This window comes from Rhodococcus sp. SORGH_AS_0303 (genome assembly GCF_030819335.1).
Lineage (GTDB): Bacteria > Actinomycetota > Actinomycetes > Mycobacteriales > Mycobacteriaceae > Rhodococcoides.
In genome coordinates, this window is sequence record NZ_JAUTBO010000001.1 from 1,373,945 (window position 1) to 1,431,615 (window position 57,671).

At 69.0% G+C, this 57,671-nt stretch carries 54 protein-coding genes, 1 tRNA gene and 3 pseudogenes (1 of these 58 cut by a window edge); 41 read left to right on the forward strand and 17 right to left on the reverse strand.

The features are described from left to right. The first annotated feature begins 71 nt into the window (after positions 1-71). The 4 genes from QE449_RS06395 to QE449_RS06410 are packed head-to-tail and all read left to right on the forward strand — an operon-like array spanning position 72 to position 4,693. Positions 72-908 carry a nitrilase-related carbon-nitrogen hydrolase gene (locus tag QE449_RS06395; protein ID WP_222639161.1) on the forward strand — a complete coding sequence of 279 codons (837 nt, stop codon included), beginning with the start codon at positions 72-74 and terminating at the stop codon, positions 906-908. Continuing rightward, positions 905-2,323: a dihydropyrimidinase gene (gene hydA, locus QE449_RS06400; RefSeq protein WP_222651195.1), complete on the forward strand. Its 1,419-nt coding sequence runs from the start codon at positions 905-907 to the stop codon at positions 2,321-2,323. Before QE449_RS06395 ends, hydA begins: the two co-directional genes overlap by 4 nt. A gap of 3 nt (positions 2,324-2,326) precedes the next feature. Continuing rightward, positions 2,327-3,370 carry a TIGR03842 family LLM class F420-dependent oxidoreductase gene (locus QE449_RS06405; protein WP_307108490.1) on the forward strand — a complete coding sequence of 348 codons (1,044 nt, stop codon included), beginning with the start codon at positions 2,327-2,329 and terminating at the stop codon, positions 3,368-3,370. Positions 3,371-3,382: 12 nt separating this feature from the next. Then, positions 3,383-4,693: an aspartate aminotransferase family protein gene (locus tag QE449_RS06410; RefSeq protein WP_307108491.1), complete on the forward strand. Its 1,311-nt coding sequence runs from the start codon at positions 3,383-3,385 to the stop codon at positions 4,691-4,693. Here the strand turns inward: QE449_RS06410 and QE449_RS06415 are convergent. Then, positions 4,690-6,063, reverse strand: a complete 1,374-nt coding sequence (locus QE449_RS06415) for an FAD-binding oxidoreductase (RefSeq protein ID WP_204868670.1) — start codon at positions 6,061-6,063, stop codon at positions 4,690-4,692. The two genes, QE449_RS06410 and QE449_RS06415, sit on opposite strands and share 4 nt — an antisense overlap. 271 nt (positions 6,064-6,334) lie before the next feature. Between QE449_RS06415 and QE449_RS06420 the strand changes: the two genes are divergently transcribed. Continuing rightward, a complete protein-coding gene (locus QE449_RS06420) occupies positions 6,335-6,715 on the forward strand; it encodes a hypothetical protein (RefSeq protein WP_231476246.1) in 381 nt (126 codons plus the stop codon). Between the two features lie 3 nt (positions 6,716-6,718). Here the strand turns inward: QE449_RS06420 and QE449_RS06425 are convergent, their stop codons facing one another. Further along, positions 6,719-7,354 (reverse strand): Type 1 glutamine amidotransferase-like domain-containing protein, encoded by a 636-nt coding sequence (locus QE449_RS06425; protein WP_373428265.1) that lies wholly within the window; start codon positions 7,352-7,354, stop codon positions 6,719-6,721. Between the two features lie 60 nt (positions 7,355-7,414). Here QE449_RS06425 and dhaL point away from each other — a divergent pair. After that, a pseudogene (dhaL, locus tag QE449_RS06430) lies at positions 7,415-9,071 on the forward strand (dihydroxyacetone kinase subunit DhaL). Between the two features lie 16 nt (positions 9,072-9,087). On the opposite strand, the gene QE449_RS06435 reads toward dhaL, so the two are convergent. Beyond that, complete coding sequence (locus tag QE449_RS06435; protein ID WP_027504969.1) at positions 9,088-9,507, reverse strand: HIT family protein; 420 nt, start codon at positions 9,505-9,507, stop codon at positions 9,088-9,090. Next, positions 9,504-10,298, reverse strand: coding sequence for an NAD-dependent deacylase (locus tag QE449_RS06440; protein WP_027504970.1), 795 nt, complete (start codon positions 10,296-10,298; stop codon positions 9,504-9,506). Before QE449_RS06440 ends, QE449_RS06435 begins: the two co-directional genes overlap by 4 nt. A 288-nt stretch (positions 10,299-10,586) precedes the next feature. Between QE449_RS06440 and QE449_RS06445 the strand changes: the two genes are divergently transcribed. Genes QE449_RS06445 through QE449_RS06460 form a run of 4 tightly spaced genes read left to right on the forward strand, consistent with a single transcriptional unit; the run spans position 10,587 to position 13,604 of the window. After that, positions 10,587-11,666 (forward strand): NAD(P) transhydrogenase subunit alpha, encoded by a 1,080-nt coding sequence (locus tag QE449_RS06445; RefSeq protein WP_373428266.1) that lies wholly within the window; start codon positions 10,587-10,589, stop codon positions 11,664-11,666. After that, complete coding sequence (locus tag QE449_RS06450) at positions 11,663-11,821, forward strand: hypothetical protein (protein WP_307108495.1); 159 nt, start codon at positions 11,663-11,665, stop codon at positions 11,819-11,821. Before QE449_RS06445 ends, QE449_RS06450 begins: the two co-directional genes overlap by 4 nt. Further along, positions 11,821-12,162: an NAD(P) transhydrogenase subunit alpha gene (locus QE449_RS06455; protein WP_056448442.1), complete on the forward strand. Its 342-nt coding sequence runs from the start codon at positions 11,821-11,823 to the stop codon at positions 12,160-12,162. Before QE449_RS06450 ends, QE449_RS06455 begins: the two co-directional genes overlap by 1 nt. Beyond that, positions 12,162-13,604, forward strand: coding sequence for an NAD(P)(+) transhydrogenase (Re/Si-specific) subunit beta (locus tag QE449_RS06460; protein WP_307091923.1), 1,443 nt, complete (start codon positions 12,162-12,164; stop codon positions 13,602-13,604). Before QE449_RS06455 ends, QE449_RS06460 begins: the two co-directional genes overlap by 1 nt. A gap of 28 nt (positions 13,605-13,632) precedes the next feature. Here the strand turns inward: QE449_RS06460 and QE449_RS06465 are convergent, their stop codons facing one another. The 3 genes from QE449_RS06465 to pdhA form a co-directional block, all read right to left on the reverse strand. Further along, positions 13,633-14,286: a hypothetical protein gene (locus QE449_RS06465; protein ID WP_056448448.1), complete on the reverse strand. Its 654-nt coding sequence runs from the start codon at positions 14,284-14,286 to the stop codon at positions 13,633-13,635. Between the two features lie 69 nt (positions 14,287-14,355). Next, positions 14,356-15,384, reverse strand: a complete 1,029-nt coding sequence (locus tag QE449_RS06470) for an alpha-ketoacid dehydrogenase subunit beta (protein ID WP_307108496.1) — start codon at positions 15,382-15,384, stop codon at positions 14,356-14,358. Beyond that, a complete protein-coding gene (gene pdhA / locus QE449_RS06475; RefSeq protein WP_056448450.1) occupies positions 15,381-16,457 on the reverse strand; it encodes a pyruvate dehydrogenase (acetyl-transferring) E1 component subunit alpha in 1,077 nt (358 codons plus the stop codon). The genes QE449_RS06470 and pdhA overlap by 4 nt, the downstream gene beginning before the upstream one ends. Before the next feature lie 260 nt (positions 16,458-16,717). Here pdhA and QE449_RS06480 point away from each other — a divergent pair, with 260 nt between their 5' ends. The 4 genes from QE449_RS06480 (at position 16,718) to QE449_RS06495 (ending at position 21,369) form a co-directional block, all read left to right on the forward strand. Continuing rightward, complete coding sequence (locus tag QE449_RS06480; protein WP_307108497.1) at positions 16,718-18,202, forward strand: cryptochrome/photolyase family protein; 1,485 nt, start codon at positions 16,718-16,720, stop codon at positions 18,200-18,202. 71 nt (positions 18,203-18,273) lie between these two features. After that, the gene (locus QE449_RS06485; protein WP_027507259.1) at positions 18,274-19,101 is read left to right on the forward strand and encodes an SDR family oxidoreductase; all 828 of its coding nucleotides are present in this window, start codon (positions 18,274-18,276) and stop codon (positions 19,099-19,101) included. A gap of 1 nt (position 19,102) precedes the next feature. Continuing rightward, positions 19,103-20,320 carry an acyl-CoA dehydrogenase family protein gene (locus QE449_RS06490; RefSeq protein WP_027507258.1) on the forward strand — a complete coding sequence of 406 codons (1,218 nt, stop codon included), beginning with the start codon at positions 19,103-19,105 and terminating at the stop codon, positions 20,318-20,320. Positions 20,321-20,367: 47 nt separating this feature from the next. After that, positions 20,368-21,369 (forward strand): phosphotransferase family protein, encoded by a 1,002-nt coding sequence (locus QE449_RS06495; RefSeq protein ID WP_307109688.1) that lies wholly within the window; start codon positions 20,368-20,370, stop codon positions 21,367-21,369. A gap of 70 nt (positions 21,370-21,439) precedes the next feature. Here the strand turns inward: QE449_RS06495 and QE449_RS06500 are convergent, their stop codons facing one another. Next, positions 21,440-22,615, reverse strand: coding sequence for a benzoate/H(+) symporter BenE family transporter (locus QE449_RS06500; protein WP_307108498.1), 1,176 nt, complete (start codon positions 22,613-22,615; stop codon positions 21,440-21,442). Further along, complete coding sequence (locus QE449_RS06505; protein WP_027507255.1) at positions 22,612-23,052, reverse strand: thioesterase family protein; 441 nt, start codon at positions 23,050-23,052, stop codon at positions 22,612-22,614. Before QE449_RS06505 ends, QE449_RS06500 begins: the two co-directional genes overlap by 4 nt. A gap of 158 nt (positions 23,053-23,210) precedes the next feature. On the opposite strand from QE449_RS06505, the gene QE449_RS06510 reads away from it, so the two are divergent. From QE449_RS06510 to QE449_RS06520, 3 genes and pseudogenes are all read left to right on the forward strand, one after another. Then, positions 23,211-23,954 (forward strand): GntR family transcriptional regulator, encoded by a 744-nt coding sequence (locus QE449_RS06510; protein ID WP_056448583.1) that lies wholly within the window; start codon positions 23,211-23,213, stop codon positions 23,952-23,954. A 123-nt stretch (positions 23,955-24,077) separates the two neighbouring features. Beyond that, positions 24,078-24,491: pseudogene (locus QE449_RS06515) on the forward strand (SDR family NAD(P)-dependent oxidoreductase); the annotation flags it as partial. Positions 24,492-24,606: 115 nt separating this feature from the next. Beyond that, on the forward strand, positions 24,607-24,885 hold the full coding sequence (locus QE449_RS06520; RefSeq protein ID WP_307109774.1) for a hypothetical protein: 279 nt from the start codon (positions 24,607-24,609) through the stop codon (positions 24,883-24,885). 10 nt (positions 24,886-24,895) lie between these two features. Here the strand turns inward: QE449_RS06520 and QE449_RS06525 are convergent, their stop codons facing one another. Together QE449_RS06525 and QE449_RS06530 are read right to left on the reverse strand one after the other, a co-directional pair. Next, positions 24,896-25,354 (reverse strand): PTS glucose transporter subunit IIA, encoded by a 459-nt coding sequence (locus QE449_RS06525; protein ID WP_027507252.1) that lies wholly within the window; start codon positions 25,352-25,354, stop codon positions 24,896-24,898. Continuing rightward, a complete protein-coding gene (locus QE449_RS06530; protein WP_027507251.1) occupies positions 25,351-25,581 on the reverse strand; it encodes a glucose PTS transporter subunit EIIB in 231 nt (76 codons plus the stop codon). Before QE449_RS06530 ends, QE449_RS06525 begins: the two co-directional genes overlap by 4 nt. A gap of 272 nt (positions 25,582-25,853) precedes the next feature. On the opposite strand from QE449_RS06530, the gene QE449_RS06535 reads away from it, so the two are divergent. From QE449_RS06535 to QE449_RS06550, 4 genes are read left to right on the forward strand one after another with little or no spacing between them, the layout of a single operon-like run. Further along, entirely contained in the window at positions 25,854-27,095 is a 1,242-nt protein-coding gene (locus QE449_RS06535) for a PTS transporter subunit EIIC (RefSeq protein WP_373428369.1), read from the forward strand. Continuing rightward, positions 27,092-28,273, forward strand: a complete 1,182-nt coding sequence (locus QE449_RS06540) for an N-acetylglucosamine-6-phosphate deacetylase (protein ID WP_027507249.1) — start codon at positions 27,092-27,094, stop codon at positions 28,271-28,273. The genes QE449_RS06535 and QE449_RS06540 overlap by 4 nt, the downstream gene beginning before the upstream one ends. After that, on the forward strand, positions 28,254-29,033 hold the full coding sequence (gene nagB, locus QE449_RS06545; RefSeq protein WP_222632735.1) for a glucosamine-6-phosphate deaminase: 780 nt from the start codon (positions 28,254-28,256) through the stop codon (positions 29,031-29,033). The genes QE449_RS06540 and nagB overlap by 20 nt, the downstream gene beginning before the upstream one ends. A 31-nt stretch (positions 29,034-29,064) precedes the next feature. After that, positions 29,065-29,868 carry an SDR family oxidoreductase gene (locus QE449_RS06550; RefSeq protein WP_027507247.1) on the forward strand — a complete coding sequence of 268 codons (804 nt, stop codon included), beginning with the start codon at positions 29,065-29,067 and terminating at the stop codon, positions 29,866-29,868. 18 nt (positions 29,869-29,886) lie between these two features. On the opposite strand, the gene QE449_RS06555 is transcribed toward QE449_RS06550, so the two are convergent. Together QE449_RS06555 and QE449_RS06560 are read right to left on the reverse strand one after the other, a co-directional pair. Then, the gene (locus QE449_RS06555) at positions 29,887-30,705 is read right to left on the reverse strand and encodes a shikimate 5-dehydrogenase (RefSeq protein WP_307108499.1); all 819 of its coding nucleotides are present in this window, start codon (positions 30,703-30,705) and stop codon (positions 29,887-29,889) included. Positions 30,706-30,751: 46 nt separating this feature from the next. After that, complete coding sequence (locus QE449_RS06560; protein WP_056448586.1) at positions 30,752-31,417, reverse strand: HNH endonuclease family protein; 666 nt, start codon at positions 31,415-31,417, stop codon at positions 30,752-30,754. 133 nt (positions 31,418-31,550) lie between these two features. On the opposite strand from QE449_RS06560, the pseudogene QE449_RS06565 reads away from it, so the two are divergent. From QE449_RS06565 to QE449_RS06595, 7 genes and pseudogenes are all read left to right on the forward strand, one after another. After that, positions 31,551-34,409: pseudogene (locus QE449_RS06565) on the forward strand (DEAD/DEAH box helicase). Continuing rightward, positions 34,409-35,170 carry an SWIM zinc finger family protein gene (locus QE449_RS06570; RefSeq protein WP_037187418.1) on the forward strand — a complete coding sequence of 254 codons (762 nt, stop codon included), beginning with the start codon at positions 34,409-34,411 and terminating at the stop codon, positions 35,168-35,170. Before QE449_RS06565 ends, QE449_RS06570 begins: the two are co-directional and overlap by 1 nt. 64 nt (positions 35,171-35,234) lie before the next feature. Beyond that, positions 35,235-36,743, forward strand: coding sequence for a CoA-acylating methylmalonate-semialdehyde dehydrogenase (locus tag QE449_RS06575; protein ID WP_307108500.1), 1,509 nt, complete (start codon positions 35,235-35,237; stop codon positions 36,741-36,743). A gap of 11 nt (positions 36,744-36,754) precedes the next feature. Continuing rightward, complete coding sequence (locus QE449_RS06580) at positions 36,755-37,894, forward strand: acyl-CoA dehydrogenase family protein (RefSeq protein WP_307109689.1); 1,140 nt, start codon at positions 36,755-36,757, stop codon at positions 37,892-37,894. Beyond that, positions 37,891-39,000, forward strand: a complete 1,110-nt coding sequence (locus tag QE449_RS06585) for an enoyl-CoA hydratase/isomerase family protein (RefSeq protein ID WP_037187413.1) — start codon at positions 37,891-37,893, stop codon at positions 38,998-39,000. The genes QE449_RS06580 and QE449_RS06585 overlap by 4 nt, the downstream gene beginning before the upstream one ends. Then, positions 38,997-39,890, forward strand: coding sequence for a 3-hydroxyisobutyrate dehydrogenase (mmsB, locus tag QE449_RS06590; protein WP_307108501.1), 894 nt, complete (start codon positions 38,997-38,999; stop codon positions 39,888-39,890). Before QE449_RS06585 ends, mmsB begins: the two co-directional genes overlap by 4 nt. Before the next feature lie 20 nt (positions 39,891-39,910). Beyond that, on the forward strand, positions 39,911-40,693 hold the full coding sequence (locus tag QE449_RS06595) for an enoyl-CoA hydratase (RefSeq protein WP_373428370.1): 783 nt from the start codon (positions 39,911-39,913) through the stop codon (positions 40,691-40,693). A 69-nt stretch (positions 40,694-40,762) separates the two neighbouring features. Here the strand turns inward: QE449_RS06595 and QE449_RS06600 are convergent, their stop codons facing one another. Then, complete coding sequence (locus tag QE449_RS06600; protein ID WP_027507237.1) at positions 40,763-41,293, reverse strand: MarR family winged helix-turn-helix transcriptional regulator; 531 nt, start codon at positions 41,291-41,293, stop codon at positions 40,763-40,765. 221 nt (positions 41,294-41,514) lie between these two features. Between QE449_RS06600 and QE449_RS06605 the strand changes: the two genes are divergently transcribed. Together QE449_RS06605 and QE449_RS06610 are read left to right on the forward strand one after the other, a co-directional pair. Beyond that, positions 41,515-42,330, forward strand: a complete 816-nt coding sequence (locus tag QE449_RS06605; RefSeq protein ID WP_056448478.1) for a hypothetical protein — start codon at positions 41,515-41,517, stop codon at positions 42,328-42,330. Positions 42,331-42,399: 69 nt separating this feature from the next. Then, positions 42,400-43,047 carry an alpha/beta family hydrolase gene (locus QE449_RS06610; protein WP_307108503.1) on the forward strand — a complete coding sequence of 216 codons (648 nt, stop codon included), beginning with the start codon at positions 42,400-42,402 and terminating at the stop codon, positions 43,045-43,047. A gap of 27 nt (positions 43,048-43,074) precedes the next feature. On the opposite strand, the gene QE449_RS06615 is transcribed toward QE449_RS06610, so the two are convergent. From QE449_RS06615 to QE449_RS06625, 3 genes are all read right to left on the reverse strand, one after another. Continuing rightward, positions 43,075-43,147, reverse strand: a tRNA-Arg gene (locus QE449_RS06615). 60 nt (positions 43,148-43,207) lie between these two features. Beyond that, positions 43,208-43,909: a DUF305 domain-containing protein gene (locus tag QE449_RS06620; protein ID WP_307108504.1), complete on the reverse strand. Its 702-nt coding sequence runs from the start codon at positions 43,907-43,909 to the stop codon at positions 43,208-43,210. A gap of 2 nt (positions 43,910-43,911) precedes the next feature. Next, entirely contained in the window at positions 43,912-44,778 is an 867-nt protein-coding gene (locus QE449_RS06625; RefSeq protein WP_307108505.1) for a DUF3105 domain-containing protein, read from the reverse strand. 157 nt (positions 44,779-44,935) lie between these two features. Here QE449_RS06625 and argS point away from each other — a divergent pair, with 157 nt between their 5' ends. From argS to QE449_RS06680, 11 genes are all read left to right on the forward strand, one after another. Beyond that, positions 44,936-46,588, forward strand: coding sequence for an arginine--tRNA ligase (gene argS, locus QE449_RS06630; protein WP_027507232.1), 1,653 nt, complete (start codon positions 44,936-44,938; stop codon positions 46,586-46,588). Then, entirely contained in the window at positions 46,585-48,003 is a 1,419-nt protein-coding gene (gene lysA / locus QE449_RS06635) for a diaminopimelate decarboxylase (protein ID WP_307108506.1), read from the forward strand. Before argS ends, lysA begins: the two co-directional genes overlap by 4 nt. After that, positions 48,000-49,352, forward strand: coding sequence for a homoserine dehydrogenase (locus QE449_RS06640; protein ID WP_155957165.1), 1,353 nt, complete (start codon positions 48,000-48,002; stop codon positions 49,350-49,352). The genes lysA and QE449_RS06640 overlap by 4 nt, the downstream gene beginning before the upstream one ends. 91 nt (positions 49,353-49,443) lie before the next feature. Next, on the forward strand, positions 49,444-50,376 hold the full coding sequence (thrB, locus tag QE449_RS06645) for a homoserine kinase (RefSeq protein WP_222632725.1): 933 nt from the start codon (positions 49,444-49,446) through the stop codon (positions 50,374-50,376). Positions 50,377-50,755: 379 nt separating this feature from the next. Beyond that, positions 50,756-52,876: a transcription termination factor Rho gene (gene rho, locus QE449_RS06650; protein WP_373428371.1), complete on the forward strand. Its 2,121-nt coding sequence runs from the start codon at positions 50,756-50,758 to the stop codon at positions 52,874-52,876. 150 nt (positions 52,877-53,026) lie between these two features. After that, positions 53,027-53,260 carry a 50S ribosomal protein L31 gene (gene rpmE / locus QE449_RS06655; RefSeq protein ID WP_027507227.1) on the forward strand — a complete coding sequence of 78 codons (234 nt, stop codon included), beginning with the start codon at positions 53,027-53,029 and terminating at the stop codon, positions 53,258-53,260. 101 nt (positions 53,261-53,361) lie between these two features. Further along, positions 53,362-54,441, forward strand: coding sequence for a peptide chain release factor 1 (gene prfA, locus QE449_RS06660; protein WP_056448490.1), 1,080 nt, complete (start codon positions 53,362-53,364; stop codon positions 54,439-54,441). A gap of 45 nt (positions 54,442-54,486) precedes the next feature. Beyond that, complete coding sequence (gene prmC / locus QE449_RS06665) at positions 54,487-55,368, forward strand: peptide chain release factor N(5)-glutamine methyltransferase (RefSeq protein WP_027507225.1); 882 nt, start codon at positions 54,487-54,489, stop codon at positions 55,366-55,368. Between the two features lie 61 nt (positions 55,369-55,429). Further along, positions 55,430-56,092: an L-threonylcarbamoyladenylate synthase gene (locus QE449_RS06670; protein ID WP_027507224.1), complete on the forward strand. Its 663-nt coding sequence runs from the start codon at positions 55,430-55,432 to the stop codon at positions 56,090-56,092. A gap of 125 nt (positions 56,093-56,217) precedes the next feature. Beyond that, positions 56,218-57,306 (forward strand): glycosyltransferase family 4 protein, encoded by a 1,089-nt coding sequence (locus tag QE449_RS06675; RefSeq protein ID WP_081821490.1) that lies wholly within the window; start codon positions 56,218-56,220, stop codon positions 57,304-57,306. 1 nt (position 57,307) lies between these two features. After that, positions 57,308-57,671, forward strand: the 5' portion of a protein-coding gene (locus QE449_RS06680) for a hypothetical protein (protein WP_197027871.1). Its footprint extends 98 nt past the window's final position; 364 of the gene's 462 nt are visible here — the first part of the coding sequence; its start codon is at positions 57,308-57,310; its stop codon lies beyond the right edge, outside the window.

Genomic DNA, 57,671 nt, shown 5'->3' on the forward strand with positions numbered 1-57,671 from the left:
TCCACCGGTGGACGACCCGGCCGATCGGGTGCAGGATCACCGGTACGGGGCCGACGCGGAGGTGTCATGTCATGACTGTCGTTCGAGCAGCACTGGTTCAGACCACCTGGACCGGCGACAAGGAATCGATGATCCAGGCCCACGAGGAGTACGCCCGCCAGGCAGCCGAGCAGGGCGCGCAGGTGATCTGTTTTCAGGAACTGTTCTACGGCCCCTATTTCTGCCAGGTGCAGGACGCGTCCTTCTACGACTACGCCGAATCGGTTCCCGGACCCACCGTCGAGCGTTTCCAGTCTCTCGCGAAGGAACTCGGCATGGTGATGGTGCTGCCGGTCTACGAGAAGGAACAGCCAGGCATTCTGTACAACACCGCTGCCGTGGTGGACGCGGACGGCACGTACCTGGGCAAGTACCGCAAGCACCACATTCCGCACCTGAACGGCTTCTGGGAGAAGTTCTACTTCCGCCCCGGCAACCTGGGCTGGCCCGTGTTCGACACCGCCGTCGGCAAGGTGGGGGTCTACATCTGTTACGACCGCCATTTCCCGGAGGGCTGGCGCGCACTCGGACTGGCCGGTGCGGAGATCGTGTTCAATCCGTCCGCCACCTCGCGAGGCCTGTCGAACTACCTGTGGAAGCTCGAGCAACCGGCGTCGGCCGTGGCCAACGAGTACTACATCGGCGCAATCAACCGAGTGGGAGTCGAGGAGTTGGGCGACAACGACTTCTACGGTACGAGCTACTTCGTCGATCCCGAGGGGAAGTTCGTCGGCGAGGTCGCCTCGGACAGCGCGGCCGAAGTGATCGTCCGCGATCTGGACCTGTCGCTCATCGCGACCGTCCGCGATCGGTGGGCTTTCTACCGCGATCGCAGACCCGACGCCTACGGTCCCCTGGTGACACCGTGACGACCACGTTCGTCCACGGGGGCATCGTCGTCTCGCCGACGGGGTCGCAGCCCCTGGACGTCCTGATCGACGGTGAGACGATCGTCGCAGTGCTGCAACCGGGTTCGACGCTTCTGGGCGCCGACCTCGCGTCGTCGAGCGACGTCGTCGTCGACGCGACCGGGAAGTACGTGATCCCCGGAGGGGTCGACGGCCACACCCACATGGAGATGCCGTTCGGCGGCACCTTCGCCTCCGACTCGTTCGAGACGGGGACGCGCGCTGCCGCGTGGGGCGGAACCACCACGATCGTCGACTTCGCCATCCAGAACCCCGGGATGCGCGTGCAGGACACCCTCGCCACGTGGCACGACAAGGCTGCCGGTTCGTGCGCCGTCGACTACGGATTCCACCAGATCATCGGAGACGTCGACAGCGACTCGTTGAAGGCCATGAGCGAGTTGGTCTCCGAAGGAGTCACCAGCTTCAAGCTGTTCATGGCCTATCCCGGCGTCTTCTACTCGGACGACGGGAAGATCCTGCGGGCGATGCAGACTGCCGCGGAGACCGGCGCGCTGCTGATGATGCACGCGGAGAACGGCATCGCCATCGACGTCCTGGTCGAGCAGTCGATCGCACGCGGTGACACGGCGCCGTACTTCCACGGCACGTCCCGACCGTGGCAGCTCGAGGAGGAAGCGACGCATCGCGCGATCATGTTGGCCGACGTGACGGGAGCGCCGCTGTACGTGGTCCACGTGTCGGCGAAACAGGCGCTCGAGCAGATCGCGACGGCACGAGGCACGGGGCAGAACGTCTTCGCCGAGACGTGTCCGCAGTATCTGTACCTCTCGCTCGAGGAGCAACTCGGTGCGCCGGGCTTCGAGGGCGCGAAGTGGGTGTGCTCGACCCCGCTCCGGTCCCGTGCCGAGGGGCACCAGGACGAGTTGTGGCGGTACCTCCGCACAGGGGACGTCTCGACGGTCGGCACCGATCACTGTCCCTTCTGCATGAAGGATCAGAAGGAGATGGGTATCGGCGACTTCTCCAAGATCCCCAACGGAATCGGGTCGGTCGAACATCGGATGGACCTGATGTACCAGGGTGTGGTGTCGGGGAAGATCACGCTCGAGAAGTGGGTCGAGGTGTGCTGCACGACGCCGGCACGCATGTTCGGGATGTACCCGCGTAAGGGCATCGTGTCGCCCGGTGCCGACGCGGATCTGGTGGTCTACGACCCGAACGGCCGCACCACCATCGGAGTCGAGACACACCACATGAGAATGGACTACTCGGCCTACGAGGGCATGACCGTGGACGGCCACGTCGACACGGTGATCTCCCGCGGAACCGTCGTCGTCGACCGCGGCGAGTACCTGGGCCGCGCCGGGCACGGCCGTTTCGTGCGCCGCGACCTGTCCCAGAATCTGGTGTGAGGGATGGACTTCGGAGTGGTGCTGCAGTGCACACCGCCCAGTTCGCGGGTGGTCGAACTCGCTCGCATCGCCGAGACGCACGGCTTCTCCCACGTGTGGACCTTCGACTCACACCTGCTGTGGCAGGAGCCCTACGTCATCCACAGTCAGATCCTCGCGAGCACCCGCACGGTGGTCGTCGGACCGATGGTGACCAACCCGTCGACGCGGGACGTCACGGTGACGGCATCGACGTTCGCCACACTCAACGAGATGTTCGGCAACCGCACCGTGTGCGGGATCGGTCGCGGCGACTCCGCGGTGCGCACTCTGGGTGGGAAGCCCACCACGATCGCGCGGCTCGCCGAGTCGGTGGAGATCATCCGCGAACTCGGCAACGGGCGGTCCGCCCGCATCGGCGAGACCACCGTGCGGCTGCCGTGGGCGTCGCGGTCCGAGCTCGAGGTGTGGATCGCCGGATACGGCCCGCGGGCACTGGAACTCACCGGGCAGGTCGCCGACGGGTTCATCCTGCAACTCGCTGATCCCGACATCGTCGAGTGGACCGTGGCCACCGTCCGCGACGCCGCCGAGAAGGCGGGGCGCGACCCCGATGCCGTGACCATCTGCGTCGCCGCCCCCGCCTATGTCACCGACGGTTCCGCGGCCGCCGCCGCGCATGCCCGTGATCAGTGCCGGTGGTTCGGCGGCATGGTGGGAAACCACGTCGCGGACATCGTGTCCCGCTACGGAGCGACCTCCGGTGTCCCGGCCGCTCTCACGGACTACATCGCCGGCCGCCAGGGGTACGACTACAACCAACACGGCAGAGCCGGCAACACGCACGCCGACTTCGTGCCCGACGAGATCGTCGACCGGTTCTGCATCCTGGGCTCGCCCGAGCAGCACGTGCAGCGACTCCGGCAGCTCGAGTCGCTCGGTGTGGACCAGTTCGCGGTCTACCTCCAACACGATGCGAAGACCGCGACGCTGGATGCCTACGGCGAGTCGGTTCTTCCTGCCATGATGACGTCAGAGGTGGCGACGGAATCCGGAATCGCCCGATAACGGAGGTGGTACATGACCGACCATGTCTTCTATTCCTGGTCCGCCCAGGCGGAGCTGAACCCGGTCACCATCACCGGGGCGTCCGGGTCCTACTTCTGGGACGACCAGGGCAGGAAGTACCTCGACTTCTCCTCGCAGCTGGTCAACGTCAACATCGGACACCAGCACCCCGACATCGTGGCGGCGATCGTCGAGCAGGCCGGTGTGCTCACCACCATCTCCCCGACGGTCGCGAACGACAAGCGCAGCGAACTCGCTCGACTGATCGCCGAGCGCGCTCCCGGTGACCTGAACCGGGTCTTCTTCACCACGGGCGGGGCCGAGGCCGTCGAGCACGCCGTGCGGTTCGCTCGCCAGCACACCGGGCGGACCAAGATGCTGGCCGCGTACCGGTCGTACCACGGCGGCACCGGTGTGGCCATCGGTCTGACGGGAGAGCCGCGCCGGTGGGGAACCGAGCCGACCAACGTCGACGTCGCCCGGTTCTTCGGGCCGTATCCCTATCGGTCACCGTGGAATTCGATCGGCCCCGAGGAGGAGACGGCCGCGGCGCTGGCCCACCTCGAGATGGTCATCACGCTGGAGGGACCGCAGAACATCGCGGGGCTCATTCTCGAGTCGGTGGTCGGCACCAACGGCGTGCTGGTCCCGCCGCCGGGATATCTGGCCGGTGTCCGCGAACTCTGCACTCGCTACGGCATCGTGTACATCGCCGACGAGGTGATGGTGGGCTTCGGCCGGACCGGGCACTGGTTCGCGTGCCAGGCGTGGGGCGTCGAGCCCGATCTGATCACGTTCGCGAAGGGTGTGAACTCCGGCTACGTCCCGCTCGGCGGAGTGGTGATCTCCGAAGAGATCGCGCAGCGGTACGACCACACGCCGTATCCGGGAGGTCTGACCTACTCGGGCCACGTGCTCGGCTGCGCCGCCGGTATCGCGTCGATCCGGGTGTTCGAGCGCGACGACATCCTGGGCCACGTCCGCGCCGTGGGGGAAGGCGTCCTCGGGCCGGGGCTCACCAAGCTGGGTGAGGCGCATCCGAGCGTGGGTGACGTGCGGGGCATGGGGTTCTTCTGGGCCGTCGAACTGGTGACGGACAAGGGCACCCGCGAGCCGCTGACACCGTTCAACGCCACCGGCGCCGTCGCAGCTCCCATGGCGGCCGTCACGAAGGCGGCCAAGGAGCGCGGGCTGTGGCCGTTCGTGGCGGGCAATCGGCTGCAGATCGCGCCGCCGCTCGTCACGACGGAGGAGGACATCCGTCGCGGACTCGAGATCCTCGACGAGGTGCTCGAGGTCGCCGACGGGTACACCCGGAACTAGAGCACGGCACCGGGATTCAGGATGCCCGCGGGATCGAGGGCGTGCTTGATGCGCCGGGTCAGCTCCATGACGTCCTCGCCCACCTGATCCGGCAACCACGCCTTCTTGAGCCGGCCGACACCGTGTTCCCCGGTGATGGTGCCGCCCAACGAGATCGCGAGCGTCATGATCTCGCCGAATGCCTGGTGCGCACGTTCCTCCATGTCCGCGTCCTCGGGGTCGAACACGATCAGCGGGTGCGTGTTCCCGTCGCCCGCATGGGCGATGACGGCGACGACGACGCCGCGGGCATCGGCGATCTTCGCGATTCCCTGCACCAGGTCCGCGAGTGCGGGCAGCGGAACTCCGACGTCCTCGAGCAGGAGGGATCCGGTGCGTTCGACGGCGGGGATGGCGAAGCGCCGGGCTGCGGCGAACGCTTCGCCCTCGTCGGGATCGTCGGTCACGAACACCTCGTCGGCGCCGGCGGCCGTGCACGCCGCGGCCATGGTCTCGGTCTCCTCGGTGCGGTGCGCGCCGGGTGAGTCGGAGCGGGCGATGAGCATCGCTGCCGCCGTGCGGTCGAGGCCCATCTTCATGGCGTCCTCCACGGCGTTGATCGACGTGGAGTCCATGAACTCGAGCATGGCGGGCCGCAGCGAGCGGGTGATCGCCAGAATGGCGTCGGTCGCGTCGGACAGGCGGGTGAAGGTGGCCACGACCGTGCTCGCGGGTGGCTGAGCCGGGATCAGTCGCAGCGTCACCTCGGTGATGATGCCGAGGACGCCCTCGCTGCCGACGAAGAGTTTGGTCAGCGACAGGCCGGCCGAGTCCTTCAGACGCGGGCCGCCCAGGTTCACGACGGTGCCGTCGGCGAGGACCACCTCGAGACCGAGGATGTAGTCCGTGGTCACCCCGTACTTGACGCAGCACAGGCCGCCGGCGTTGGTGGCGGCGTTGCCGCCGATCGAACACATCTCGAACGACGACGGATCCGGTGGGTACCACAGGCCGTGTTCGGCCGCAGCGGCCTTGACCTCGACGTTGAGCAGACCGGGTTGGACCACGGCCGTCCGCGTCACCGGGTCGACGGTGACGGCGCGCATCGCCTCGGTCGTCAGCACGATGCCGCCGTCGACGGCGGTCGCACCACCGGACAGACCGGATCCCGCGCCGCGCGGCACCACCGGGACGGAATGCTCGGTGGCCCAGAGCATGACGGCGCGGACGTCGGCCGTGCTGGTGGCGCGCACGACGGCGAGGGGAGTGCCGGCGTTCGGATCGCGGGCCCAGTCCTGGCGATAGCCGGCGGTGATGTCCGGATCGGTCACCACGATGGCGGCTCCGACCGCGTCTGTCAGGGACGTCACGAGATCGTCGATGATGCTCACCTTCCTCGACCGGCGGGTCCTACGTCTCGACGCTACCCCCAGCCCTGCCCGTGACCTCGCCGGAATGACGAGACACGGTGCGGGACAGTGGGAGACCGCGTCGAACGGTGGCCGGGTCGACGTCCGGCCGATGTTCACATCAGTCACACGAGCAACTCTGTTACCAGATCGTGCCCCGATGGGTGCCGACAAGAGCACGTCGGAGGATTAGCGTCCGGATGACGGAGATCGGCACGTGGGCCGAGACCGAGGGGGCGAGAAGGAGGCACTCATGGCACCGTCACACGACATCACACGGTCGGCATCTGCACCATCGACGACAGCGTCGCGCAGACCGACGAAGAACACCCCGTTCGAGTGCGCGGCGGCGCTGTTCTCCTACGACTTCGTCTCCGGCGGCGTCGACTACGACACCCTCGAGTCGCTCCATCGTGGCGAGGTGACCGAGTGGACGTCGGCGCTACGACGCTCGGGACTGTTCACCGACGCCGAGATGGACGCCCTCGCCGCCCAGTGGTCCGAACGTCCGGGCCTGCTGCTCGATGCGTTGCTCCGTGACGCCGACGAGATGACCGTGCGGCGTTGCCGGCTCGCGTGGTCGGCGATGGACCGGCTCGCGCCGTTCCAGATGCCCATCGCGCACAGCGGCTGACAGTCAGATCACCGCGGCAACGCCGCCGTCGACGACGTAGACCTGGTCGTCGGTGAGCGTGCGGTACGGCGTTCCCGCCGCGTCGCACGCCGCGGCCATCGCGGCCGACGCGCCGTCGGGATCCAGAGTGTCCGACGCCCAGTGCGGCACGAGCACGTCGTCGATGATCCCCAGGCCGGTCCACAGCACGTCCTCGCCCGTGGTCGGCTCCACCTCGCCGGGCGGGTCGGCGTACTCCACGCCCCGCAGCGTCGGACCCAGCACGCAGGCTCCGGCGCTGTACCCGCCGTACACGACGGCATCCTCCGCGAGCAGTCGAGCGATCGCCTCGTCTGCACCGGACGAGGCCATCCTGCGCCGGAGCACGAAGGTGTTCCCACCGCGGACCCACACGGCGGGGAAGGCAGCCAGGACGTCGTGCGCCGTGCTCGGCATCAACTCGCGCAGGTCGACCTCGACAGGGAGGAAACCCGCCGAGCGCAGGAGGGTGAACTCACTGGTGACCGCGGACGCGCGCGCGGCGTCGGGCCAGGAGTCCGCCGCGTTGGCGATGACGGCGATGCGGCCGGGTGGTCCGGTCAGTTCGAGGAACCGGTCACGGGCGAGCCCGAATCGGTAGGACGCGAGGAACAGGCGCATGGCGGGAGCGTAGGTCAGTACGCACGCGTCGGGTGTGCAGACGTGGTTAGTGTCGGGTGCATGTCGCTGCACAAGATGATCGATGATCCGTCCCGCGTCATCGTCGACGCCTGCCGCGCCGCCGCCCGGCGCAGCGCGGACCTCCGCTTCGTCGAACGGCCCGGATACTTCACGCGCCGCAGCCGCACGACGCACGGGCGCGTGGGCCGTGATGTCGGGCGGTGGTTCCGGCCACGAACCGCTCCACTCCGGCTTCGTCGGCGCCGGGATGTTGGACGCGGCGGTGCCGGGGTCTGTGTTCACGAGCCCGAACGCGCTGCAGATCGAGGCGGCGACGCGGGCCGTCGAGGCCGGTGCCGGCGTGATCCACGTGGTCAAGAACTACACCGGCGACGTCATCAACTTCCGCATCGCGGCCGATCTGTGTGCTGCCGACGGCATCACGGTCGAGACGGTGCTCGTGGCCGACGACGTCGCGTCCGAGAGCGAGGACGGGCCCGGCCGACGCGGAACCGCCGCGACGGTGGCCGTCGAGAAGATCTGCGGCGCCGCCGCTGCTCGCGGCGACGACCTCGCCTCCGTCGCCGCGCTGGGGCGGCGGGTCGCCGAGGGCTCTCGCAGCATGGCGGTGGCCTTCCGTCCGTGCACGGTTCCGGGCGCGTCGTCCCCGTCCTTCGAGCTCGGCGACGACGAGGTCGAACTCGGTGTCGGTATCCACGGCGAACGCGGCACCGCGCGCGTCGCGACGCTCACCGCCACCGAGATCGCCGAGGCGCTGCTCGGACCCGTGGCCGATTCGCTGGGACTGTCCGGCGGCGAGGACGTCGTGCTCATCGTCAACGGACTCGGCGCGACCCACCCGCTCGAACTCGACATCGTCTTCGGTGCCGCGCTGCGGTATCTCGAGGGGCGCGGCATCACCGTCCGACGCACGCTCGTCGGGAGCCTCGTGACGGCGTTCGACATGGCGGGGGTGTCGTTGACCGCCGTCCGCTGCGACGACGAGATCCTCGGTTTGTGGGACGCCCCGACCGAGGCGCCCGCGTGGCCCCGCTCGCCGGCGCAGGACCTGCACGACGACGCCGTGGACGACACGGACGCGGCAGCGGTGTCGGAGCTTCCGGGCGGCGCGGCCGACCCGTTCGTCACCACCTGGGTCTCGTCGTTCGTCGAGCGTGTCCGGTCGTCGATCGACGAGCTCACCGACCTCGATCGCCGAGCCGGTGACGGCGACTTCGGAGTGAACATGCAGATCGGTCTGGCCGACTTCGCGGTGGACGAGAGTGCCTCGCCCGCAGCGGTGTTCGAGATCCTGGCTCGTGGGTTCCTCGGCAATGCGGGCGGAACGTCCGGCGCTCTCTTCGGTGCGTTCTTCCACCGGGTCTCGGTCGCCTTCGACGGTCCCGGGGCGAGCACCGCGAGCATCGCCGCGGGAGTGGCCGACGGACTGGCCGCCATCACCGATCTCGGCGGTGCGCAGCCGGGAGACAAGACCATGGTGGACGCGCTGGACCCGGCGGCGCGAGCTCTGGGGGACGCCGGATCGGTCGAGCTCTCGGCGGCCCTCGCCGCGGCTGCCGAGGCTGCGACGCGCGGTGCCGAGTCCACGACGGACACCGTCGCCCAGCGTGGCCGCGCCAGCTACATCGGCGACGCGGCGCGCGGCGTCATCGACCCCGGTGCTCTCGTGGTCTCCTGGTTCTTCGCCGCCGCCTGAGCGGCTGCATCGGACCTCAGGAGGCGAGTGCGGCCCGAATTGCCCGGGCGGTCGCCTCGGGCTCGCTCTGACGCCGCGTGATCATGCCGGCGACGAAGCGGATGCGATCGCCGTGGTGGCGAGGTACGACATGCAGGTGCGAGTGGAACACGGTCTGGAAGGCGGCGCGTCCGTCGTTCATGGCGAGGTTGACCCCGTCCGCCGCCAGGGTGCTGCGGCGCATCGCGCCGGCCAGGGCCTGGCCGGCGGCGAAGACCTGCCCACCCACGACCGGGTCGAGTGTCTCGAGCCCCGAGGAGTGCACCTTGGGAACCACCAGGGTGTGCCCGCGGGTGACGGGCCGGATGTCGAGGAACGCGAGCACCGAGTCGGTCTCGTGGACGATCGTCGCGGGGGCGCGGCGGGCGACGATGTCGCAGAACACGCACTCGGTCATCGCTGCTGCTCCGTGACGGCGGCGACGAGTGCAGGCAGGGAGTCGGCCGCGGTCGCCCGCCAGACGTGGTGGGCCATGTCGGAGACCGCGGTCTCGTCCGGGTTGATCTCGATGACGACGGCGCCCGCGCTGCGAGCCTGAGCGGGAAGCCCCGCGAAGGGGTAGACCACGCCGGACGTTCCCACGACCAGGACGGCGTCGGCGGCCTCGACGGACGCCGCGACCGCTGCCCACTCCGCTTCCGGGAGCGGCTCGCCGAACCACACGACACCGGGGCGGACCGGACTTCCGCACAGACCGCACGCAGGCGGCGCGATGCGTTCCGCGCCGTCCTCGACGTCGTCGACCGGTCCCTCGAAAGGCTCCTCGCAGATCGAGCACCGCACCGCGGCCAGTGTGCCGTGGACGTGGGCCAGCACGGTGGACCCGGCGCGCTCGTGCAGGTCGTCGACGTTCTGCGTGGCGATCTCGACGGTCTGCTGCGGTGCGGACCTCTGCCACTGCGCGAGGGCCACATGACCGGCGTTCGGGCTCGAGGCGGCCACGAGCTGCGCTCGTCGGCGGTACCAGGCCCACACCAGATCCGGATCGCGGACGAACGCGTCGGGGCTGGCCAGCTCCTCCGGGGAGTACCGCTCCCACAGCCCGGTCTGCGCGTCGCGGAACGTCGGCACGCCCGACTGCGCGGACATCCCGGCCCCGGTGAGCACGGCGACGCGGGACGCGGACCGGACGGCCTCCAGCACGGGCTGCGGAACGTCGGATGCGGGGTCGGCACTGTCGGTGGTCATGAAGCGAGTGTGCCAAGTCGCACCGACACACTCGGTCCGTTATGACCTCCGCCTCACATTCGACCTCGACGCTCGGTATGTCTGTGTCGTGCGTTACCTTGCGGTGGGCCCACCCGGCCGACTCCAGGACCTCTGACGCGGGCGAACATGAGCCACCGTCGACGAGGTCGTTCTCGGAACCGACGACAGTCGGCGGCAGTGCAGCTCCGCGGGACGCGGACGTGCCGCCATTCACAGGAAGTACAGCTGGTGGAAGATTCTCGAGAAGCAGGGACGCTGGTCGGCGTCGTGCGTGAGACGAACGAGGGGGAGCGCCGGGTGGCGCTGGTCCCCAAGGTGGTCGCCGCGCTGACGGGCAAGGGTGTGCGCGTGGTGGTGGAGGCGGGTGCCGGTCTGGGCGCTCTGATCCCCGATCAGCTGTACGTCGACGCCGGTGCGAGCATCGGTGATCCGTACAGCGCGGACATCGTGGCGAAGGTGGCGCCGCCGTCGTCTGCGGAGGTGCGCAAGCTCCGTCGCGGGTCGACGCTCGTCGGCTTCCTCGCGCCGCGCAACGCGGACACGATCATTCCCGAGTTGACCGCTGCGGGTGTGCAGGCTTTCGCGGTGGAAGCGATTCCGCGTATCTCCCGTGCACAGGTGATGGACGCGTTGTCCTCGCAGGCCAACGTCGCCGGCTACAAGGCGGTGCTGCTGGCGGCGTCGGAGTCGACGCGGTTCTTCCCGATGCTGACCACCGCGGCGGGCACGGTGAAGCCGGCGACGGTGCTGGTGCTCGGTGTGGGTGTGGCGGGGTTGCAGGCGTTGGCGACGGCGAAGCGTCTCGGTGGCCGCGCCACCGGGTACGACGTGCGTCCCGAGGTGGCCGATCAGGTGCGCTCGGTCGGTGCGCAGTGGCTGGATCTGGGGATCGACGCTGCCGGTGAGGGCGGGTATGCCCGTGAGCTCACCGAGGACGAGCGTGCGCAGCAGCAGGCGGCGCTGGAGAAGGCGATCTCGACGTTCGACGTCGTCATCACCACCGCTCTGGTGCCGGGTCGTCCGGCGCCGAAGTTGGTCACCGCGGCGGCTGCCGCGGGGATGCGACCGGGCAGTGTCGTGGTGGACCTCGCGGGGGAGACCGGTGGCAACTGCGAGCTCACCGAGCCGGGTCGCACGGTGGTGAAGAACGACGTCATCATCGCCTCGCCGCTGAATTTGCCGGCGACGATGCCCGAGCACGCGAGTGAGCTGTACTCGAAGAACATCTCGGCGCTGATCGAGCTGATGCTCGACGAGAACGGTGCGTTCGCGCCCGACTTCTCCGACGAGGTCCTCGCGAAGTCCTGCGTCACCCACGCCGTAGCCACATCGGAGGTGAGGTCGTGATCGGTCACCTGCTGCACGATCTGCTGGTGGTTCCCCTGACCACGATCATCGATCGCATGATGGCGCCACCCGGCAACGGCAGCTACTACCACTACGTCGACCTCTTCGTCGATGACTCGATCGACGAATCCGGCTCCTGGAGGGAAAGCTACTGATGTACACACCGTTGCTCGCGAACATCGCGATCCTGGTCCTGGCCGGGTTCGTCGGTTTCGCTGTCATCTCCAAGGTGCCCAACACGCTGCACACGCCGCTGATGTCGGGTACCAACGCCATCCACGGCATCGTCGTGCTCGGCGCCCTCATCGTGTTGGGCCGGTTGCCGGAGGACGCGCCGTGGGGTGTGCGGATCATCGCGTTCGTCGCGTTGATCTTCGGCACGCTCAACGTCGTCGGTGGGTTCCTGGTGACCGACCGCATGCTCGGCATGTTCAAGGGCAAGAAGGCGCCCGCTGCTGTGTCGACGGCAACCGGCGAGAAGGGTGCTGATTCCTGATGAACAATCTCGTCAACATCCTCTACATCGTCGCGTTCGCGATGTTCATCTACGGCCTGATGGGTCTGACCGGCCCGAAGACGGCGGTGCGCGGCAACTGGATCGCCGCTGTCGGTATGGGTATCGCCGTGGTGGCGACTCTGATCGAGGTCCGCGACACGGCGGCGATCAACTGGATCCTCATCGCCGCCGGTCTGGCCATCGGTGTCCTGCTGGGTGTCCCGCCGGCCAAGCGCACGAAGATGACGGCGATGCCGCAGCTGGTGGCGCTGTTCAACGGCGTGGGCGGCGGCACGGTCGCATTGATCGCCTGGTCGGAGTTCATCGAGACCGACGGTTTCTCGGCGTTCCAGCACGGTGAAGAGCCGACGGTGCACATCGTCATCGGGTCACTGTTCGCGGCGGTCATCGGGTCGGTGTCGTTCTGGGGTTCGCTGGTGGCGTTCCTGAAGCTGCAGGAGCTGCTGAACAAGAAGGTCGAGAAGGCGTTCGTGAAGAACGCGCGCATCTTCCAGCTCACCAACATCGTGCTGCTGCTCCTCGCGGTGGCGGTGTCGGTCTACATCGGTCTGCGCGCCACCCCGGGTGAGGGCACCTCGCAGTGGTGGATCGTGCTGGTGCTCGTCGCGGCGGCACTGATGGGCCTGTTCGTGGTGTTCCCTATCGGCGGCGCGGACATGCCGGTGGTGATCTCGCTGCTCAATGCGTTGACGGGTCTGTCGGCTGCGGCGGCGGGGTTGGCGCTGAACAACACCGCGATGATCGTGGCGGGCATGATCGTCGGCGCGTCCGGCACCATCCTGACCAACCTGATGGCGACGGCGATGAACCGGTCGATCCCGGCGATCGTGTTCGGGTCCTTCGGTGGCGGCGGCGCGTCCGCGGTCGGTGGCCCCGACGATGCCGGCGGCACGGTGAAGTCCACCTCGGCGGCGGATGCGGCGATCCAGATGGCGTACGCCTCGCAGGTCATCGTGGTGCCCGGCTACGGTCTCGCGGTCGCGCAGGCCCAGCACGCGGTCAAGGACATGGCGTCGATCCTCGAGTCCAAGGGCGTGGAGGTGAAGTACGCGATCCATCCGGTGGCCGGGCGCATGCCGGGTCACATGAACGTGTTGCTCGCCGAGGCCGACGTCGAGTACGAGGCGATGAAGGAGATGGACGACATCAACGGGGAGTTCTCCCGCACCGATGTCACCCTCGTCATCGGCGCGAACGATGTCACCAACCCGGCGGCGCGCAACGATCCGAGTTCGCCGATCCACGGGATGCCGATCCTGAACGTGGACGAGTCGCGGTCGGTGATCGTGCTCAAGCGGTCGATGAGCTCCGGGTACGCCGGTATCGACAATCCGCTCTTCACGGCGGATCGCACGTCGATGCTCTTCGGCGACGCGAAGAAATCCGTCAACGCCGTCATCGAGGAACTCAAAGCCCTCTAGGTGTACCCGGCCCTGATGCCCCGCCCGCTCACCGGCGGCGGAGCATCAGGGCCGCGGTGTCGAGAGGGTTCTTCGCCTCGCGGGCAGCGGCGACGGGGGAGTGCGCCATGACGACACCGGCGGCGCCCCACCACATCCCGGTCACCAGCAGCGCCCCGACGATGCCGATGCCTGTCGCACCCGCGGTGACCACGGCGGCGAGGGCCACGCCGGCGACCAGGGCCGAGCCCAGCCCCAGGACGACGGGACGCAGCCGACCGGGCACGACGAGCGCCCCCGACGCGATCACCGAGGATGCTGCGACCACGCGACCGTCGGGAAGTGCCGACGTCGCGATGTGATCGGACAGCCATGCCGACCCGGCTGCGGCGGTCAGGGTCGACCCGAGGCACAGCATGAGGATCGCGCCGATGCCGTACGGCAACTTGCGCACCACCGCGACCACCGTCAGCGCGGCGACCACCACCAGCACGGTCGTCACGTCGATGACGTCGAGCACCGTGTCGGCCGGGGCGTACAGGGCCTCGAGCGCGACCGACGCCGGTGGGTAGCGCACGCCCAGCAGCGGCAGGACGGCGTAGAGCACGACCAGTGCCGCCGCAGACACTCCTGTCAGTGCCCACCACCGAGGGGTGGTGCGTCGGGCGCGAAGCGCGATCTGTTGCGTCGTCGTGGTACTCACGGGTCCCCATGATGGCGCACGAGGCTGGCAGAATCCTGTGACCCGGCGCAGTGATTCCCGTGCGGCGCGTCAGCCTGCGAGAACCGTGTCGACTCCCGTGAGAATCCGATCGACGTCCGGGAGGTGGTGCCGCTCGAGGCGTGCCGGCGGGTACGGAACGTGAAAGCCCGTGACCCGCTGGACGGGTGCCTCCAGCGAGTAGAAGCACTCCTGCGACACCTGGGCCGCCACCTCCGCCGCGATGCCGAGGTAGCCCGTGTCCTCGTGCACGACGACGAGGCGCCCGGTCCGACGCACGGACCGACAGACCGTGTCGGTGTCCAGCGGTGAGAGGGACCGGAGATCGATGACCTCGAGGCTGTGGCCCTCGGACTCCGCCACCTCGGCTGCCTTCAGTGCGGTCTGCACCATCGACCCGTAGGCCACCACTGTCGCATCGGTACCGGTGCGGCACACGCGAGCGGCCTCCAGCGGCAGATCGGGCGCATCGGTGGCCCATTTGCCCTTGTCCCAGTACCGACGCTTGGGCTCGAGGAAGACGACGGGGTCCTCCGAGTGCACGGCCTGCTGGATCATCCAGTACGCGTCGTGGGGCGTGCTCGGGCTGACCACGCGCAGGCCCGCCGTGTGGGCGAAGTACGCCTCGGGAGATTCCGAATGGTGTTCGACGGCTCCGATGCCACCACCGAACGGGATGCGGATGACCATCGGGGCGCCGATGCGACCGGCGGTGCGGTACCGGATCTTGGCCACCTGGGACACGATCTGGTCGAAGGCCGGATAGACGAACCCGTCGAACTGGATCTCGACGACGGGGCGGTAGCCGCGCAGCGCCATGCCGAACGCGGTGCCCACCATGCCGGACTCGGCGAGGGGCATGTCGAGCACGCGCTGATCGCCGAAGTCCTTCTGCAGTCTGTCGGTCACGCGGAACACACCGCCGAGCTTGCCGATGTCGAGGCCCATCAGCACGACCTTGTCGTCGGCCTCGAGGGAGGCGCGGAGACCTGCGTTGATCGCACCACCGAGGGTGCCCTTGACGTGGAGATCGGACGACGCGGTGGTCGCGCCGGCGCGGGAGAGGGTTCCGGTGGTCATCGCAGTGTCTCCTTCTGGCGGTCCACCACAGCGTGGGGTTCGGCGTAGACGTGGTCGAGCAGGGTGGACGACTCCGGATCGACGGCGGAGATCGTGGCGGAGCGGAGCCGGGCGGCGACGTCGTCGGCGGTCGCGGCGATGCCCTCGCGCACGGACGGTGTCAGGGCGCCCTCGCGGGTGAGCAGTCTGTCGAGGCGGTCCAACGGATCGCGCGCCGCCCACACGTCGCGCTCGGCGTCGGCGCGGTACCGCGTCGGATCGTCCGAGGTGGTGTGCGGGCCCATGCGGTAGGTCATGGCCTCGATGAACGTGGGGCCTCCGCCGGTGCGGGCGCGGTGCGCGGCGGCACGGGTGACGGCGAGGACGGCGAGGGCATCGTTGCCGTCGACCCGCAGGGCGGGCATGCCGAAGCCGGCGGCGCGGGAGGCGAGCGGCAGCGGACTCTGCAGCGCAACGGGCTCGCTGATGGCCCAGTGGTTGTTCTGGCAGAAGAACACGACGCCGGCCCCGAAAGAGACTGAGAACGACAGCGCCTCCGAGATGTCGCCTTCGCTGGTGGCGCCGTCGCCGAAGTAGGCGACAGTGGCGATCTCGGCACCGTCGAGCCGCGCCGCCATGGCGTAGCCGGTGGCGTGCAGTCCCTGCGCTCCGACGATGATCGCCGGGTTGGTGATGTTGTACTCGTCGGGGTCCCAGCCGGAGTGCGCAGTACCGCGCCACAGTGCGGTGAGCTTCTCCACCGGCACGCCTCGGCAGTACGCCACCGCGTGCTCGCGGTAGCTCGTGAAGATGTAGTCGTCCGCGGTGACGGCGTGGGCCGAGCCCACCTGGGCTGCTTCCTGACCCAGCAGCGGTGCCCACAGTCCCAGCTCACCCTGGCGCTGCAGCGCGGTCGCCTCGGTGTCGATGCGGCGAGCGACCACCATGTCGCGGTACATGTCGAGCATGTGGGCGGCGTCGACGTCGGCGACGAGTCGCCAGTGCTCGGGGTCGTGCACTCGTCGCCCGTCGGGCTGGACGAGCTGCACGGGATGCGCGATGCGATCGCCCCGCGGTGTGTCCGATCGGGTCATGGGCTTCCTCTCCGCCGGTGCGCGGACCTCGTCGTGAGAGGAGGGCGCACAGTGTGGACGAACCGGGTGTGGCTCACCTCACAGCATGCTCGCCTGACCGCATTGCGCAAGTGATGCGGACGAGAGTGAGCAACTCGCTCGGCGATTGCCTCCCCGACACGCACAGAACGAGCAGGATGGGCATCGGGCGACGGTGTCGGACGGTCACGCGTAGCGGTTCCCGGCCGGTTGGCTCCGCGGAAGACGGGGAACAGCAGAGCATGTCCTCTCCGGCTCCGCTCTGGGTGTTCGCCGATCAACTCGGCCCCCACGTCCACTCGTCCGAGGAGATGGTGGACCGCGACGTCGTCATCATCGAGTCGGCGCGCGCGTTGGGCCGTCGACGGGGTCATCGGCAGAAGGCGCATCTGTTGCTCAGCGGCATGCGGCACCTCGCGGACGAACTCGGCGACCGTGCCACGTACATCCGAGCCGACACCTACCGCGAGGGCCTCGCCCGCGTCGGGCGCCCGGTCGTCGTGCACGAACCGACGTCGCGGCGTGCGGAGGCCTTCGTCCGTCGGCTGGCCGACGAGGGTCTGGTCGAGGAGATCGTGCCGACCCCGACGTTCGCCCTGTCCCGTGCGGACTTCGCCGAGTGGGCGGGCGGCAAGAAGTCGTTCCTGATGGAGAACTTCTACCGAGAGCAGCGCCGCCGGTTCGACATCCTGATGGACGGCGAGAACCCGGTGAGCGGCACCTGGAACCTCGACGCGGAGAACAGGGAGAAGCCGCCGAAGAAGCGGACGACACTCGGTGTTCCCGAACCGTGGTGGCCCGAGGAGGACGACATCGACGCCGGTGTGCGCGCGGATCTCGACGCCATGGACGTCGACTGGTCCGGCGAGGACGGACCGCGTCTCTTCGCCGTCACCGCAGCCGAGGCGGCGTCGGCGCTGGAGACCTTCGTGGCCACCCGTCTCGCCACGTTCGGTCCCTACGAGGACGCCGTGATGGCGGCGGACTGGACCATGTCGCACTCGCTGCTGTCGGTGCCGTTCAACCTCGGTGTGCTGCACCCGTTGGACGCGGCGCGCGCCGCCGAGCAGGCCTACCGGGACGGGACGGCACCGCTGGCGAGCGTCGAGGGGTTCGTACGCCAGATCCTCGGGTGGCGCGAGTACGTGTGGCACCTCTACTGGCATCTGGGCGAGGACTACATGCGCACCAATGCCCTCGATGCCGACACCCCGCTGCCCGGATGGTTCCAGACCCTGGATGCGGAGGAGGTCACCGCGGCGTGTCTGTCCGACGCCCTCGCCGGCGTGCACGATCGCGGGTGGGTGCACCACATCCCACGCCTGATGATCCTGGGAAACCATGCGCTGCAACGGGGGTACGACCCGCGGGCGCTCACCCGGTGGTTCACCGAGCACTTCGTCGACGGGTACGAGTGGGTCATGCCCGTCAACGTCTTCGGCATGAGTCAGCACGCCGACGGGGGAGTGATCGCGACCAAGCCCTACACGTCCGGCGGCGCGTACATCGACCGCATGACCGACCACTGCAAGGGCTGCGCGTTCGACCCCAAGAAGCGGGTCGGGGAGGACGCGTGTCCGTTCACGGCGGGGTACTGGGCCTTCACGCACAAGCACCGCGAGCGGTTGGCGAAGAACATGCGCACGCGCCGAGCAGTCAGTTCGATGGAGCGGCTCGGCGACATCGACGAGATCGTCGAGCAGGAGCGGCACCGGACCACTTTCTGAACTCGAGGTCGACCTCGAGTTCGTTGACCCTGAAAGCCCGTCACCCACTGCGCATGCCTACTATCTGAATGATGCGGGTCACAGACAAGGTCGCCATCGTCACGGGAGGTGGCGCCGGGATCGGCGCCGCCCTCGCCACTGCTCTGGTCGAGGCCGGGAACTCGGTCCTGGTCGCCGATCTCGACGGGGCGGCCGCCGATGCGGTCGCCGCGCGACTGGGGGAGCGGTGCATCGCCGTCGGCGGCGACGTCGCCGACGACGCGGTGATCGCCCAGATGATAGAGCGGGTCGAGGAGGCGTTCGGGCCACTCGACATCTACATCGCCAATGCCGGGACGACGGCAGGGATGGGGCTCGACAGCACCGACGCCGCCTGGGACACCGCGCTGTCGGTCAACGTCCTCGCCCATGTGCGCGCTGCGCGCGTGGTGATCCCGCGATGGATCGAGCGCGGAACGCACGGCTACTTCCTGTCCACCGCGTCCGCGGCGGGCCTGCTCACCCAGATCGGATCGGCCACCTACTCGGTGTCCAAGCACGCCGCCGTCGGCTTCGCCGAATGGTTGTCGGTCACCTACGGCGACAAGGGCATCGCGGTGAGCTGCCTGTGCCCGATGGGCGTCAACACGGCGCTCCTGAACTCGGGCTTCGACAGTGACGCCGAGGGTGCCTCGGTGGCGGCGTCCGCCGTGACCGGCGCCGGCACCGTCCTCGAACCGGAGGATGTCGCTCGCATCGTTCTCGAGGCGATGGAGACCGAGAAGTTCCTCGTTCTCCCGCACCCCGAGGTGCTCACGTTCTACTCGCACAAGAGTGCCGACTACGACCGGTGGATCGCCGGGATGCGTCGATACCGAACATCTCTCGAGACGGCCGCACGGCCAGGACAGGATCGCTGACATGGATTTCGCGTACTCGGATCGGTGCAAGGACTACCAGCAGCGACTGCTGGCATTCATGGACGAGAAGGTCTACCCGGCGGAGGCGGTCTACGCCCAGCAGATCCTGGAGTCCGGTGATCCGCACTTCCAGCCGCCGATACTCGAAGAACTCAAGGCCGACGCCAAGTCTCGCGGCCTCTGGAACCTCTTCCACCCGGATCCCGCCTACGGCCCCGGTCTGACCAACGCCGAGTACGCACCGCTCGCGGAGATCATGGGCCGCAGCCCCGCGATCGCGCCCGAGGCCTGCAACTGCGCCGCACCGGACACCGGCAACATGGAGGTGTTCACCCGCTTCGGCACGGACGAGCACAAGGAGAAGTGGCTCGCCCCGTTGCTCGAGGGCACCATCCGCTCGGCCTTCGCCATGACGGAGCCCGATGTCGCCAGCTCCGACGCGACCAACATCGCGATGTCCATGGTGGCCGACGGCGAGGACTGGATCCTGAACGGCCGCAAGTGGTGGACCTCGAACGCCCTGCACCAGAACTGCAAGGTGCTGATCGTCATGGGCAAGACCGCGCCCGAGGCGTCGACGTACGAACAGCAGTCGATGATGGTCGTGCCGATCGACGCGCCGGGCGTCACCGTCCTGCGCGGACTGCCCGTGTTCGGGTACCAGGACCGCGAGGGTCACGCCGAGGTCCTGTTCGAGAACGTCCGCGTCCCCGGCAAGGACGTGCTCGCCGGACCGGGTGCCGGCTTCATGATCGGCCAGGCACGTCTCGGCCCTGGCCGAATCCACCACTGCATGCGTGCGATCGGAATGGCCGAGCGCGCACTGGAACTCATGTGTGACCGTGCGTCGTCCCGCGTGGCGTTCGGCAAGCCGATCGCGGCGCAGGCCAACATCCAGGACTGGATCGCCGAAGCCCGCATCGACATCGAGATGGCGCGCCTGCTCACGCTGAAGGCCGCCTGGATGATGGACGAGTTCAGCAACAAGGAAGCGCGCGTGGAGATCGCGGCCATCAAGGTCGCCGCGCCCGCGATGGCCCTGAAGATCGTCGACCGCGCCATCCAGGTCCACGGCGGCGGCGGTGTCTCCGACGACTTCCCGCTCGCCAGCATGTACGCCCACCTGCGGACCCTGCGTCTCGCCGACGGTCCGGACGAGGTGCACAAGCGGACCATCGCACGCACCGAGCTGGCGCCCTACCGGAAGATCGACAAGTGACGACGGGAACGACACCGGGCCTCGACGACGGTGCGGTCACGGCGTGGATGGAGAGCCTCGACATCGGGGTCTCGGGGCCACTGACCTTCGAGCGCATCGGTAACGGGCAGTCGAATCTGACCTTCGCGGTGACCGACGCCGCGGGCAGCAACTGGGTCCTGCGGCGCCCGCCACTGGGCACGCTGCTCGCGTCGGCTCACGACGTCGCTCGCGAGTACCGCATCCTGTCCGCGCTGCAGGACACCGCGGTGCCCGTGCCGACGACGATCGCGCTGACCGACGATCCAGCGGTCACCGATGCGCCCCTGGTCCTGATGAGCCATGTGGACGGGCTGGTGATCGACAGCCCGACCGTCGCGGAGACGCTGTCGCAGGCACGTCGTCGGACGATCGGTGAGGCCATGCCCGCCACGCTCGGCAAGATCCACGCGGTCGATCTCGACAGCACCGGTCTCACCGATCTGGCGAGTCACAAGCCCTACGCTGCACGGCAATTGAAGCGATGGTCGTCGCAGTGGGCGCAGTCGAAGACGCGGGACGTCCCGGACATCGAGCGCCTGGCCACCGCGCTCGCGAATTCGGCTCCGGAGCAGACCGAGGTCTCGCTGGTGCACGGCGACTTCCATCTGAGCAACATCATCACCAGCGGAGCCGGTGAGGGAAGTGTCGACGATGCGATCGTCGCGGTGGTCGACTGGGAGCTGTGCACGCTCGGCGATCCACTGGCGGACGTCGGTGCGTTGCTGGCCTATTGGTCGCAGGCCGACGACGACAACGCGGGCATGTTCATGTCCTCCACGTTGCCGGGCTTCCCGACAAGGAATGAGCTGGTCGAGCTCTATGCCGCCGCCACCGGCCGCGACGTCTCCGCGGTGGGGTACTGGCACGCCCTCGCGCTGTGGAAGCTGTCCGTCATCGCCGAGGGCGTCATGCGCCGGGCCATCGACGACGAGCGCAACCGGGCACGCGACGGTTCTCCGACGACGGATCTGGTGGACGGCATCATCGGCCGCGCCGTCGCCACGGCGGAGGAGGCCGGGATCCTCTGAGTGGGCTCCGCCCCCGTGCGCCTTTCGCGTACCCCTGGATACGCGAAAGGCGCACGAGGAGCGCCGGTCCTCAGGCGCGTCGGGTGAGGCCCAGTCGGACGACGAGACCGAGCACGAGTGCCCAGAAGGCCGAGCCGATCCCCGCGATCGCCACACCCGAGGCGGCGACCACGAACGTGATGGCTGCCGGCACCCGGTCCGCCTCGGTGCTCAACGCGGCGGCCAGCGATGCCGCGAGGGTGGCCAGCAACGCCAGTCCCGCAACGGTTTCCACGATGCCGGCCGGCGCGAGGGCGACGAGGGACGCCAGCGCCGCCGAGGCGAGCGCGAGGGCCAGGTAGGACGCCCCGGCAGCCACCGCCGCGATCCACCGACGATCCCTGTCCGGGTGCGCGTCCGGGGCGGCCGCGAGCGCTGCGCTGATGGCAGCGAGGTTGACGGCGTGAACGCCGGCGGGTGCGGCGATCGCTGTGCCGACACCGGTGACGGTCATCGAGGCTCGCCACGGTACCGCGTAGCCGAAGGAGGCCATGACGGCCGTTCCCGGGATGTTCTGCGACGCCATCGTCACGATGTAGAGCGGCAGTGCGATGCCGATCAGCGCCTGCCACGTCCAGGTGGGTGCGACGAGGTCGAGGCTCGGGAGCAGCGATCGGGCGCCGATCTCGGTGTCGCCCGTCGTGAGCGAGATGCCGATGACCACTGCGGCGACGGCGAAGGCCGCCGGTACCGCCCAGCGCGGGGAGAAGCGCAGCAGCACGACCCATGTGACGACGACGGGGGCGACCGCCGCGGGATTGTCCGCGAGGGCCCGCACGGGTTCGAGACACAGTGGCAGGATGACGCCGGCGAGCATCGCCTGTGCCAACGACACCGGGATCGCCGCGATGACGCGGCCGAGGCCGGACCACACTCCGGTGAGCACGATTGCGATGCCCACGGTCACGAACGCCCCCACGGCCGCCGGCCATCCGCCGACCACCGCTCCGGTACCCGCGAGCAACGCGGCACCGGGTGTGGACCAGGCCAGTGTGATCGGAATGCGGTAGCGCAGTGCGAGACCCGTGATCCCCAGCGCCATCACCAGAGACATGGCGAAGAGCCCGGAGGCGGCCTGCGCCTCGCTGGCACCCACGGATCGGAGGCCGGTGAGGACCACCGCGAACGAGCTGGTGAACCCGACGAGCGCGGTGACCACCCCCGCGCCGATCGGCACGGCGAGGGACACCCGGCCGGGGGCTGTCACTGTCCGAGTGCCTCGACGACCGCGCGGATCTCGTCGGGGACCGGTGTCGGGCGGCGGGTCTCGGCGTCGACGTAGACGTGCACGAACCGTCCCGCCGCCGCCGGGGTCAAGTTTTCGCCGTCCACCCGGAAGATGCTCAGCGCGTACACGATCGAGGTGTTGCCGAGCCTCTCGACGGCGATACCCACCTGCAGGTCGTCGGGAAAGCTCAGTTGGCTGAGGAACCTGCAGGACGTCTCGGCCACCACGCCGATGGCCGGGAGTGTGCGGATGTCGAGGCCGGTGCTCTGCATGAGCCACCCGTTCACCGCGGTGTCGAAGTACGAGTAGTACGTGACGTTGTTGACGTGCCCGTAGTGGTCGTTGTCCTCCCAGCGGGTGGCGACGGGCCACAGGACGGGGCAGTCGGCTGCGGACGGGACGGTGCTCTCGGTCATGCGGGTGAGGATTCCATCCCCGTGCGCCTTTCGCGTGTCCCAGGGTGCGCAAAAGGCGCACGGGGCGAAGCCACGGTAGTAAGTTGGACGGGACCAGTCCGTACCGCTCGCGCCACAGATCGCTCCGGTCGCGCCGATTCTCGGGAGTACACGCCGTGGTGATGCCCGTCCACCTTCGCGACAGTGCCGTACCCAAGCACGAGCAGCTCCGCGCGATCCTGCTGCACCGGTGCACCAAGGAACTCCAGCCCGGCGATCTGATGCCGAGCGAACGGCGCCTCATGGAGGACTACGGGGTCAGTCGGATCACCGTGCGCGAGGCCATCGGTCAGCTCGTCAACGAGGGCCACCTGGTGCGGGTGCGCGGCAAGGGCACGTTCGTCGCCAGTCGGCCCGTCCAGTCGAGGCTCCACCTGGCGTCGTTCTCGGAGGAGATGCGCGCGCAGGGTCTCGAACCCACCACGGTCGTTCTCTTCGCGCGGCTCGAGGATCCGTCGGTGGCCACCATCCGTGCGCTGGACATCGCCGCGGGCGGCAAGGCGTACCACATCAAGCGGCTGCGACTGGCGGACGGAGAGCCCGTCAGCGTCGACGACGGGTGGTACGACGCCGCCGTGCTGCCGGGCCTGGTCGATCTCGATCTGAGCAAGTCCATCTACGACGCGGTGTCCTCCCACTACGGGCAGACCATCGATCGCGCCGAGCAGACGGTCAGCGCGACGGCGGCCGACAACGACACCGCGACGCTGCTGGGGACGAAGCGTGGGGCGCCGGTGCTGTACTTCGACCGGGTGTCGTTCAGCGGTGACCGGCCGATCGAACACACGGAGAGCTGGTACCGCTGCGATCGGTATCAGCTCACGATGGAGGTCCAGGGCGGGCGGCGGCCACAGCGTCGCTGACGTCCACAGCCGACAGCGTCGCCGACGCCGTTCGCTCGTACACTTCGGTCGAGGCGTTCCATCCGCAGATCGAAAGGCTCCTCCGTGCCCACTCCCCGTTCGCTCACCGGTCGCACCATCGTCGTGACGGGAGCGAGCGACGGAATCGGGCGCATCGCCGCGCGCACCCTGGCGGAACGCGGTGCGGAGGTGCTCGTCGTGGGCCGCTCACCGGAGAAGACCGCCGCCGCGGCCTCGGAGATCGGTGGTCGCGCGTTCGTGGCCGACTTCGCCTCGTTCGACGACGTGCGACGGGTCGCGGACGAGCTGCGGGATTCCGTCGATCACATCGACGTCCTGTTGAACAACGCGGGTGGAACGTTCGATCCGTCGAAGCGCACCGCCGACGGGCACGAGCCGAACGTCCAGATCAATCACCTGTCGCCGTTCCTGCTCACCCACCTGCTACTCGACCGACTCGGCGGTACGGCGGGCAGTCGCATCGTCAACACGTCGTCCGTGGGCAACCTCGGTGGACGAATCGATCTGCAGGACATGGCCTACGACCGTTCCTCGCCGGCCGAGTTCCGCGCCTACTGCACCAGCAAGCTGATGAACATCGGCGTTCACCCGCGGCGCCACGGAGCGGTGGTCCGACCGCGGCATCACGTCGGTGGCCGTCCACCCCGGAGCGGTGCGCAGCAACTTCGGCAACGCCAACGTCCTGTTCCGGGTGATCTACCGGACTCCGCTGAAGTACGTGGCCTCGATCAGTGCCGAGTCGGGCGCCGAGCCGTTGGTGTCGGTGGCCGTCGACAAGCCGGACGCCGAGGTCGCCGGGATCTACTACAGCCGCCACAAGGCTCGCGGTCGCACGAACGGGCAGGTAGACGATCCCGCCGTGGTCGACGGGCTGTGGAGAGAGTCGGAGAAGCTGGTCGGGCTGGCCTGACCCCGGCGCGTCAGAGGGTGAAGAGCGGCTCGCCGGCAGTGACGGACGACCCGACCGACGGCGTCGCGAAGGAGTCCGCGGCGGAGTCCATCACGACGACGGGGCACACGTCGTCGAATCCGGCGGCGGCGACGGCGGCCGGGTCGTAGCGCACGACGACGTCTCCAGCCGACACCGAGTCCTTCTCGGCCGCGACCAGTTCGAAACCCTCGCCCTTCATCGTCACGGTGTCGATACCGATGTGCACCAGCACTCCCTTCCTGTCCTCCGTCAGAACCACGAAGGCATGAGGGTGCAGCTTGAGGATGCGCCCGGACACGGGAGAGTGGACGTCCACCATTCCGGTCGTCGAAGCGGGTCTGACAGCCACGCCGGCGCCGACCATCTGCGAGGAGAACACCGGGTCGGGGACGTCGGCCAGTGCGATGACGGTGCCCGCGAGCGGGCTGCCCACGGCGGTGTCGGTCACAGGATGTCGTCGATGTCCTCGGCGAGGGTGTCCGCCTCGGGCCCGACGATGACCTGCACGGCCGTCCCCTTGTGGAAGACCCCGTGTGCTCCGGCGGCCTTGAGAGCGGCCTCGTTCACGAGTGCTCCGTCTCGCACCTCGGTGCGGAGCCGCGTGATGCAGGCTTCGATCTCGACGATGTTCCCGGCTCCTCCGAGCCCGGCGACGATGGCGTCCGCCTTGGACATGCGGTGCTCCTTCCGCTCGGTGACCCGCCCCCGGCGCGATGCGATGCAGGTGGGCGTGCTCACACTTTCTGTTTGACATCAGGCTGCCACCTGGTCAAACTACAACTGGTTATGACCGGACAGTACCCGTGATGGAACCGGTCCACAACACACACGAGAAGAAGGTCGCCATGGCCGGCACGACTGCCACCGGGAACACCGCACCACAGACGCCCACCGAGAAGAAGGACTCCCGCGCACTCGCCGGGTTGCAGCGATTCGGGCGCAGTCTCATGCTGCCCATCGCCGTGCTCCCCGCCGCAGGCATCCTGCTCCGCATCGGCCAGCCCGATCTGCTCGGACGCTTCACCCCGCTCGAGACCACCGCATCGGTGATCTCGGCCGCGGGGCAGTCGGTCTTCACGTGGCTTCCCCTCATCTTCGCAGTCGGCATCGCGATCGGCTGGGCGAAGAAGTCGGACGGCTCCACCGCGTTGGCCGCGGTGGTCGGTTACATGGTGGTCGACGGCGTCTTCACGGCCATGTCGCCGGTGGTGCTCGACGGCGAGGTCGACGCGAACGGCGACCCTGCCGTCATCGACTACGGCGTGCTGGCCGGCATCATCATCGGTCTGCTCTCCGCCGTTCTCTGGCAACGCTTCTACCGTCAGAAGCTGCCCGACTACCTGGGCTTCTTCAGCGGCCGACGCCTCGTCCCGATCCTGACGGCGATCACCGGTCTCGTGGTCGGCGTCCTGATGTCCTTCGTGTACCCGCTGTTCTACAGCGCCCTGAACTGGGTGGGCGCCACCGTCGCCGATCACTCCGTCGTGGGCAGCGGTATCTACGGTTTCGCCAATCGCATGCTCATCCCGACCGGCCTGCACCACATCCTCAACTCCGTCGTGTGGTTCCTCGTCGGTGACTACACGGACGCGAGCGGCCAGATCGTCCGAGGCGACCTCAACCGCTTCTTCGCCGGGGACCCGAGCGCCGGAGTGTTCATGACCGGCTTCTTCCCGATCATGATGTTCGCGCTGCCCGCCGCTGCCTTCGCGATCTACCGCAACGCGAAGCCGTCGCAGAAGAAGCTCGTCGGTGGCATCATGCTCTCGACCGGTCTCACGGCCTTCGTCACCGGTATCACCGAGCCGCTCGAGTACTCGTTCATGTTCGTCGCCTGGCCGCTCTACATCGTGCACGCGGTGCTGACCGGTACCTCGATGGCGTTGACCAACGCACTGGGCATCCACGACGGCTTCTTCTTCTCCGCGGGCGGTATCGACTACCTGCTGAACTACGGCATCGCCACCAAGGCATGGCTTCTCATCCCGATCGGCCTGGTCTACGCCGTCATCTACTACGTGCTGTTCAGCTTCGTCATCAAGAAGTGGAACCTGCGCACGCCCGGACGTGAGGACGACGTGACCCTCGACGACGCGGCGGTGACCACCGGCGCACCGGCGGCCACCACCGCATCGACGGACGCCACGACCGCGCCGACGGACAAGCCGGCCGGCGGCGGCTCGGCGTGACCCTCCTCCGCGGGCGCGTCGTCCTGGTGGACGGCGTGCTCGAGGACGGGGTGGTGGAGTTCGAGGACGATCGGATCGTCCGGGTGGGCCCGGCCCGCGGGCGGACGGACATCGCCGTCCCGCCGTCGTCCTCGACGATTCTGCCGGGCATGGTGGACGTGCACTGCCACGGCGGCGGGGGAGCAGGCTTTCCCGATGCCACGGCCGACGCCGTCGATGCCGCTGTCGCGCATCACGTGCGCAGCGGGACGACGACCATGCTCGCCTCCCTCGTGTCCGCCCCGCGCGAGGTGCTCGTCGACAGGACGACACTGCTGGCGGAGCTGTGGCGCCGCGGCGACATCGCGGGCGTTCATCTCGAGGGGCCGTTCCTCGCCCGTAGCCGTTGCGGTGCACAGGATCCGGCGGCGATCGTTCCGGGTGATCCGCGTCTCCTCGAGGCCGTGGTGACGGCCGGCGGGGGAGCCGTGCGGTCGATGACGCTGGCACCGGAGACCGCGAACCTGGACGCCCTCGCTCGGGTGATGGCCGAGAACGACATCCGTCCGAGCGTGGGCCACACCGACGCCGATGCGGCCACGGTCACGGCAGCGCTGGCGCGGCTGACCGGGCCGGTGAGCGCCACCCATCTGTTCAACGGGATGCCGCCGCTGCACCATCGGTCGCCCGGACCGGTGGCCGCGTGTCTCGCGGCGGCGGGACGCGGCGAGATGGTGCTCGAACTCATCGGTGACGGAGTGCATCTCGATTCCTGGACGGTCGCCATGGTGGTCGACCTCGTCGGACCCGACGGCATCGTGTTCGTCTCCGACGCCATGGCCGCGGCCGGGATGAGCGACGGCCCTTACCGATTGGGCTCGCTCGACGTGACGGTCGCGGACGGGGTGGCGCGCCTGACGCAGGACGGCGACGAGCCGGGAGCCATCGCGGGCGGAACGTCGACAGTCCTCGACATCGTGCGACGGGCGGTGGCCGAGTCGGGAGTCGACCTGGTGTCGGCGGTGCGCATGGGGGCGACCACACCGGCTCGGTTCCTCGGCCTGCAGGACACGGTGGGGCGCCTGGCGGCCGGGATGCGCGCGGACATCGTGATCACCGATGCCGATCTGACCGTGACGAGCGTCGTGAGGCGCGGACGAGTGGAAGTGGGTGTGCCGGATGGAGATCGTCATCCGTGACGACGCGGCGGCGGTGCACCGCACCGTGGCGGACATCGTCGAACGCAGGGTTCGGCAGGGTGCCGCGGTGCTGGGCGTGGCGACGGGGTCCACCCCGTTGGGGACGTACCGGGAGCTCGGTCGGCGGCATCGCGAGGAGGCGTTGTCGTTCGCGTCCTGCCGGGCGTTCCTCCTCGACGAGTACGTGGGTCTGCCGGCCGCCCATCCGCAGTCGTACCGTTCGGTGATCGCCACGGAGTTCGCTGCGGAGATCGACATCGACCCGGATGCCATCGACGGTCCGAACGGCGAGGCGGCGGACGTCGCGGCCGAGTGCGCTCGCTACGACGCCGCGATCGCCGCGTCGGGCGGTGTGGACGTGCAACTGTTGGGCATCGGGTCCGACGGCCACATCGGCTTCAACGAACCGGGGTCGTCGCTCGTCTCCCGCACGCGGGTCAAGACCCTCACGCGCCGCACGCGGGAGGACAACGCACGCTTCTTCCACTCCGCCGACGAGGTACCGCATCACGTGGTGACCCAGGGTCTGGGCACGATTCTCGAGGCCCGCCATCTGGTCCTCGTCGCACTCGGCGAGGGGAAGGCGGACGCTCTCGCCGCGTCGGTGGAGGGGCCGCTGGCCGCGTCCTGTCCGGCGTCGGTGATCCAGATGCATCCGCACGTGACCGTGGTCGTCGACGAGGGCGCGGCGTCGGCGCTGGGGTCGAGTGACTACTACCGGTACGCGTTGTCGGAGAAACCCACATGGCAGCACTTCTGATCGTCGGACGTCCGGTCCCTACAGTGAGCGGATGACCATGTCGACGCTGCGTACGCGTCTCACCGGATCCACCGTCCTCGTCACCGGCGCGAGCTCGGGCCTGGGTGCCGATTTCGCACGACGCTTCGCGTCCCTCGGGTGCGACGTCGTGCTCGTCGCGCGGCGACTCGATCGCCTCGAGGAGCTGGCTGCGGAGATCTCCTCCCGGCACGGTGTCACCGCCACCCCGATCGCCGCGGACCTCGCCGTGCCCGGTGCGGGATCGGCGCTGAAGGCGACTCTCGGTCACCGCGGCATCACGGTGCACTCGCTGATCAACAACGCGGGATTCGGGACGCACCAGCCGTTCGTCGAGGAGGATCCGGTGACGCTCGGCAACGAGATCGCCGTGAACATCGCTGCTGTCGTCGATCTCTCGCGTGCGTTCCTGCCGGGCATGATCGAGCACGGCGCGGGTGTGCTGGTCACGCTCGCGAGCACGGCGGCGTACCAACCGCTCCCGGGAATGGCCGTCTACGCGGCGAGCAAGGCGTTCGTGCTCAGCTTCACCGAGGCGCTGGCCGTCGAGACTCGCGGGACCGGTGTCACCGTCATGGCGGTCTCGCCGGGTCCCACCGAGACCGAGTTCTTCGAGGTGCTCGGCAGCAAGGACGCCGCGTTCGGGAAGATGCAGACGTCGGAACAGGTCATGGACACGACGTTCGCGGCGCTCGCGGCCAAGCGGCCCCCGGCCTCGGTGGTGTCCGGAGTGAACAACAAGCTGCAGTCGGCCGGTGTGCGGTTGCTCCCACGGCGCGCCGCCCTCGAGGTCACCGCCAGAATGTTCCGTGAGTAGTCGGCTGGTCGAACGACCTCAGCGCCGACTGAACTCGGAGGCCCGCTGGATCTGCTCGGTGCGCAGGCGCACGCCGGTGTACAGCGCGAATTGCTCCGCGGCCTGCAGTGCCACCACCTGCGCACCGGTGATCACGGGCTTTCCGGCGGCGCGCGCCGCGACGATCAGCGGTGTCTCTGACGGCACCGCGACCACGTCGACGACGGCGCGAGCGGCGGCGATCTGCTCGGTGGCGAACGGCAGCGCGTCGGAGTCCGGACCGCCGGCCATCCCGACGGGTGTCACGTTGACGAGGACGTCTGCCGAGACGTCGTCGGCGGTGGCCGACCAGCCGTAGCCGTACTTCTCGGCGAGAGCCGGTCCGGTTCTCTCGTTGCGCGCCACGACAGTTCCCGTGGTGAAGCCCGTGTTCCGCAGCGCGGCGACGACGGCCTTGGCCATGCCGCCACTGCCCGTGACCGCGACCGACCACGACGGGTCGAGACCGGCCTCCCGGACGAGGTCCGCGACGGCCTGGTAGTCCGTGTTGTAGGCGTGCAGCACGCCGTCCTCGTTGACGATGGTGTTCACCGAGTCGATCGCGGACGCCGAGTCGTGCATGACGTCGACGTGCTCGATGCAGGCCTCCTTGAACGGCATGGACACTCCGCAGCCGCGGATTCCGAGCGCACGGATTCCGGCGACGGCCGCGGGGAGGTCGGTGGTGGTGAACGCCTTGTAGACGAAGTTCAGATCCAGCTCGTCGTAGAGGTAGTTGTGGAACCGGGTCCCGATGTTGCTGGGCCGCCCGGACAACGACATGCAGAGCTGGGTGTCTTTGGTGAACACACGCGACATGACGGGCAGCGTAACGGTTCCGGCGACGGCTCGGGTTCGGACGGAGTCAGGGGCAGGAGTTCGACACCGTGGTCAGCACGTCCCGGTCGGCCACCGTGACGGGAAGCCCGTACCGGACGGCCACCGTGAGGAACCGCCCCGCGTAGTAGCAGTGGTACGCGCCGTTGGGAGGCATCCAGTCCGAGGGGGTCTTGTCGCTCTTCGACTGGTTCTCCGCACCCGAGACGGCCATGAGGTTGTACGTGATGTCGTTGGCGAAACGGATGCGCTGATCGAGCGGCCACTGCCAGGCGCCCATGTCCCACGCCGCCGCCAGCGGGTAGGTGTGGTCGATCTGCACGTCGCCCGCGCTCTGCTTGCTGAACGGCAGCACCGATCCCGTGAACGGATCGTTCAACGATCCCGCCACGACGACGCAGTCGTTGGTTCCCGGCCGGAACTGCACGTCGGTGAGCGCGAGCTGCAGCACGTTGTCGCGGGTGCCGCAGCCGTCGTGTCCGCCCGGACCGTCGTAGTCGTCGGTCCAGGCGGGACCGAACACGCATCCGTCCCCGGCCTTGCAACTGCGCTCGTACCCCGGCACGTCGGGCCGGGAGTCCACGACGGCGACCTGCGCGAGCAGTGACTCGATCGTCGTCGCGGGGGGACTGCCCGGTGCGGGAGTGGGCGCGCCCAGCAGCGTCGAGCAGCCGGTGAGGACAGCCAGGACCATCGCGGCGACGAGCGCGGACGCGAGACGCCGCGTCGGCCGGGTCGAGGAGAAGGTCACGAGGAGCGAGTATGCCGGGTGGGTCCGACAGGACGCGGAACGTTCTGCACAGGCCTCGCAGTGATTGGATGGCACCATGCTCCACGGCCTCTGGACCCCCGGTCGAGGCCTGATGTTGTGGGAGGACGACGACGCCCCGAGCGGCGACCGTCACTCGGCCGACACGCCGGAGCTCCCGCCTCACCTGGCCAAGGTGATGTCCCGACGGATGCGGCACCGTGCCGACGTCGCCCTGCCGACGCCGCGCGGACACGTGGCGGTGTCGATGCCGTCGATCGCGCTGGCGCCGGCGGACGCAGCGGAACTGCTGTTGCGCGTTCCGCCCCGCCACCCCGCGATCTCCGGTGATCTGCGCTATCTCGCCCTCGTGGTGGCCGGGGTGGAGCGGTGGGTCCGTGCCGCGCGAGTGGTCCCGGTGCAGGTGCGGTTCGAGTCGCAGTGGTGGCTGCGGTGGCGACTGGTCGGAGGGGAGCCACAGCGCGCGTGGCGCGCGGAACTGGCGGCCGCGATGCCGCCGGTGCAGAGTGCGGAGGGCGGTGCGCGCGCCGTCCTCGACGACCTGCTCGCCGAGGTGGCGGATCCGATCGTGCGCCGCGTCATCGGACGCCCCGGAGTCGAGCATCCGCTCCTGTGGTCCCTCGTCGAGGAGGAGCCGTACGAGGAGGGATCGGCTCGCTCCGAGGCGGCACTGGAGCAGTGGCGGGCGAGCCTGCGCGGCGACGAGCCCGAGCTGGTCCTGCGGCTCACCGAACCGGACGACGACGAGGAGACCGGGGAGCCGTTGTGGCCGCTCGAGGTGTTGCTGCGTCCGGACGGTGAGGCGCCGACGCCGGTGGTGGTGCACCGCGGCGGCGCGCCCGGTGCACACGGTGGCGGAGCGCCGGGTGTGCGGGACGCGGAACTGTTCCGGGTCGCGGTGGCGAAGCTCGGCGAGGCGATGGCCGCGTACGAGCCGCTGCGCTCGATGGCGACGGACACCGGCTCGCTCGACATGCTGCTGCCCACGGCGGCGGTGACCGACTTCGTGCTGCACGGGGTCGAGAAGCTGCGTGCCGTGTCGGTCGGGGTGCTGCTTCCGCGGGCGTGGAGTCGCCTCGACGCGTCGTTGCGGCTGAAGGTCGACTCGCCGCCGTCGCCCACCGCGGAGAACCGGGCGGTGGGGTTGGACGAGATCGTCTCGTACGACTGGCAACTGGCCATCGGCGACATGGAACTGACGCCGGAGGAGATGGCCCGGCTCGCGTCGACGAAGGGCGACCTGGTGCGACTGCGCGGCACCTGGGTGCAGGCCGACGGAACCGCCCTGAGCCGCGCGATCGAGTACGTGAAGAAGCAGAACCGGGACCGCGCCCTGCCGCTCGCCGACGTGCTGGGGCAGTTGTCCGCCGAGAAGCCGCCGCCGGTTCCCGTCGAGCGGATCGAGGCCACCGGTTGGGCGCAGAAGTTGCTCGACCCGGACCGCCGGCCGGAACCGGTGGAGGTGCCCGACTCGGTGCACGCGACGCTGCGGCCGTATCAGCAGCGCGGTGTGGAGTGGCTCGCCTTCATGAGTTCGGCCGGCCTCGGGGCGGTACTGGCCGACGACATGGGGTTGGGGAAGACGCTGCAGCTGCTGGTTCTCCTGGCGCACGAGCGATCGGTGACACCGACGTTGCTCGTCGCGCCCATGTCGGTGGTGGGCAACTGGCAGCGCGAGGCGGCGAAGTTCGTGCCGACCCTGCGCGTGCTGGTGCACCACGGGCCGGATCGCGCGACGGGGGACGACCTGACGGCTGCGGTGTGCTCGCACGATCTGGTGGTCACGACGTACGCATTGTTGGCCCGCGACGTGGGCGAACTGTCGGCGCAGACCTGGCGACGGGTGGTGCTCGACGAGGCCCAGCACGTCAAGAACAGCAGCACGGCGCAGGCCCGCGCGGCGCGGGCGATTCCCGCGGCGCACCGGATCGCGCTGACGGGCACGCCCGTGGAGAACCGATTGGACGAGCTCCGGTCGATCTTCGACTTCTGCAACCCCGGCATCCTGGGCACTCCGGCCACGTTCCGGGCACGCTTCGCGATCCCGATCGAACGCGAGAAGGAGGAGAGACCGCCGTGGCCCGGTTGCGCTCCCTCACGTCACCGTTCGTTCTGCGGCGGGTGAAGACCGACAAGACGGTCATCGCGGATCTGCCCGACAAGTTCGAGATGACCGTGCGCTCGAACCTCACCGCCGAGCAGGCGAGCCTGTACCAGGCAGTGGTCGACGAGATGATGCGGCAGATCGCCGAGAGTGAGGGCATGGCGCGCAAGGGCGCGGTGCTCGGCGCGCTGACCCGGCTCAAGCAGGTGTGCAATCACCCGGCGCACTTCCTCGACGACGGGTCGACGGTGTTGCGTCGTGGCAAGCACCGCTCCGGCAAGCTCGCACTCGTGGACGACATTCTCGACTCGGTCCTCGGCGACGGCGAGAAAGCATTGTTGTTCACCCAGTTCACGGCGTTCGGCTCGATGGTGGCGCCGTACCTCGAACGCCGGTTCGGCGTTCCCGTCCCGTTCCTGCACGGTGGTGTGAGCAAGGGCCGACGGGACGCGATGGTCGAGGATGTTCCAGTCCGCCGACGGTCCTCCGATCATGGTGCTCTCGCTCAAGGCGGGTGGCACCGGCCTCAACCTGACGGCCGCCAATCACGTGGTGCACCTGGACCGGTGGTGGAATCCGGCGGTGGAGAACCAGGCGACGGATCGCGCGTTCCGCATCGGCCAGCGCAAGGACGTCCAGGTGCGCAAGTTGTTGTGCGTCGGCACCGTGGAGGAGCGCATCGACACCATGCTCACCACGAAGAAGGATCTGGCCGATCTCGCGGTGGGCTCCGGCGAGAGTTGGATCACCGAGTTGTCGACGGGGGAGTTGCGCGATCTGCTCACGCTCTCCGAGGACGCGGTGGGCGACTGATGGCGCAGTTCGACCAGTTCGGCCCCCGGCGGCGGATCCCGGACGGCATCGCGGCGAAGACCTCTCGGGGCGCCTTCGGTCGCACGTGGTGGGGCAAGCAGTTCGTGGAGACCATCGAGTCGATCGCCGACGCCGGGCGGCTCTCGCGCGGACGGACGTACGCTCGCGGCGGGCAGGTGATCTCCCTCGAACTCCGACCGGGGCGGATCGACGGCGACGTCCAGGGCAGTCAGGTGGAGCCGTTCTCGGCGTCCGTGAGCATCGCTGTCCTGGACCCGTTCGACATGGACGCGCTGATGTCCGACGTGCAGGAGTCGCCCGGCATGCTGACCGAGCTCGCCTCCGGCTCTGTTCCGCGGGCGCTGGGGCCGCGGCTGCTGCTGTCGAGTGCGTCGCAGCTCGATTTCGACTGCACCTGTCCCGACAGCGGGTGGCCCTGCAAGCACGCCGCGGCGCTGACGTATCTCGCCGCGGAGCGGATCGACGAGGACCCGACCCGCCTGCTGGCGCTGCGCGGAGTCGACCTCGATGCCCTGGTCGGGTTCGTCGAGGACGCGGAGGCGACGGTCGATCCGGACGATCACTTCGGCGACGCGACGACGCTGCCCGCGCTGCCGGACCCGCTGTTCTCGCCGGCGTCGGACGATCTCGAGGCGTCGTTGCTGCGCATCGCGTTGCGGACTGCGGACGTCGACGAGCGCGGGGTGCGGTCCGCGATGGCGGAGCTCGATGCGCTCTATCGGCGGATGGGCGGGGCGTGATCCTGGACATACATGGACGTCCGACTATAGGATCACCTCACTCAACGACGACGAAGGTGGATCCGTGACCCGAGAACTGACGCACTACATCGGTGGACAGCACGTGGCGGGGGAGTCGGGCCGTTTCGCCGACGTCTTCGACCCGAACACCGGCAAGGTGCAGGCCCGCGTTCCGCTCGCCAGTACGGCGGAGGTCGAGGCGGCCGTGGCGAACGCCGAGGAGGCGCAGGTCGAGTGGGCGCTGCAGAACCCGCAGAAGCGTGCCCGCGTCCTGATGCGCTTCCTGGCCCTGATCAACGAGAACATGGAGCCGCTCGCCCAGTTGCTCTCGTCCGAGCACGGCAAGACCGTGGCCGACGCCAAGGGCGACATCCAGCGCGGACTCGAGGTCGTCGAGTTCGCCACCGGCATCCCGCATCTGCTCAAGGGTGAGTTCACGGCGAGTGCCGGAACGGGTATCGACGTGTACTCGATGCGTCAGCCTCTCGGTGTCGTCTCCGGCATCACCCCGTTCAATTTCCCCGCGATGATCCCGCTGTGGAAGGCCGCGCCCGCCATTGCCTGCGGCAACGCGTTCATCCTCAAGCCGTCCGAGCGGGACCCCTCCGTGCCGCTGCGGTTGGCCGAACTCTTCCTCGAGGCCGGTGGCCCTCCCGGAATCTTCAACGTCGTCAACGGTGACAAGGAAGCAGTCGACGCGATCCTGACCGACCCGCGCGTCAGCGCGGTGGGCTTCGTCGGCTCCACGCCCATCGCCCAGTACATCTACGAGACGGCGGCGGCGCACGGCAAGCGCGCCCAGTGCTTCGGCGGAGCGAAGAACCACGCCATCGTCATGCCCGACGCCGATCTCGACGAGGTGGCCGATGCGCTGATCGGTGCCGGCTACGGCAGTGCGGGTGAGCGCTGCATGGCCATCTCCGTGGCCGTGCCCGTCGGCGAGGAGACCGCGGAGGCCTTGCGCGTCAAGCTGGTCGAGCGCGTCGAGAAGCTCAGCGTCGGACGCAGCGACGATGCGGGCAGCGACTTCGGACCGCTCATCACGGCCGAGGCCGTCCAGCGTGTCACGGACTACGTGCAGATCGGTGTCGACGAGGGTGCGGACCTGGTGGTCGACGGCCGAGGCTTCTCCCTCGCCGGCCACGAGAACGGGTTCTTCACCGGCGCAACGCTGTTCGACAAGGTGACGACGGACATGCGCGTCTACAAGGAGGAGATCTTCGGACCGGTGCTGCAGATCGTGCGTGCGGCCGACTACGAGGAGGCCCTGCGCCTGCCGTCGGCTCACGAGTACGGCAACGGTGTCGCGATCTTCACGCGCGACGGTGACACGGCGCGCGACTTCACCGCGCGGGTCAACGTCGGCATGGTCGGCGTCAACGTTCCCATTCCGGTGCCGATCGCGTACCACACCTTCGGTGGCTGGAAGCGGTCCGGATTCGGCGACCTCAATCAGCACGGCCCGGATTCGGTGCGGTTCTACACCAAGACCAAGACGGTCACCCAGCGGTGGCCCAGCGGCCGCAAGGAAGCTGTGGCGCAGAACCACTTCGTCATCCCGACGATGGACTGACGGTGGCGGACATCTTCGCGCTCGACGAGGACGAGCGCGCGATCAGCGAGACGGCAGCGGATTTCGCCGCGGAGTTCCTCGCTCCGAACGCCGTGGAGTGGGACCGGACCAAGCACTTCCCGGTCGACGTCCTGCGCAAGGCCGCCGCACTCGGTATGGGCGGGATCTACATCGCCGAGGACGTCGGCGGCTCCGGTCTGCGCCGCGTCGACGCCGTGCGGATCTTCGAGAAGCTCGCCGCAGGTGATCCGTCGATCTCCGCGTACCTGTCGATCCACAACATGGTGGCGTGGATGATCGACACCTACGGCTCCGACGATCAACGGCGACAGTGGCTTCCGGCTCTGTGCTCGATGGAGACCCTGGGCAGCTACTGCCTCACCGAACCGGGCGCCGGATCCGACGCGGCCGCGCTGTCGACCAAGGCGGTGCGCGACGGGGACACCTACGTCCTGAACGGCGTGAAGCAGTTCATCTCGGGTGCCGGCGAGTCCGCCGTCTACGTGGTCATGGCACGCACCGGCGGGCCCGGCCCGTCCGGCATCTCCGCGTTCGTCGTCGAGAAGGACACGCCGGGACTGTCGTTCGGCGCCAACGAGGCCAAGATGGGCTGGAACGCGCAGCCCACCCGCCAGGTGATCCTGGAGGACGTCACGGTGCCGGCCGACAATCTGCTCGGCGGCGAGGGCAACGGGTTCCGCATCGCGATGAACGGCCTCAACGGCGGTCGCATCAACATCGCGGCCTGCTCGCTGGGCGGCGCGACGGCGGCGTTCGACGCCGCGGTGTCCTACCTCGCCGACCGTCGTGCGTTCGGATCACGGCTGCTCGACGCGCAGGCACTGCAGTTCCGCCTGGCCGACATGCGGACAGATCTCGAGGCGGCCCGGGTCCTGCTCCTGCGGGCCGCGAGTGCTCTCGACGCCGATGCTCCCGACAAGGTGCAGCTGTGTGCGATGGCGAAGAAGTTCACCACCGACGTGGGGTTCACCGTGGCCAACGACGCGCTCCAGTTGCTCGGTGGCTACGGCTATCTCAGTGAGTACGGTCTGGAGAAGATCGTCCGCGATCTCCGAGTGCACCAGATCCTGGAAGGAACGAACGAGGTCATGCGAATCGTCATCGCCCGATCGGTGGTGGGTGCCGCGTGAGCGACACCGCCGCGGAGAACTCCGACGTCCTGCTGACGGTCGACCGCGGGGTCGCCACGGTCACCCTGAACCGGCCGCGCGCGATCAACGCGCTCAGCCACGCGATGGTGCGCGACATCGACGCGGCTCTCGTGCGGTGGGAGGACGACCCGTCGGTGCGCGCCGTGCTGATCACCGGCAACGGTGAGCGTGGACTGTGCGCCGGCGGCGACATCGTCGCGATCCACGACGACGCGAAGGCGAAGGCGGGCGAGAACTGGCCGACGGGGTCCGCCACCGCGCAGTTCTGGCGGGACGAGTACGTCATGAACTCGCGGATCAACCGGTACGGCAAGCCGATCGTCGCTCTGATGGACGGTGCGGTGATGGGCGGCGGAGTGGGAATCTCCGCTCACGCGACGGTCCGCATAGTGACGGAGAAGTCGAAGGTCGCGATGCCCGAGGTCGGCATCGGCTTCGTTCCGGACGTCGGCGGGACGTATCTCCTCGCCCGGACGCCCGGCGAGATCGGCACTCACCTCGCGTTGACCACCGCGCGCATGACGGCGGGCGACGCCGTCGCTGCCGGATTCGCCGACCACTTCGTGCCCACCGAGGATCTGCCGGCGTTCGTCGAAGCCCTGCACACGGGCACCGTCGACACCGCGCTGTCGCTCGTCTCGCCCGTTCCCGAGTCGGCTCTGGCGGCGCAGCGTGAGTGGATCGACGCGGCCTACACGGGCGACGACGCGGCGAGCATCGTCGCGCGGTTACGTGCCGACGGCCGCGACGAGGCCGTCGCTGCGGCCGACGCGATCGAGGCGAAGTCCCCCACGTCGGTGGCGGTCACGCTCCGCTCACTGCGCCGCGCGGCCGCGGCGTCGTCCCTGGACGAAGTCCTCGACGACGAGTACCGCGTGTCCATCGCCTGCCTGGACAGCCCCGACCTCGTCGAGGGCATCCGCGCGCAGGTGGTGGACAAGGATCGTCGACCGCGCTGGCGGCCTGCCCATCTCGACGACGTCACCACCTCCGACGTCGATCGTTTCTTCGCACCGCTCGGCGACGCCGAGTTGGGTCTGACGTCCGCTGCGGCGGACTCCGTCTCGAAAGGACCACAATCGTGAGCACCGTGATCGCCTTCCTGGGGCTGGGGCACATGGGCGGGCCGATGGCGGCCAACCTCGCCGCGGCCGGCCACGACGTCCGAGGCTTCGACCTCGTTCCCGCCTCGCTCGACCAGGCGCGGGAGAAGGGCATCACGGTCGCCGAGTCGGCCGCCGACGCCGTGGCGGGTGCCTCGGTGGTGGTGACGATGTTGCCCAGTGGCAAGCACGTCCTCGACTGCTATGCCGACGTCGTCCCCGCTGCCGGCGCCGGCACGCTGTTCATCGACTCCTCGACCATCGACGTGGCCGATGCCCGTACGGCGGCCGACGTCGCGCGGGCCGCGGGCCACCGCGCCGTCGACGCTCCCGTCTCGGGCGGCGTCGGTGGAGCCACCGCGGGCACGCTGACGTTCATGGTCGGGGGCGACGACGCTGCCGTCGCCGAGGCGAATCCGCTGCTCGAGATCATGGGTCGCAAGATCGTGCACTGCGGACAGAGCGGCAACGGCCAGGCGGCCAAGCTGTGCAACAACATGATTCTCGGGGCCTCCATGATCGCCGTCAGCGAGGCCTTCGTGCTCGGGGAGAAGCTGGGGCTGACCAATCAGGCACTGTTCGACGTCGCCAGCACGGCATCGGGACAGTGCTGGGCGTTGACCACCAACTGTCCCGTTCCGGGACCGGTGCCGACGAGTCCCGCGAACAACGACTACACGCCGGGATTCGCCGCCGCGTTGATGCGCAAGGATCTGGGTCTCGTGTCGGAGGCCGTGCGCGCCAACGGTGTCGAGGCGCAGCTGGGCATGCTGGCCTCGGCGATGTACGAGGCGTACGCCGCCGAGCACGGGGACAGGGACTTCTCCGGCATCGTGCAGGACATCCGTGAGCGTTCGGGCGGTACCGCGTGAGCGACGTCGGGACGCCGAAAGTGGAGACGCAGCAATTCGAGACGATCACGGTCGAGACCAGGGGCCGCGTCGGCGTCATCACGCTGAACCGGCCGAAGGCGCTGAACGCGTTGAACTCTCAGCTGATGACCGAGGTGGTCGAGGCTGCCGTGGCGTTCGATCGTGATCCGGCGATCGGGGCGATCGTGGTGACCGGTTCCGAGAAGGCGTTCGCGGCCGGTGCCGACATCAAGGAGATGCAGTCCAAGACCTACATGGAGGTCTACACGCAGGACTTCTTCTCCGAGTGGGACGCGTTCGCCGCAGTGCGCACACCGACCATCGCCGCCGTGGCGGGTTACGCCCTCGGTGGGGGTTGCGAGCTGGCCATGATGTGCGACATCTTGATCGCAGCGGACACGGCTCAGTTCGGCCAACCGGAGATCGCTCTGGGGGTGATCCCCGGAATCGGTGGCTCCCAACGGTTGACCCGTGCCGTCGGCAAGGCCAAGGCCATGGAGATGTGTCTGACCGGCCGCAAGATGGGCGCCGAGGAGGCGGAGCGAGCAGGGCTCGTGTCGCGGATCGTGCCGGCGGCCGATCTGCTCGCCGATGCGCTGGAGACGGCCGAGACGATCGCCGCGAAGTCGCTGCCCATCGCTGTCATGGCGAAGGAAGCCGTGAATCGGGCGTTCGAATCGACTCTGGCGGAGGGTGTTCTGTTCGAACGTCGCTTGTTCCACTCGACGTTCGCCACCGACGATCAGACCGAGGGCATGACCGCCTTCACCGAGAAGCGTCAGCCGGTGTTCCGCCACCGCTGATCCGGCCGTACCGAGATCCGGTGCGACACTCCTCGCCCGAGCGAGGGGAGTGGCACCGGATCTCTGCTGTCACCAGCCGGACGTGTCCTCGTCGTCGAAGTCCCCGGCGCGCCGCCGGACCCCTGCGAGGATGGACACCAGTCTGTCCAGATCCGCACCCGCGACTCCGGGGAGCCCGAACACGCGGTCGTTGAGATCTTCCGTCGCCTTGACCGCCAATTGCCGTCCCGCCTCGGTGATCTCGACGAGTGTGGTGCGGCGATCCGTGGGGTGCGGTACCCGCGTGACCAGGTCCGCCTTCTCCAACCTGTCGACGGCGTTGGTCACCGAGGTGGGATGGACCTGCAGGCGTGCGCTGGCTTTCGCCATCGGCAGGGCGCCGGTCTTCGTGAAGGTGAGCAGGGTGAGCAACTCGTAGCGAGCGAAGGTCAGCCCCGTGGGTTTGAGGACCTCTTCGACGCGCGCCATCATGATCTGTTGGACGCGCATGATGGACGTGACCGCGGCCATGCCGTCGGCGGCGTCCGACCATCCGTGGCGGATCCACTGACGGTGAGCTTCCGCGATGGGGTCCAGCGGAAGCTTCGGCGCTGACGACATGGGTCGATCTTCCCACGTTCGCACGGTGGATCGACTCGGCTCACGACCGAGTCGATCGCCACATCCGTCACATCTGCATCATGCGACACTTTGGTATCAATGCAGTCTCGACGACCGTGACCTGACGAAACCCGTGATCGAATCGGACCACACGGTTCCCACGGGACCGCACGCGCATCTCGATCCCGAGATCGTCGACCCCGAGCCATTCAGGAGCATGCATGCGTACATTCCGTCGGCCTCGTCGAACGGTGGCCGCCCTGGCCATCGCCTGCGCCGGAGCGCTCGCGCTGCCGGCCGTCGCCTCTGCCGATCCGGCACCCGCTCCGGACCCGTTCCAGCAGGCGCTGGCCACTCTCGAGGGATCCGCTGAGCCGGGGGACGTCGCCCTCGAGGCGGCGCGCGCCGTGCTGGGTGCTGCACCGTCGGTCGATGTCGCGGAGCCCGCCGGTACGAACCCGCTGGCGCTGCTGGACGCTGCGAACGGACTGCTCGGCGGCTTCGGTCTCACGCCGTTCTTCTACCCGACGGCCGCGATCAACTGCTCCGCGCTCCCGGGTGCGCCGCTCGGCATCGTGCCCGCGGTCGCCGGTTCGGCTCCCGGCCCGTACACGCCGAAGGTGCCGGGTGTCACCATTCCGACACTGCCCGGGATCGACACCACGATCGCCGATCCGGGCGAGACGCTGTACGCCTTCGTTCCGGCGCCCGGCGGCATCGTGAACGACGGTGCGAACAAGTCCGGCATGCAGGTGGCGTGGTTCAACGTCAACACGCTGAAGGGTGGCTTCGCCGACATGGGTGGTCTCACCGACGTCGTCCTCGCGGAGATCATCGAGCCACTGGGTGAACCGTTCCGTTCCATCGGACGCGACCTGCTGACGAACAACCTCTCGAAGTTCCCCAATGCCGGTGTGCGCCTGGCACCCGTCGCCACGGGCTCGGGCACCGTGTTGTCGGCGATCTTCGGCCAGGTCTCGCACGACGGCAAGACCTGCGCGTTCTTCCCAACGGTGGGGCTCACTCAGGTTCCCTGACACCGGACGCACGAGAAGAACGGGCATCGACCACTGTGGTCGGTGCCCGTTCTGCGTTACGGTCGCGGCATGACGGAGGGAACGGTGCGGGAGTGGCGAGCCGACGGGATCCACGGCGTCGTCCACGAACCTGCCGGCGCACCCGTCGCGACGGCCGTGCTCGCCCACGGTGCGGGAAGCAACTGCGACGCAGCGATTCTGGTGGCCGTGGCCACCGAGCTCGCGGACCGTGGGGTACTGACGGCGCGGATCGATCTCCCGTTTCGTCAGGCTCGGCCCAAGGGCCCTCCGAACCGAGCGGGCGCCGCCGCGGATCGTGCCGGTATCGCCGCCGCGGTGCGGGCGCTGGATGCGCGGGGACCGGTGATCGTCGGGGGTCACTCGTACGGCGGCCGTCAGGCCTCGATGCTCCTCGCCGAGGACCCCGCCATCGCGGACGCTCTTCTCGCACTGTCCTATCCGCTGCACCCGCCGACGAAGCCGGACACCCTGCGGACCGAGCACTTCCCGGGCATCGCCGCTCCGACCGTGATCGTGCACGGCTCGCGGGACCCGTTCGCCACCGGCGACGAACTGCGCGAGCACACGACGCGGATCGGGGGAGCGGTGACCATCGTGACGATCGAGGCTGCGGGACACGACCTGGCGCCTGCGAGGAAACCGACGGCCCGGCTGACGGCCGACGCCGTGATGACGGCGCTCCTGGCGAACGACTGACGGTGCTCGCACCGGGCGAGTGATGGGTGCCCCCGGCAGGATTCGAACCTGCGGCCTTCCGCTCCGGAGGCGGACGCTCTATCCCCTGAGCTACGGGGGCGCACCGGAGCGAACTCCGATGTGCCGTTTCGGGCGGTGCCAACAGTAGCGCATCACGCGATCAGAGCGGAGCAGCACCCTTCTCGGTGAGCATCTGCGTCATCAGCTGAGCCTCCGAGGTCTGGGTGTTCACCATCGTCTGCGCGAGATTGCGCACCGCGGGCGTCTCCGCGTGCACCGCGCCGTACTCCATCATCGGCAGACCACCCTCGTGGTGGCGCAGCATCAACTGGAGGAACAGCACGTCCAGTGCCGGACCGGTGGCGGCGCGCAGCGCCGTCATGTCCTGTGTGCTCGCCATACCCGGCATGGTCTGCACGGGACCGGTGGACGAGCCGGACCCGGACATGGACGACATGGACGAGCCGGACATGGAGTGTCCGCCGTCCTCCGTCATCCAGCCCATGTAGCCGCCCGTCGGCAACGGAGCGGCGTCCCAGAGCGCCAGCCAGCCCTGCATCTGCCCGGCCTGGTTCTGCTGTGTCGTGAGGATGTCGTACGCGAGATTCTTGACCAGCGGATCGGAGGCGCCACTGAGTGCGATGGTCGCCATCTCGATCGCCTGGTTGTGGTGCACGGTCATGTCCTGCGAGAACCCGACGTCGACCGAATCGGCGCCCGGTGTGGGTGCCGGATCGTCCCGCAACGGGGTTTGCGCGAGGAAGCCGACGGCGAACCCGATGACGAGCAGGGCCACCGCGCCCAGGACCAGCAGCGCCGATCGCTGACTCCGCTGCTCCGTGGGCCGCTCCTCCGTCGTCACGCTCACGGTGTGGGCACTGCCGCGCCGTCGGTGGGCAGGCCCAGCCCGCCCGGGAGCTGACCCGCACCCGTCTCGGAGGCGTCGGGGGTCAGGCCCTCGCCACTCATCGGCACCGCGTCGGGGCCCGGTGCACTGCCGTCGAACGGCGGCGGGTTGTCCTGGTCGAAGGTCTCCGGCGTCGTGGAGCAGCTCGCGCCGACCTCGGGGTAGGCGTAGCGGTTCAGGCGCAGTGCGGCGATGAAGTGGTCGATCCGGGGGTCGTCGACGCTGTCGAGCTTGAGCTGGTGGCCCCACGACTGCAGCGAGATCGGGGAGTCGAGTCCGGGGTAGGCGGACATGAGCATGTACTGCTGGTTCTCGACCTTGGCGGCCAGCGTCGAGATCTGGTCCTCGCTCAGGTCGTCCGGGTTGTAGGCGATCCAGACGGCGCCGTGCTCGAGCGAGTGCACGGCGTTCTCGGTGCGCAGACCGTCCGGGTAGACCGTGCCCATGCAGTTGGCCCACACCTGGTCGTGCGGGCCACCGAACGGCGGCGACTGGTCGTAGGCGACACGCTGCGAGCCGGTGACGTGCAGCGCAGCGGGATAGTCCTGCGTGACCACGCCGTCGATGCCGGTCGACGGGTCCTGGTTCTCCTCGGTGGGAGCGAAGCGCTGCGCCTCGGCGCGGTCCTGGTACTTGGGCACCAGGTTCCAGGCCAGGGCGCCGATCAGCGCGATGACCACGACGGATGCCGCCACCGTCAGCCACGGGATCTGGCGCCGCTTGCCCGATCCCACGCTGGAGGGGACACCACCCTTGTTCCGGGTGCCGGTCTTGCTGGCAGCCTTGATGGCCTTGGCTGACTTCTTGTCGGAACCGCTTGGCATGGTCGGAGCGCTCTTTCGATCGAGGAGATGAGTGGCCGCCTACTCGAGGCAGCCCCACTGTACGGAGGGAGTCTGAGCCCTCGCTGAAGCGCTCCCGTCGGACCCACCGGTGACCGCGGTCGGGGTGCTGTGCAGCGAGACCATAGGATAAGGCCCCGTGACTCCCGCCGACCTCGCCGAACTGCTGCATGCCACCGCAGCGGCCGTGCTCACCGAGCACGGACTCGATCCTGCCGTGTTGCCCGCGACGGTGACGGTGGACCGCCCGCGCAATCCCGAGCACGGCGACTACGCGACCAACGTCGCGATGCAGGTGGCCAAGAAGGCGGGCGTCAGCCCCCGCGACCTGGCGACCTGGCTCGCGGACGCTCTGGCCGGTGCCGACGCTGTCGAGGCCGTCGACGTGGCCGGTCCCGGATTCCTCAACATCCGGCTCGCGAAGTCCGCTCAGGGCGCCATCGTGGAGCGCGTGCAGCGCGAGAACGATCGCTACGGCTGGTCCGACGAGCTCACCGGGACCTCGATCAACCTGGAGTTCGTCTCGGCGAACCCCACGGGTCCCGTGCACCTGGGCGGCGCCCGCTGGGCCGCGGTGGGCGACGCCCTGGGGCGCATCCTCACCTCGCGGGGTGCCGCGGTCACCCGCGAGTACTACTTCAACGATCACGGCGCGCAGATCGATCGGTTCGCACGCTCGCTGGTCGCCTCGGCGCTGGGTCTGCCCGCTCCGGAGGACGGCTACGCGGGCGAGTACATCGCCGAGATCGCCGCGGCCGTCGTCACGCAGCGACCGGACGTGATGGGTCTGCCCGACGACGAGCGGCAGGAGGTGTTCCGAGCCCTCGGCGTCGACGCGATGTTCACGAAGATCAAGTCGGACCTGCACGAGTTCGGCACCGACTTCGACGTGTACTTCCACGAGAACTCGCTCTTCGAGTCCGGCGCGGTCGAGCGCGCTGTGGAGACGCTGAAATCCTCGGGCAACCTGTACGAGAAGGACGGGGCCTGGTGGCTCCGCAGCACCGAGTACGGCGACGACAAGGATCGCGTCGTGGTCAAGAGCGACGGCAACGCCGCGTACATCGCCGGCGACATCGCCTACTTCCAGGACAAGCGATCTCGCGGGTTCGACCTGTGCATCTACATGCTCGGCGCGGACCACCACGGCTACATCGGTCGGCTCAAGGCGGCTGCCGCAGCCTTCGGCGACGATCCGGCGACCGTGGAGGTGCTGATCGGTCAGATGGTCAACCTCGTCCGCGACGGTGTCGCCGTGAAGATGAGCAAGCGTGCGGGCACGGTGATCTCTCTCGACGACCTCGTGGAGGCCATCGGGATCGACGCCGCGCGGTACGTGATGGTGCGGTCGTCGGTCGACTCGTCGATCGACATCGATCTCGCGCTGTGGGCGAGCCGGAGCAACGACAACCCGGTGTACTACGTGCAGTACGCCCACGCCCGGTTGTGTTCTCTCGCCCGCGGTGCCGAGGAACTGGGCGTCTCCGCCGCGGATCCCGACTTCGCGCTGCTGACCCATGCCGCGGAAGGTGACCTCGTCCGTACCGTCGGGGAGTTCCCCCGCGTCGTCGCCAGTGCGGCGGGGCTGCGCGAACCCCACCGGATCGCCCGGTACCTCGAGGAGTTGGCGGGTGCCTATCACCGGTTCTACGGAGCGTGTCGAGTACTTCCCCGAGGAGACGAGGATCCGATGCCCGTCCACACAGCGCGGCTCGCCCTGGGCGACGCCACCCGGCAGGTCCTGGCCAACGGCCTGGCCATGCTCGGTGTCAGTGCACCGGAGAAGATGTGAGCGCGCATCCCGCCGGGCCGCGGCACGCCGAGCAGTCGGGCCCCGGCACCCCGGAGCGTCCGGCGGACAGCGCGGCACTCACGGACCTTCATCCGAAGGTGTTCCCCCGCAACGCAGCTCGTGGTGACGACGGCGTCGTGACGCTGGCCGGTGTTCCGGTGACGGAACTCGCCGCCACGTACGGCACGCCGCTGTTCGTCATCGACGAGGACGATTTCCGGTCGCGCTGCCGCGAGATGGCGGAGGCGTTCGGTGCCCCCGAGCGGGTGCACTACGCGTCCAAGGCCTTCCTGTGTGGGGAGATCGCTCGCTGGGTCGCGGACGAGGGTCTGTCCCTCGACGTGTGCTCGGGCGGCGAGCTGGCGATCGCACTGAACGCGGGCTTCCCGGCGAACCGGATCGCGATGCACGGCAACAACAAGTCACGGGCCGAACTGGAGGCGGGAGTGCGCGCCGGTGTCGAGCACGTCGTGCTGGACTCGATGATCGAGATCGACCGGCTCGACGAGGTCGCTGCCGCGGCGGGAACGGTGCAGGACGTCCTGATCCGCATCACCGTCGGGGTCGAGGCACACACGCACGAGTTCATCGCCACCGCCCACGAGGACCAGAAGTTCGGCTTCAGCCTGTCCGACGGCAGCGCGCTCCGGGCCGTCAGTCGGGTGTTCGAGACCGACAATCTGCGCCTCGTCGGCCTGCACTCGCACATCGGATCCCAGATCTTCGAGGTCGACGGGTTCGAGCTCGCGGCTCACCGCGTGATCGGGTTGCTGCGCGACATCAAGGCCGAGTTCGGCACCGCGAAGACCTCGCAGATCACCGTGGTCGATCTCGGCGGCGGCATGGGCATCCACTACGTGCCGGGGGACAACCCGCCTCCCGTGCAGGATCTGGCCGCCAAGCTCGCCCACATCGTCGAGTCCGAGTCGGCGGCCGCCGGGATCCCTACTCCGACACTGGCAGTGGAGCCCGGACGCGCGATCGCGGGACCGGGCACCGTGACGCTGTACGAGGTGGGCACCGTCAAGGACGTCACCGTCGACAGCACCCACACGCGCCGCTACATCAGCGTCGACGGGGGCATGAGCGACAACATCCGGACCTCGCTCTATCAGGCCGAGTACGTCGGCCGCCTCGCGTCGCGTACGTCGGAGGCTCCGGCCGTTCTGGCCCGGATCGTCGGAAAGCACTGCGAGAGTGGCGACATCGTCATCCGCGACACGTGGCAGCCCGAGGATCTCGGTCCCGGTGACCTGTTCACCGTGGGCGCGACGGGTGCGTACTGCTACTCGATGTCGTCCCGGTACAACCTTCTGCCCCGTCCGGCCGTCGTCGCCGTGCGGGACGGGCAAGCGCGGCTGGTACTCCGCCGCGAAACGTTCGACGACCTGCTCAGCTTGGAGGTAGACCGGTGACCGCTCCAGAATCGTCAGTGTCGTCGGAGGCCGCGGCCTTCGTCAGTCCCGTGGACAAGCCGATCGGCGTCGCCGTCCTCGGTATGGGGAACGTCGGCAGCGAGGTCGTGCGCATCCTGCTCGATCACGCCACCGATCTCACCGCCCGCGTCGGTGCGCCGCTCGTGCTGCGGGGAGTCGCGGTGCGCGACATCGGCAAGGACCGCGGCATCGACCCCGACCTGCTGACCACCGACGTGCGCGCACTCGTCGCGCGCGACGATGTCGACCTGGTGGTCGAGGTGCTCGGCGGCATCGAGCCGGCCCGCGAACTGATCCTCGCCGCGCTCAACGCCGGCAAGTCGGTCGTCACGGCCAACAAGGCACTCCTCGCCGAGTACACCGGTGAGTTGGCCGACGCCGCCGAGAGCCACCGCGCCGACCTGTACTTCGAAGCCGCTGTGGCAGGGGCCATTCCGGTGGTCCGGCCGCTGATGCAGTCTCTCGCCGGCGACCGGGTGAACCGTGTCATCGGCATCGTCAACGGCACGACGAACTTCATCCTCTCGGCCATGGACGAGACGGGTGCGGACTACGCGGACACGCTCGCGGAGGCGGGACGGCTGGGATACGCGGAGGCGGATCCGACGGCCGACGTCGAGGGCTTCGATGCTGCGGCGAAGGCCGCCATCCTGGCCTCGCTCGCGTTCCACACGCGGGTCACCTCGGCCGACGTACACCGCGAAGGGATCTCCTCGATCACCGCGGCGGACATCGCCACCGCGCGTGCGTTCGACTGCACCGTCAAGCTTCTCGCGCTGTGCGAGCGTGTGAGTGACGACGACGGCAACGACCGCATCTCCGTCCGCGTCTACCCGTCGCTCGTACCGCTGTCGCACCCGCTCGCCTCGGTGTCGGGTGCCTTCAACGCCGTCGTGGTCGAAGCCGAGGCCGCGGGACGGCTCATGTTCTACGGCCAGGGTGCGGGCGGCGCTCCCACCGCGTCCGCCGTCATGGGCGACCTGGTGATGGCGGCGCGCAACAAGTTCTACGGCGGCCGTGGACCCGGGGAGTCGACGTACGCCAAGCTCCCCGTCGCACCCATGGGGGACACCCCCACGCGGTACCACGTCAACATGCAGGTCGCGGATCGCGCCGGAGTGCTCTCCGCCGTCGCGGCCGAGTTCGCCAAGAACGACGTCAGCATCTCCACGGTGCGCCAGGAGGGCGCGAGCAAGCATGCCCGTCTCGTCGTCGTCACGCACCGCGCCAAGGACTCGGCTCTGGCGGCCACCGTGGACGCGCTGAAGGAACTCGACATCGTCACCGCCGTCACCAGCGTTCTCCGACTCGAGGGAACGTCCGAATGATCGGGATCTCGATGGCGGAATCGACTGTGGCGCCAGGGTCGTCGGTGAACCCGGCTTCTCCCGAGTCGGCATAGTGGCCGGGCCGGCCGACGTGACGAGGACACTCACCACCGGGACGGTGGCGCACGCCCGCGTGCCTGCCTCCAGTGCCAACCTCGGACCAGGGTTCGACACACTGGGGCTCGCCCTGGGTCTGTTCGACGACGTCGTCGTCACCGTGGCGGAGTCCGGGCTCGACATCGAGGTCGACGGTGAGGGTGCGCGCGAGGTTCCGTGGGGTCCGTCGCATCTCGTCGTGCGAGCGATCGAGCGTGGTCTCGAGTCGGCCGGCGTGTGGGCGGACGGTCTGAAAGTACGGTGTCACAATAGGATTCCCCATTCTCGCGGCCTCGGCTCGTCGGCGTCGGCAGTGGTCGGTGGGCTCGCCGCGGCCAACTGCCTCGCGGCGTCGCTGGATCCGGCTCTCGCGCTGTCGCCCGAGCAGATGGTGCAGCTGGCCGCCGAGTTCGAGGGTCATCCGGACAACGCGTCGGCCAGCGTGCTCGGCGGCGCCGTGGTGTCCTGGAGCCGCGAGTCCGGCCCGCCGGAGGGGCCGCGGGCCTATGCGGCCGCCCGTCTCGACGTGCACCCGGACATCGGTGCGACGGTGCTCATCCCGACCGAACGGTCGTCCACGGCGCACACGCGCGGACTGTTGCCCGACCTCGTTCCGCACCGCGACGCCGCGTTCAACGCGAGCCGATCCGCGCTCGCGGTCGTGGCCCTGACGACGCGACCCGATCTGTTGATGGTGTCCACCGAGGATCGCCTGCACCAGCCCTACCGGGCCTCCGCCCTGCCGGTGACGTCGCGATGGGTCGAGACCCTGCGCGCACACGGGCACGCCGCGACGGTCTCGGGCGCCGGACCCACCGTGCTCGTGCTCGGAACGGCGAGCATCGCGCGCGAGTTGGCCGACCGCGCCGGGGACGACGGGATGACGGTGCTGGAGCTGGACATCGCGGACGGCGTCACGACGCGCTGACGCGGACATTCTTGCCCGTACCTCGCATCACGGCTATTGTGGTACGCGTCCGTACATCGTGCGCAGTCAGCGCGCCGATTTCTCCAGGGCATTACTTCCCGGCCTCGAGCTCCAGCGGTGCCGCCGTCGTCGATCGGCGCGCCACGGCCGCCAGGGAAGTCGCATCCTGGAACAGCCTTCGCTCTTCTGCACGACGCGAACGTACGCGGCATCCGAGTTCGACACGAGAGTCGAACGGCGGAACGAACCCTCGATCTGCGCACCAGGCGCGCGAGGGAAGGAAAGGACCTCCGTGACCGATACGGAATCTATCGCTGCTCCGGCGACCCAGTCCGACACGCGCCCGCGCACGTCGCGCCGCGGTGCCGGACTCTCCGGGATGGTGCTCACCGAGCTGCGCGGACTCGCGTCCGAACTCGGCATCAAGGGTGTCTCCGGGATGCGTAAGGGCGACCTCGTGTCCGCGATCGAGGCCAAGCAGGTGCCCGCGTCCGCGGCTGCCACCGAGGCACCGTCGCGCGCACCCCGCGTGAGCCGGTCCGCGCCCGCCGCCACGTCGGACGCACCGTCCGCCGGTGTGTCCGACGCCGTGGCACCCCGGGATTCCGGAGCCGACGGTGCGAGCGCCGGCGCCTCCAGCTCCGACGCCGGTACTCCCAGCGCCGACACCTCGGGTTCCGATGGTGCAGCGTCCGACGGCGCGAACCCCGACGGCCCGCGTCGCACGCGGAACCGTCGCGGAGCGACCCGCCGTGCCGGCGCCGCGGAGTCGACCGACACCGCCGCCGAGTCGCAGAACGACGCTGCGCCTGCGCAGGACGGCCGCGCGCACCAGTCCACCGACGCGGCAGCGTCCACCACGACGGCTCCGGCCGAGACCACCCGCACCGACGGTGGCGACGACCGCGACCAGGGCGAGGGTGATCGTCAGAACGGGGACCGGCCGCGCCGCGAGCGCCAGGGCCGCAACCAGGGCGATCGCAATCAGGGCGACCGCAACGATCGCAACCAGGGCGACCGCAACCAGGGCGACCGGAACGACCGCAACCAGGGCGACCGGAACGATCGCAATCAGGGCGACCGAAACGATCGCAACCAGGGCGACCGCAACCAGGGCGACCGCAACCAGGGCGACCGGAACGATCGCAACCAGGGCGACCGAAACGATCGCAACCAGGGCGACCGCAACAACGGGCCTCGTGACAACGGTCCCCGCGACGACGAGGACGGCGAGGGCCGCGGCAGGCGGGGACGTCGTTTCCGCGAGCGTCGCCGTGGGCGCGATCGTGACGGTGCTCCCGAGGGCGGCGGCAACCAGCGTGATCGTGAGCGCGAGCCCGAACTGCGCGACGACGACGTCGTGCAGCCCGTCGCCGGCATTCTCGACGTGCTCGACAACTACGCGTTCGTCCGGACCTCGGGATACCTCGCGGGACCGAACGACGTGTACGTCTCCATGAACATGGTGCGCCGCAACGGCCTCCGGCGCGGTGACGCACTGACCGGTGCCGTGCGAGTGGCCCGCGAGGGGGAGCAGAACAACTCCCGGCAGAAGTTCAACCCGCTGGTCCGTCTCGACACGGTCAACGGTGCGCCGCCGGACGGCAACCGCAAGCGGCCGGAGTTCAACAAGCTGACGCCGCTGTACCCGAATCAGCGACTGCGCCTCGAGACCACGCAGAACATCCTGACGACGCGCGTGATCGATCTGGTCATGCCGATCGGCAAGGGGCAGCGTGCGCTCATCGTGAGCCCGCCCAAGGCGGGTAAGACCAGCGTGTTGCAGGCGATCGCGAACGCCATCGCGACGAACAACCCCGAGTGCTACCTGATGGTCGTGCTCGTGGACGAGCGTCCCGAAGAAGTGACCGACATGCAGCGCAGCGTGAAGGGTGAGGTCATCGCCTCCACCTTCGATCGCCCGCCGGGCGACCACACCTCGGTCGCCGAGCTGGCGATCGAGCGCGCCAAGCGTCTGGTCGAGGACGGCCGCGACGTGGTGGTGCTGCTCGACTCGATCACGCGTCTGGGCCGTGCGTACAACAACAGCTCGCCGGCCTCGGGTCGCATCCTGTCCGGTGGTGTCGACTCCACGGCGCTCTACCCGCCCAAGCGCTTCCTCGGTGCCGCGCGCAACATCGAGAACGGTGGATCGCTCACCATCATCGCCACGGCGATGGTGGAGACCGGCTCGACAGGTGACACGGTGATCTTCGAGGAGTTCAAGGGCACGGGCAACGCCGAGCTCAAGCTCGATCGCAAGATCGCCGAGCGGCGCGTGTTCCCGGCGGTGGACGTCAATCCGTCGGGCACCCGCAAGGACGAGCTCCTGCTCAGTCCCGACGAGGCGGCCGTGCTGCACAAGCTGCGTCGGGTGCTCTCCGGGCTCGACTCGCACCAGGCGATCGATCTGCTGATCGACCGACTGAAGAAGAGCAAGAACAACATCGAGTTCCTCATGTCGGTCTCCAAGACGGCGCCCGGTTCGCCGGAGGACTGACCCCCGAGGATCGACGGAACAAACGTCTCGGCACCGATGTTGAGACGATTACCAGCGCGGACAGCTGCTCTGGCATACTGATCGGCCGAGTCCGGTTCCGGTTCACGCTCTCGACAGTCGAGGCGACCCGGCGACCATGAAAGGGACACCATGAAGGCAGGAATCCACCCCGATTACACAGCGACGACAGTCGTGTGTGGTTGCGGACATACTTTCGAGACCCGCAGCACCAACTCGGCGGAGCGCATCAACGTCGAGGTCTGCTCGCAGTGCCACCCGTTCTACACGGGCAAGCAGAAGATCCTCGACACCGGCGGCCGCGTGGCTCGCTTCGAGGCTCGCTACGGCAAGCGCGCAGGCAAGAAGGCCGACGCCGACAGCTAGCTCTTCCGCCGACGCCCGTTCCGAGATTCGTCTCGGGGCGGGCGTCGGTCGTTTCTGCACCATTGTTCGTTGACATTCTTCGGTTCGACAGGGAGAACACCGTGGCCGCCTCCGCGACACCGTCCGCGATCGACGACATCCTCGCCGAGCACGCCGGACTCGAGCGCGACCTGTCCGATCCCTCGCTGCACGACGATCCGGCGGCGGCTCGCCGCGCCGGGAAGCGGTTCGCGCAGCTGGCCCCGATCATGAGTGTGTACTCCAAGCTCAGTGCTGCCCGCGACGATCTCGAGGCGGCCCGCGAGCTCGCTGCCGACGACGCCGGCTTCGCCGCGGAGATCCCGGCGCTCGAGGCGACCGTGGCCGAGCTCGACACCACCCTCACCGACCTGCTCGCGCCCCGTGATCCTCACGACGCCGACGACGTCGTGCTGGAGGTCAAGTCGGGTGAGGGCGGCGAGGAGTCCGCCCTGTTCGCGTCCGATCTCGCTCGGATGTACGTCCGGTACGCCGAGCGCCACGGCTGGCGGGTCGAGATCCTCGACGCGAACGTCTCCGATCTGGGTGGGTACAAGGACGCGACGCTGTCCATCAAGGCGCGCACCGACACCGCCGACGGTGTGTGGTCGCGGTTCAAGTTCGAGGGCGGCGTGCATCGGGTGCAGCGTGTTCCCGTCACCGAATCGCAGGGACGAGTGCACACGTCGGCGGCCGGCGTCCTGATCTACCCGGAGCAGGACGAGGTCGAAGCCGTCCAGATCGACGAGACCGATCTGCGCATCGACGTCTACCGCTCGTCCGGCAAAGGTGGCCAGGGCGTCAACACCACGGACTCCGCGGTGCGCATCACGCATCTGCCCACGGGCATCGTCGTCACCTGTCAGAACGAACGCTCCCAGCTGCAGAACAAGGCGAGGGCGATGCAGGTGCTCGCCTCGCGGCTGCAGGCGGCGGCCGAGGAAGCGGCCGACAAGGAGGCGGCGGCCGGGCGTGCGAGCCAGGTGCGCACCGTCGATCGGTCCGAGCGCATCCGCACGTACAACTTCCCGGAGAACCGCATCACCGACCACCGCATCGGCTTCAAGTCGCACAACCTGGACGCCGTTCTCGACGGTGACATGGACGCGCTCCTCGACGCGCTCGCCGCGGCCGACCGACAGGCGCGGCTCCAGGCGGAATGACCTCCGCGTGATCGCCGGGCCGACCGGCAGTGCGAAGCTGTGTCGGTGAGTCGCGTCCCGCTACGTCTGGCCATCGTCGAGGCAACCCGCGTCCTGACCGAGGCCGGCGTCCCCAGCCCGCGGGTCGACGCCGAGTTGCTCGCCGCGCATCTGCTGTCGGTTCCCCGCGGGCGGCTCGGCCTGACCCCGTTGGTGGAGCCCGAGGTCGCCGAGGCCTACCGTGCGACCGTCACGCAGCGTGCGAAGCGAATTCCGTTGCAGCACATCATCGGAACGTCGTCACTGGGGGAGATCGACGTCGAGGTGGGCCCCGGGGTGTTCGTCCCCCGCCCGGAGACGGAACTGTTGCTCGCCTGGGCACTCGCGTTCCTCGAGTCCGCCGGGCGGCATCCGCCCGTCGTCCTCGACCTGTGCACCGGAAGCGGCGCACTCGCCCTCGCGATCGGCCACGCTCGCCCGGACGCCGTGGTGCACGCGGTGGAGAAGGATCCGCACGCGTTGGCGTGGGCGCGGCGCAACGCCGACCTGCGGGCGTCGGACGGCGACACTCCCGTGCATCTGCATCACGGTGACGTGACCGAGAGGACGGTGCTCACGGAGCTCGACGGCACCGTCGACCTGGTCGTGGCGAACCCGCCCTACGTGCCGACGAGTGCGCGGCTCGATCCCGAGGTGATCGACCACGATCCGCACGTCGCGCTGTTCGGTGGCCCGGACGGGCTGTCCGTCATCGAGCCGATGATCGCGAACATCGCGCGGTGGTTGCGGATCGACGGGGGAGTGGGCATCGAGCACGACGACTCGCACGGAGACCGGGTGGTCGCCCTCCTGGAGGGGCGAGCGGTGTTCGGAGACGTGTCCCAGCATCGGGATCTCGCGGACCGCCCACGCTTCGTCGTCGCTCGTCGGCAGCGCCGGATCACCTAGGACGCGAGATCGCGCCACCGCTGCGCAGGCGTGCCGTGCACGCAGTGGCAAGATGGGCCGGGTGTCCACCGTCTACGACTGCTCCGATTCCGCCTCTCGCGCGGCAGGTCTCGATGCCGCCAAGCGTGCGCTGTCGTCCGGCCGACTGGTCGTGATGCCCACCGACACCGTGTACGGGCTGGCCGCGGACGCCTTCGACAGCAGCGCCGTCACGGATCTGCTCCGCGCGAAGGGGCGCGGCCGCGACATGCCGGTGCCGGTGCTCGTCGGGTCCTGGCACACGATCGACGGCCTCGTGCTGGGAGTGCGGCAGGCGGCGCGCGATCTCATCCGCGCGTTCTGGCCCGGAGCGCTGAGTCTCGTCGTGCACCAGGCGCCGTCGCTCGCGTGGGACCTCGGCGACGCCCGCGGCACCGTCATGCTCCGCATGCCGCTGCATCCGGTGGCTCTCGAACTGCTGCGCGAGGTGGGCCCCCTGGCCGTCTCGAGTGCGAACATCTCCGGCCGCCCGCCCGCCGTCACGGCGGAGGACGCCCGCGTACAGCTCGGCGGGTCCGCGGCCGTGTATCTCGACGGCGGTCCGGCCGAGCATGCGCTCGCGTCGACGATCGTCGACCTGACGGGGGACACCCCGCGCATTCTCCGCGTCGGCGCGGTCTCGACGAGCGAGATCGCCGAGGTCCTCGGCGTGACCGCCGAGTCGCTCGTCGCCGGAAGCGCCTGACGAATGCCGCACTCGGCTCCGCCGCGGGAGTCACCGTGGTGACGGCCGTGCCCGCGCACGCGAGTGCGCTCCTGGCGCAGTCGGACGGAGGCGCCGGTGTCCCCATCCGCGAGCTTCTTCTCGTCATGCTCACGGCAGCGGTGGTGACGTTCCTGGTCACCGGAGCCGTCCGGCTCGGCGCTCTGCGTTTCGGCGCGGTGGCCGTACCGCGTGAGCGCGACGTCCACGTCACCCCGACGCCCCGGCTCGGGGGTATCGGCATCTACCTGGGGCTGCTCGTCGCGCTGCTCTTCGCGCAGAAGTTGCCGGCCCTCACCCGAGGGTTCGAGTTCACCACGGACGTCCAGGCGGCCCTGGTCTCCGGGTTCATCATCATGGCCGTGGGTGTGGTCGACGACCGGTGGGGCCTGGACGCGCTGACCAAGTTCGCCGGTCAGGTCACCGCGGCCGGTGTCCTGGTGCTGATGGGCGTCAGCTGGTACCTGCTGTATCTGCCGTGGGGCGAGGGGTCGACGCTGATCCTGGACCAGCTGCAGGCGGGTCTCGTCACCGTGCTCATCGCCGTGGTCATGATCAACGCGATGAACTTCATCGACGGTCTCGACGGCCTCGCCGCGGGCGTCGGCCTGATCGCCGCGGTGGCCATCTGTCTGTTCTCCGTCGGACTGCTCCACGAGCAGGGCGGTGACGTCAGCGCCTACCCGCCCGCGATGATCGCCGCGGCCCTCGCCGGTGCGTGCCTGGGGTTCCTGCCGCACAACTTCCAGCCGGCGCGCATCTTCATGGGCGACTCGGGTTCCATGGTCATCGGCCTCATGCTCGCCACCGTCGCGACCAGTGCATCCGGACGTATCGGGCTCAGTGCCTACGGCACGCGGGACCTCCTGGGTCTGCTGACCCCGTTGCTGCTGGTGGGCGCGATCATGTTCATCCCGATCCTCGACCTGCTGCTCGCGATCGTGCGTCGCACGCGTGCAGGCCGCAGCCCCTTCAGCCCGGACAAGATGCACCTGCATCACCGTCTGCTCCAGATCGGTCACTCGCATCGCCGCGTGGTGCTGCTCATCTACTTGTGGGTCGGTGTGCTCGCGTTCGGGGCGGTCGGCGCGTCCCTGTTCGATCGCCGCCTCGTGGTGCTGCTGCTCGCCGGCGGACTCGTCTTCGCCCTGGTGGTCACCGCGGTGCCGTCGTTCCGGGATCCGGGCCGCCGGTAACCTGCGTGTCGTGACCTTCTCGCCCGCACCGATCCCGTCCTCCACCGCACCGCTCCGCGCCGCCGTCCGGTACGGCGTCATCGCCCTGCTCGGCCTCGCCGTGGTCGCCGCGATCATCGCGGTGCTCGTCGCCGGCCTCGAGGGTCTGTGGGGCGCGCTGCTCGGGTCCGCGGTCGGTGGTCTGTTCATCCTCGCCACCGCCGCATCCGTCCTGTTCTCGGCCAAGTTGCCGCCGACCGCGGTCGGGGCCGTCCTGCTGGGCGGGTGGATCGTGAAGATGCTGATCGCGGTGATCGTGCTGGGACTGCTGCGGGGGATGGACTTCTACAACCGCCCGACACTGGGCATCGTGGTGCTCGCATCCC

Bases quoted from the DNA above. Each gene is read 5' to 3' on its own strand.
- QE449_RS06395 (WP_222639161.1), top strand. From the start codon at position 72: ATGACTGTCGTTCGAGCAGCACTGGTTCAGACCACCTGGACCGGCGAC.
- QE449_RS06405 (WP_307108490.1), top strand. From the start codon at position 2,327: ATGGACTTCGGAGTGGTGCTGCAGTGCACACCGCCCAGTTCGCGGGTG.
- QE449_RS06410 (WP_307108491.1), top strand. From the start codon at position 3,383: ATGACCGACCATGTCTTCTATTCCTGGTCCGCCCAGGCGGAGCTGAAC.
- QE449_RS06420 (WP_231476246.1), top strand. From the start codon at position 6,335: ATGGCACCGTCACACGACATCACACGGTCGGCATCTGCACCATCGACG.
- QE449_RS06425 (WP_373428265.1), bottom strand. From the start codon at position 7,354: ATGCGCCTGTTCCTCGCGTCCTACCGATTCGGGCTCGCCCGTGACCGG.
- QE449_RS06435 (WP_027504969.1), bottom strand. From the start codon at position 9,507: ATGACCGAGTGCGTGTTCTGCGACATCGTCGCCCGCCGCGCCCCCGCG.
- QE449_RS06440 (WP_027504970.1), bottom strand. From the start codon at position 10,298: ATGACCACCGACAGTGCCGACCCCGCATCCGACGTTCCGCAGCCCGTG.
- QE449_RS06455 (WP_056448442.1), top strand. From the start codon at position 11,821: ATGTACACACCGTTGCTCGCGAACATCGCGATCCTGGTCCTGGCCGGG.
- QE449_RS06460 (WP_307091923.1), top strand. From the start codon at position 12,162: ATGAACAATCTCGTCAACATCCTCTACATCGTCGCGTTCGCGATGTTC.
- QE449_RS06470 (WP_307108496.1), bottom strand. From the start codon at position 15,384: ATGACCACCGGAACCCTCTCCCGCGCCGGCGCGACCACCGCGTCGTCC.
- pdhA (WP_056448450.1), bottom strand. From the start codon at position 16,457: ATGACCCGATCGGACACACCGCGGGGCGATCGCATCGCGCATCCCGTG.
- QE449_RS06480 (WP_307108497.1), top strand. From the start codon at position 16,718: ATGTCCTCTCCGGCTCCGCTCTGGGTGTTCGCCGATCAACTCGGCCCC.
- QE449_RS06485 (WP_027507259.1), top strand. From the start codon at position 18,274: ATGCGGGTCACAGACAAGGTCGCCATCGTCACGGGAGGTGGCGCCGGG.
- QE449_RS06490 (WP_027507258.1), top strand. From the start codon at position 19,103: ATGGATTTCGCGTACTCGGATCGGTGCAAGGACTACCAGCAGCGACTG.
- QE449_RS06495 (WP_307109688.1), top strand. From the start codon at position 20,368: ATGGAGAGCCTCGACATCGGGGTCTCGGGGCCACTGACCTTCGAGCGC.
- QE449_RS06505 (WP_027507255.1), bottom strand. From the start codon at position 23,052: ATGACCGAGAGCACCGTCCCGTCCGCAGCCGACTGCCCCGTCCTGTGG.
- QE449_RS06530 (WP_027507251.1), bottom strand. From the start codon at position 25,581: ATGTCCAAGGCGGACGCCATCGTCGCCGGGCTCGGAGGAGCCGGGAAC.
- QE449_RS06535 (WP_373428369.1), top strand. From the start codon at position 25,854: ATGCTGCCCATCGCCGTGCTCCCCGCCGCAGGCATCCTGCTCCGCATC.
- nagB (WP_222632735.1), top strand. From the start codon at position 28,254: ATGGAGATCGTCATCCGTGACGACGCGGCGGCGGTGCACCGCACCGTG.
- QE449_RS06550 (WP_027507247.1), top strand. From the start codon at position 29,065: ATGACCATGTCGACGCTGCGTACGCGTCTCACCGGATCCACCGTCCTC.
- QE449_RS06555 (WP_307108499.1), bottom strand. From the start codon at position 30,705: ATGTCGCGTGTGTTCACCAAAGACACCCAGCTCTGCATGTCGTTGTCC.
- QE449_RS06560 (WP_056448586.1), bottom strand. From the start codon at position 31,417: ATGGTCCTGGCTGTCCTCACCGGCTGCTCGACGCTGCTGGGCGCGCCC.
- QE449_RS06570 (WP_037187418.1), top strand. From the start codon at position 34,409: ATGGCGCAGTTCGACCAGTTCGGCCCCCGGCGGCGGATCCCGGACGGC.
- QE449_RS06600 (WP_027507237.1), bottom strand. From the start codon at position 41,293: ATGTCGTCAGCGCCGAAGCTTCCGCTGGACCCCATCGCGGAAGCTCAC.
- QE449_RS06605 (WP_056448478.1), top strand. From the start codon at position 41,515: ATGCGTACATTCCGTCGGCCTCGTCGAACGGTGGCCGCCCTGGCCATC.
- QE449_RS06610 (WP_307108503.1), top strand. From the start codon at position 42,400: ATGACGGAGGGAACGGTGCGGGAGTGGCGAGCCGACGGGATCCACGGC.
- QE449_RS06625 (WP_307108505.1), bottom strand. From the start codon at position 44,778: ATGCCAAGCGGTTCCGACAAGAAGTCAGCCAAGGCCATCAAGGCTGCC.
- rho (WP_373428371.1), top strand. From the start codon at position 50,756: ATGGTGCTCACCGAGCTGCGCGGACTCGCGTCCGAACTCGGCATCAAG.
- rpmE (WP_027507227.1), top strand. From the start codon at position 53,027: ATGAAGGCAGGAATCCACCCCGATTACACAGCGACGACAGTCGTGTGT.
- QE449_RS06675 (WP_081821490.1), top strand. From the start codon at position 56,218: ATGCTCACGGCAGCGGTGGTGACGTTCCTGGTCACCGGAGCCGTCCGG.